General features: G+C 70.9%; 38 protein-coding genes and 1 tRNA gene. 18 read left to right on the top strand and 21 right to left on the bottom strand.

All coding sequences use genetic code 11. The features are described 5' to 3' along the window. Positions 1-529: 529 nt before the first annotated feature. Complete coding sequence (locus G6R24_RS02635; RefSeq protein WP_163547573.1) at positions 530-2,353, bottom strand: phosphoenolpyruvate carboxykinase (GTP); 1,824 nt, start codon at positions 2,351-2,353, stop codon at positions 530-532. A 282-nt stretch (positions 2,354-2,635) separates the two neighbouring features. Here G6R24_RS02635 and trhA point away from each other — a divergent pair, with 282 nt between their 5' ends. Next, the gene (trhA, locus tag G6R24_RS02630; RefSeq protein ID WP_225438045.1) at positions 2,636-3,331 is read left to right on the top strand and encodes a PAQR family membrane homeostasis protein TrhA; all 696 of its coding nucleotides are present in this window, start codon (positions 2,636-2,638) and stop codon (positions 3,329-3,331) included. On the opposite strand, the gene G6R24_RS02625 is transcribed toward trhA, so the two are convergent. The 4 genes from G6R24_RS02625 to mca all read right to left on the bottom strand — a co-directional run bounded on the left by G6R24_RS02625 (position 3,328) and on the right by mca (position 7,594). After that, positions 3,328-3,921 carry a hypothetical protein gene (locus tag G6R24_RS02625; RefSeq protein ID WP_163547572.1) on the bottom strand — a complete coding sequence of 198 codons (594 nt, stop codon included), beginning with the start codon at positions 3,919-3,921 and terminating at the stop codon, positions 3,328-3,330. The two genes, trhA and G6R24_RS02625, sit on opposite strands and share 4 nt — an antisense overlap. 99 nt (positions 3,922-4,020) lie before the next feature. Then, positions 4,021-6,081 (bottom strand): thioredoxin domain-containing protein, encoded by a 2,061-nt coding sequence (locus tag G6R24_RS02620; RefSeq protein WP_163547571.1) that lies wholly within the window; start codon positions 6,079-6,081, stop codon positions 4,021-4,023. A 156-nt stretch (positions 6,082-6,237) separates the two neighbouring features. Beyond that, positions 6,238-6,576, bottom strand: coding sequence for a hypothetical protein (locus G6R24_RS02615; RefSeq protein ID WP_163547570.1), 339 nt, complete (start codon positions 6,574-6,576; stop codon positions 6,238-6,240). A gap of 133 nt (positions 6,577-6,709) precedes the next feature. Beyond that, on the bottom strand, positions 6,710-7,594 hold the full coding sequence (mca, locus tag G6R24_RS02610) for a mycothiol conjugate amidase Mca (protein ID WP_163547569.1): 885 nt from the start codon (positions 7,592-7,594) through the stop codon (positions 6,710-6,712). A gap of 514 nt (positions 7,595-8,108) precedes the next feature. Here mca and greA point away from each other — a divergent pair. The 3 genes from greA (at position 8,109) to G6R24_RS02595 (ending at position 12,451) form a co-directional block, all read left to right on the top strand. After that, on the top strand, positions 8,109-8,591 hold the full coding sequence (gene greA / locus G6R24_RS02605; protein WP_163547568.1) for a transcription elongation factor GreA: 483 nt from the start codon (positions 8,109-8,111) through the stop codon (positions 8,589-8,591). A 454-nt stretch (positions 8,592-9,045) separates the two neighbouring features. Beyond that, on the top strand, positions 9,046-10,437 hold the full coding sequence (locus G6R24_RS02600) for a magnesium chelatase ATPase subunit I (protein ID WP_217451527.1): 1,392 nt from the start codon (positions 9,046-9,048) through the stop codon (positions 10,435-10,437). Between the two features lie 19 nt (positions 10,438-10,456). Continuing rightward, positions 10,457-12,451 carry a vWA domain-containing protein gene (locus G6R24_RS02595; protein WP_163547567.1) on the top strand — a complete coding sequence of 665 codons (1,995 nt, stop codon included), beginning with the start codon at positions 10,457-10,459 and terminating at the stop codon, positions 12,449-12,451. On the opposite strand, the gene G6R24_RS02590 is transcribed toward G6R24_RS02595, so the two are convergent. Beyond that, positions 12,416-13,099 carry a PadR family transcriptional regulator gene (locus tag G6R24_RS02590; protein ID WP_163547566.1) on the bottom strand — a complete coding sequence of 228 codons (684 nt, stop codon included), beginning with the start codon at positions 13,097-13,099 and terminating at the stop codon, positions 12,416-12,418. The two genes, G6R24_RS02595 and G6R24_RS02590, sit on opposite strands and share 36 nt — an antisense overlap. 104 nt (positions 13,100-13,203) lie before the next feature. Between G6R24_RS02590 and G6R24_RS02585 the strand changes: the two genes are divergently transcribed. From G6R24_RS02585 to G6R24_RS02575, 3 genes are all read left to right on the top strand, one after another. Beyond that, positions 13,204-13,656, top strand: coding sequence for an antibiotic biosynthesis monooxygenase family protein (locus G6R24_RS02585; protein WP_163547565.1), 453 nt, complete (start codon positions 13,204-13,206; stop codon positions 13,654-13,656). 87 nt (positions 13,657-13,743) lie between these two features. After that, on the top strand, positions 13,744-14,901 hold the full coding sequence (locus G6R24_RS02580; RefSeq protein WP_225438044.1) for a trypsin-like serine peptidase: 1,158 nt from the start codon (positions 13,744-13,746) through the stop codon (positions 14,899-14,901). 94 nt (positions 14,902-14,995) lie between these two features. Next, the gene (locus tag G6R24_RS02575) at positions 14,996-15,457 is read left to right on the top strand and encodes a hypothetical protein (RefSeq protein WP_163547563.1); all 462 of its coding nucleotides are present in this window, start codon (positions 14,996-14,998) and stop codon (positions 15,455-15,457) included. Positions 15,458-15,470: 13 nt separating this feature from the next. On the opposite strand, the gene G6R24_RS02570 is transcribed toward G6R24_RS02575, so the two are convergent. Next, positions 15,471-16,370, bottom strand: a complete 900-nt coding sequence (locus G6R24_RS02570; RefSeq protein WP_163547562.1) for an alpha/beta fold hydrolase — start codon at positions 16,368-16,370, stop codon at positions 15,471-15,473. Between the two features lie 208 nt (positions 16,371-16,578). On the opposite strand from G6R24_RS02570, the gene G6R24_RS02565 reads away from it, so the two are divergent. Together G6R24_RS02565 and G6R24_RS02560 are read left to right on the top strand one after the other, a co-directional pair. Then, entirely contained in the window at positions 16,579-18,174 is a 1,596-nt protein-coding gene (locus G6R24_RS02565) for an MBOAT family O-acyltransferase (protein ID WP_163547561.1), read from the top strand. Positions 18,175-18,249: 75 nt separating this feature from the next. Further along, positions 18,250-19,245 carry a DUF459 domain-containing protein gene (locus tag G6R24_RS02560; RefSeq protein WP_163547560.1) on the top strand — a complete coding sequence of 332 codons (996 nt, stop codon included), beginning with the start codon at positions 18,250-18,252 and terminating at the stop codon, positions 19,243-19,245. A gap of 21 nt (positions 19,246-19,266) precedes the next feature. On the opposite strand, the gene G6R24_RS02555 is transcribed toward G6R24_RS02560, so the two are convergent. Further along, a complete protein-coding gene (locus G6R24_RS02555; RefSeq protein WP_163547559.1) occupies positions 19,267-19,650 on the bottom strand; it encodes a hypothetical protein in 384 nt (127 codons plus the stop codon). Between the two features lie 109 nt (positions 19,651-19,759). On the opposite strand from G6R24_RS02555, the gene G6R24_RS02550 reads away from it, so the two are divergent. Then, positions 19,760-20,017 carry a DUF4287 domain-containing protein gene (locus G6R24_RS02550; protein WP_163547558.1) on the top strand — a complete coding sequence of 86 codons (258 nt, stop codon included), beginning with the start codon at positions 19,760-19,762 and terminating at the stop codon, positions 20,015-20,017. A 95-nt stretch (positions 20,018-20,112) separates the two neighbouring features. Here the strand turns inward: G6R24_RS02550 and G6R24_RS02545 are convergent, their stop codons facing one another. The 12 genes from G6R24_RS02545 to mfd form a co-directional block, all read right to left on the bottom strand. Continuing rightward, positions 20,113-20,871 carry a Bax inhibitor-1/YccA family protein gene (locus tag G6R24_RS02545; RefSeq protein WP_163547557.1) on the bottom strand — a complete coding sequence of 253 codons (759 nt, stop codon included), beginning with the start codon at positions 20,869-20,871 and terminating at the stop codon, positions 20,113-20,115. Between the two features lie 158 nt (positions 20,872-21,029). Further along, positions 21,030-21,104, bottom strand: a tRNA-Leu gene (locus G6R24_RS02540). A 311-nt stretch (positions 21,105-21,415) separates the two neighbouring features. Further along, positions 21,416-22,786: an NAD(P)/FAD-dependent oxidoreductase gene (locus G6R24_RS02535; RefSeq protein WP_163547556.1), complete on the bottom strand. Its 1,371-nt coding sequence runs from the start codon at positions 22,784-22,786 to the stop codon at positions 21,416-21,418. 150 nt (positions 22,787-22,936) lie between these two features. Beyond that, a complete protein-coding gene (locus tag G6R24_RS21810; protein WP_225438043.1) occupies positions 22,937-23,119 on the bottom strand; it encodes a hypothetical protein in 183 nt (60 codons plus the stop codon). A 52-nt stretch (positions 23,120-23,171) separates the two neighbouring features. Beyond that, positions 23,172-24,125, bottom strand: coding sequence for a Ppx/GppA phosphatase family protein (locus tag G6R24_RS02525; protein ID WP_163547555.1), 954 nt, complete (start codon positions 24,123-24,125; stop codon positions 23,172-23,174). Further along, positions 24,122-24,661, bottom strand: a complete 540-nt coding sequence (locus G6R24_RS02520; RefSeq protein WP_225438042.1) for a DUF501 domain-containing protein — start codon at positions 24,659-24,661, stop codon at positions 24,122-24,124. Before G6R24_RS02520 ends, G6R24_RS02525 begins: the two co-directional genes overlap by 4 nt. A 94-nt stretch (positions 24,662-24,755) precedes the next feature. Next, a complete protein-coding gene (locus G6R24_RS02515; protein ID WP_163547553.1) occupies positions 24,756-25,130 on the bottom strand; it encodes an FtsB family cell division protein in 375 nt (124 codons plus the stop codon). 5 nt (positions 25,131-25,135) lie between these two features. Beyond that, complete coding sequence (gene eno, locus G6R24_RS02510; RefSeq protein ID WP_163547552.1) at positions 25,136-26,419, bottom strand: phosphopyruvate hydratase; 1,284 nt, start codon at positions 26,417-26,419, stop codon at positions 25,136-25,138. A gap of 117 nt (positions 26,420-26,536) precedes the next feature. After that, a complete protein-coding gene (gene sppA, locus G6R24_RS02505; protein ID WP_163547551.1) occupies positions 26,537-28,507 on the bottom strand; it encodes a signal peptide peptidase SppA in 1,971 nt (656 codons plus the stop codon). 113 nt (positions 28,508-28,620) lie between these two features. Next, entirely contained in the window at positions 28,621-29,790 is a 1,170-nt protein-coding gene (locus G6R24_RS02500; protein WP_163547550.1) for a nucleoside triphosphate pyrophosphohydrolase, read from the bottom strand. A 54-nt stretch (positions 29,791-29,844) separates the two neighbouring features. Further along, a complete protein-coding gene (locus tag G6R24_RS02495; protein WP_163547549.1) occupies positions 29,845-30,612 on the bottom strand; it encodes a SurA N-terminal domain-containing protein in 768 nt (255 codons plus the stop codon). A 62-nt stretch (positions 30,613-30,674) separates the two neighbouring features. After that, positions 30,675-34,298 (bottom strand): transcription-repair coupling factor, encoded by a 3,624-nt coding sequence (gene mfd, locus G6R24_RS02490; protein ID WP_163547548.1) that lies wholly within the window; start codon positions 34,296-34,298, stop codon positions 30,675-30,677. A gap of 290 nt (positions 34,299-34,588) precedes the next feature. Between mfd and G6R24_RS02485 the strand changes: the two genes are divergently transcribed. Next, entirely contained in the window at positions 34,589-35,029 is a 441-nt protein-coding gene (locus G6R24_RS02485; RefSeq protein ID WP_163547547.1) for a MerR family transcriptional regulator, read from the top strand. On the opposite strand, the gene G6R24_RS21805 is transcribed toward G6R24_RS02485, so the two are convergent. Then, a complete protein-coding gene (locus tag G6R24_RS21805) occupies positions 35,030-36,190 on the bottom strand; it encodes a glycoside hydrolase family 26 protein (RefSeq protein WP_225438041.1) in 1,161 nt (386 codons plus the stop codon). 1,450 nt (positions 36,191-37,640) lie between these two features. On the opposite strand from G6R24_RS21805, the gene G6R24_RS02475 reads away from it, so the two are divergent. From G6R24_RS02475 to G6R24_RS02445, 7 genes are all read left to right on the top strand, one after another. Beyond that, positions 37,641-38,471, top strand: coding sequence for a sugar phosphate nucleotidyltransferase (locus tag G6R24_RS02475; protein ID WP_163547545.1), 831 nt, complete (start codon positions 37,641-37,643; stop codon positions 38,469-38,471). A 20-nt stretch (positions 38,472-38,491) separates the two neighbouring features. Then, entirely contained in the window at positions 38,492-39,823 is a 1,332-nt protein-coding gene (locus G6R24_RS02470; RefSeq protein ID WP_225438040.1) for a DUF4910 domain-containing protein, read from the top strand. Beyond that, positions 39,771-40,565, top strand: a complete 795-nt coding sequence (locus G6R24_RS02465; RefSeq protein WP_163547544.1) for an IspD/TarI family cytidylyltransferase — start codon at positions 39,771-39,773, stop codon at positions 40,563-40,565. The genes G6R24_RS02470 and G6R24_RS02465 overlap by 53 nt, the downstream gene beginning before the upstream one ends. Continuing rightward, positions 40,528-41,454, top strand: coding sequence for a phytanoyl-CoA dioxygenase family protein (locus tag G6R24_RS02460; RefSeq protein ID WP_163547543.1), 927 nt, complete (start codon positions 40,528-40,530; stop codon positions 41,452-41,454). The genes G6R24_RS02465 and G6R24_RS02460 overlap by 38 nt, the downstream gene beginning before the upstream one ends. Continuing rightward, a complete protein-coding gene (locus G6R24_RS02455; protein WP_163547542.1) occupies positions 41,451-42,194 on the top strand; it encodes an SDR family oxidoreductase in 744 nt (247 codons plus the stop codon). The genes G6R24_RS02460 and G6R24_RS02455 overlap by 4 nt, the downstream gene beginning before the upstream one ends. A 285-nt stretch (positions 42,195-42,479) precedes the next feature. Continuing rightward, the gene (locus G6R24_RS02450; RefSeq protein WP_163547541.1) at positions 42,480-43,838 is read left to right on the top strand and encodes a hypothetical protein; all 1,359 of its coding nucleotides are present in this window, start codon (positions 42,480-42,482) and stop codon (positions 43,836-43,838) included. Positions 43,839-43,886: 48 nt separating this feature from the next. Further along, positions 43,887-44,559, top strand: a 673-nt coding sequence (locus tag G6R24_RS02445; RefSeq protein WP_163547540.1) for an O-methyltransferase, incomplete at its 3' end; no start/stop codon positions are given.

Below are 44,559 nucleotides of genomic sequence, written 5' to 3'. Positions count from 1 at the left end.
GTCCGGGCAGGGCCAACCACGGGCATCAGGAAGGCCACGCGAGCGGCCCGCGGGAGCGGCGGACGGTCCCGGAAGCGACGGACGAGCGGACGCTCCGGTCGGGCCATCCGACTCCCCGACAAGGGAAACCTGTATGGAACACTCGGAACGCACGGCAACCTGCGGCCGGTGGCGGCGACAACGGCGATTTCCGCTGACCAGGCGCGCTTTCGCATCAAGTTTCCACGGTGACTGCCGGGCGACCTGACATCCGACGGAAATCAGTTAGAAGATCGAGAGATTTCTCGGGTTCGCGTCTTCATCCGGACGTGTTGCTTTGCACATACGCGGCGGCTCCGCCGCATCCCGAGAATCGCGCACGCGGACGCTCCGCGGACGGCGGGACGCCGGTGAAGCGACCGCCGGGCCATCCGAGACCGATCACACATGGTGACCACAAACGCGGCCCGGGCCGGACGGCGGGTGGTACTGCCGTCCGGCCCGGGCCGGGAGGGTGCGTGTCCGCGCGCGATCAGGGCGCGCGGGGAGATCAGCCGTTCAGGCGCTTGACCAGGGCCTCGTGCTCAGCCCAGAGGGCGGCCGGCAGCCGGTCACCGAACGACTGGTAGTGCTCGGGGATCAGGCTCGCCTCCTGCTTCCAGACGTCGATGTCCAGCGTGAGCAGGGCGTCTAGGTCGGCATCGGAGATGTCGAGGCCCTCGGTGGGCAGCGCCTCGCGGGTCGGCTGCACGCCAAGAGGGGTCTCCACGCCGTCGGCGTGGCCCTCCAGCCGGCCGACGATCCAGGCCAGGACGCGGCTGTTGTCGCCGAAGCCGGGCCACAGGAAGGAGCCCTCGGGGCTCTTGCGGAACCAGTTGACGTAGTAGATCTTCGGCAGCTTCTCCGGGTCGGCCTTCTGACCGACCTCGAGCCAGTGGGCGAAGTAGTCGGCCATGTTGTAGCCGCAGAACGGCAACATGGCGAACGGGTCACGACGCAGCTTGCCGATCGCGCCGGCCTGGGCGGCGGTCGTCTCGGAGGCGACGATCGAGCCGAAGAACACGCCGCGCCGCCAGTCGGGGGCCTCGGTGACCAGCGGAACCGCGGTCGCCCGGCGGCCGCCGAACAGGATCGCCGAGATCGGCACGCCCCGCGGGTCCTGCCACTCGTCGGCGATGGTCGGGCACTGGCCGGCGGGGACGGTGAAGCGGGCGTTCGGGTGGGCGGCGGGGTCGGTCGACTCCGGCGTCCAGTCCCGGCCCTTCCAGTCGATCAGGTGCGCCGGCGGCTCCTTGGTCAGACCCTCCCACCACACGTCGCCGTCGTCGGTGCGGGCGACGTTGGTGAACACGGTGTTGCCCCACAGCGTCGTGATCGCGTTGGGGTTGGTCTGCTCACCGGTGCCGGGGGCGACGCCGAAGAAGCCCGCCTCGGGGTTGGCGGCGTAGAGCCGGCCGTCCTCGCCGAACCGCATCCAGGCGATGTCGTCACCGACAGTCTCCGCCTTCCACCCGGGAAGGGTGGGGATGAGCATGGCGAGATTCGTCTTGCCACAGGCCGACGGGAATGCCGCCGCAATGTAGTGGACCTTGCCCGCGGGCGAGGTGAGTTTCAGAATCAGCATGTGCTCGGCGAGCCAGCCCTCATCCCGCGCCATGACCGACGCGATACGCAGGGCGTAGCACTTCTTGCCGAGCAGGGCGTTACCGCCGTAACCCGATCCATAGGACCAGATCTCACGCGTTTCCGGGAAATGGCTGATGTACTTGGTCGTGTTGCACGGCCACGGCACATCGGCCTCACCGGCGGCAAGCGGCGCGCCCAGTGAATGAACCGCCGGGACGAAGAAACCATCTTCGCCGAGCTGTTCCAGGGCGGGCGCACCCATACGCGTCATCGTACGCATCGAGATGACGACGTACGGCGAGTCGGTGATTTCGACGCCGAGCGCGGAGATATGCGAACCGAGCGGCCCCATGCAGAACGGGACGACATACAGCGTGCGACCCCGCATGGAGCCGGTGAACAGGCCGCGGAGCTTCGCCCGCATCTCGGCCGGTTCCATCCAGTTGTTCGTCGGACCGGCCGCGTCGGCCGTCTCGGAACAGATGTAGGTCCGGTCCTCGACCCGCGCCACGTCATTGGGGTCGGACGCGGCGTAAAAGCTGTTGGGACGCTTGTCCTCGCTGAGCCTGGAGAGCGTCCCCTTCTCGATCAGGAGGCTGGTCAGACGATCGAACTCGGCATCCGAGCCGTCGCACCACTCAACCCGATCCGGCTGGGTGAGTTCGGCGATCTCGCGCACCCAGGCGACCAGCCTGGCGTGCTTCGTAGGGGCTTCATCAAGCCCCGGAATCTGTGCCGCGGTCGTCACAGCTCACACCTCCGGTCGAGTCGAAACCTGCCACGTTCTCGCCCTGTAAGGGTGTGCCCACTTCGGCCCTTGAACTTACTCGTCAACGAGCCGACAAAAAGCGCCATACAGGGTGCCGCGAGGCCGCGTTCAGGATCATTAGATTCTACCGCGCGTTCCGCCCGCAGTCGCGCGATAGCGAGCGGACAGAAGGGTCGGATCCATCACGCAGCGGTACGGACGTAGCGGCGCGCGGCGACTCCGCCTCGTGGCTGCCGTAAGCCGCGGGTTATCGTCCTGCACGTGGCTTCCCTCACGCAGCAGCCTTCCGTGGCTCCGCAGGCGGACGGCTCAACCCACCCACGTGACCTGGTGCGACCACGCATGCGGGGATGGCTACATGCCGGCGCATTCCCTGTCTCCCTTGCACTGGGCCTCCTTGCCGTCGCCCTGGCCACCACGCTCCGTGCTCGACTCGGCATCGCAATTTATGCGCTGAGCATTGCCGCACTGTTCGGCACCAGCGCGCTCTACCACCGCACGATGTGGTCGACGTCACGTTCCCGCGCGCGGATGAAACGCCTCGACCATTCAATGATCTTTGTATTCATTGCGGGCACCTACACCCCATTTGCCCTTATTGCCATGCCTACGTCGACGGCACGGATCGTGCTGGCCGTGGTGTGGAGCGGCGCCGCGCTGGGCGTGACGATGCGGATGCTGTGGCTGCACTCGCCGCGCTATCTGATCGTGCCGCTCTACATCGCGCTCGGCTGGGTGGCCGTCTTCGTCATCCCCGAACTTGCCCACCGCGCCGGAATCGCGTCCATGGTGCTGCTGCTGGTCGGCGGGGTCTGCTACAGCCTTGGCGCCGTCGTCTACGCCACCCGTCGACCCAACCCCGCCCCCGCGACCTTCGGCTACCACGAGGTGTTCCACGCGTTCACGCTCGTGGCCGCGCTGTGCCACTACCTCGCGTTGATGTTCGCCATCTTCTAGTCACGCCCCGGCTGGCGACCCGGGCCCTCGGCACGGATCTTCTCGACGTGTTCCATCGCGTCACGCAGCTGCCGCAGCCAGGTGTCGGCGTTGTCCCCGACCAGCCGGACGCACCAGGCCAGCGCCTCGCTGCGGCTACGGGCCACACCCGAGTCGACCAGGGTGTCGAGCACCTGGCGCTCCGGCTGGCGCAACCGGGTCATCACCGGCACGGACAGCACGGTGAACAGCTCGCTGGCCTGGCCGCTGGTCGCCCCCCAGGCGACCTTGCGCCCGTACCGTCGCTCGGCCTCGCCGGCGATCACGACCCGTTCGTCCCGGGTGCTCTCGCGAAACCGCCGAATCCGGCCGGCACCCGCCTCGTCCGGTGCGCTCGTCCCGGACCCGTCGGCTGACCCGGACCCGTCGGCCGACCCGGCCGCGAGCTCGCCGACGACGGTGATCTCGTCCCGGTCGACGACGACCTCCGGGGGGCCGGTGAACCAGTCGGCGGGGACGCGGGCGGCGAACCAGTCCGACGCGTCCTGCCCGGGCCCGCCGTCGAGACGGTCCCCCGATCTGCCGTACACCCGACCACGCGCACCGGACATGTCGCGTCTCCTCGTCGTCCCCCGATCGGATCCCCCACGCACGGGCCGACCTTCGAGGATTACACGCTTACCCGGAAAGCAAGGAAAGCCCGTCGGCCCTCAGGTGGCGACCTTCACGCCCAGTTCCCGGCGCACCTCGTCCACGGTGTGCACCGGCAGTCCGCACACGAAGTCACGGCACACGTACACACCGGGTGCGGTCCGGCCGGTCAGCAGCGGACCGCTGGTCACCACGACCGCCCCGGGAGCGGTGCCGAGCCGGGCCACCCGCTCCAGCGCGGGGCTGTCCACCACCGCCACCTCGGCCGGCCCCGCCAGCATCGCCTCAGCGACCGCCCCGGCCCAGCCGGCGAACCGGGCGTCACGGGAGAGCAACGGGACGAAACGGGCCAGCGTCCGTTCGGCGGCCTCCCGGTGTGGCGTGGAACCGGTCAGCGCGGCGTGGGTCAGCAGCGCGCCGGCCACCGCCGCCTGACCGGACGGGGTCGCCGAGTCCGAGTCGTCCCGCGGCCGGCGCAGCAGGACCTCCGCGTCGTCGGCGGTGTCGAAGAAGCCGCCGTCCGGCGCGGCGAAGTGGGTGCGGACGACCTCGAGCAGCCGCCCGGCGAGGTCCAGCCACTGTGGGTCACCGGTCACCTGATGCAGGGTGAGCAGACCCTCGGCGACGTCGCCGTAGTCCTCCAGCACACCGACGTTCGATCCGACCCGACCGTCGCGGCTGGTGCGTCGCAGCCGTCCGTCCACCAGATGCACATCGCGCAGCAGTTCGGCGGCGCGGCAGGCGGCCCGCACCCACCGCGGCTCGGCGAACAGGGCACCGGCCTCGGCGAGGGCCGCGATCGCCAGCCCGTTCCAGGCCGCGACCACCTTGTCATCGCGTGCCGGCTGCGGGCGGGTCGCCCGGGCGGCGGCGAGCGCCGTCCGGATTCGGGCGAAACGTTCCTGGTCCGCGGGCTCCACCGGATCGACTGGCAGCCGCAGGACGGACGTCCCGTGCTCGAAGGTTCCGTCCTCGGTGACCCCGAGGATCTCGGCGGCGAACGCCGCGTCCGCCTCGCCGAGCACCGCGCGCAGCCCCGCCGGCGTCCAGGCGTAGCTGGCCCCTTCCTGCGCCAGAGGCGGATGCCCCGCGGTCGCACCAGCGGGTACGGCCTCACCAGCGGGTACGGCGTCGGCGTCCAGCGCGGAGGCGAAGCCGCCCTGATCGGTCAGCAGGTCGGCGAGCAGGAAGGTGGCGGTCTCGGTGACCACGCGCCGGGCGAGCGGGGATTCGGTGGCCCGCCACAGGTGCAGGTAGACCCGCAGCAGCTGGGCGTTGTCGTAGAGCATCTTCTCGAAATGCGGGACGGTCCAGGTCGCGTCGACGCTGTAGCGGGCGAAGCCACCGGCCAGCTGGTCGTAGATCCCACCCCGGGCCATCCGCTCGCAGGTGACCGACACCATCTCGAGGCTGCGCGGATCGCCGGTGCGCGCATGATGGCGCAGCAGCATCTCGGCCACCATGGCCGGCGGGAACTTCGGCGCCCCGCCGAACCCACCGTGGCGTGCCCCGAACCGGGCCGAGAGCCCGGCCACCGCGCTGTCCAGCAGGTGCGCGGTCACCCCTGGCGACTCGACGAACGCGTCGGGTATGCCCGCGGCGGCGATGATCGTGCCGTCGGCCGCCTCGGCGATCCGGCGGGCGATGTCGGCGCCCGACTCCTCCAGCTCCGCGCGCCGGACCCGCCAGGCGTCCGCGACCGCCGCCATCACCTGGCGAAACGAACCCATTCCCGGTCGGGGTTTGGGCGGAAAGTAGGTGCCGGCGAAGAAGGGTTCGGCCGTCGGGGTGAGGAACACCGTCATCGGCCAGCCGCCGTGGCCGGTGAGGGCGACCGTGACGTCCATGTAGACCGCGTCGACGTCGGGTCGTTCCTCCCGGTCGACCTTGATGTTGACGAAGTTGTCGTTCATGTAGGCGGCGGTGTCCGCGTCCTCGAACGACTCGTGCGCCATGACATGACACCAGTGGCACGCGGCGTAGCCGACGGACAGCAGTACGGGAACGCCCCGCTCCTTCGCCTCGGCGAAGGCCTCCGGGCACCACGGCCACCAGTCGACCGGGTTGTCGGCGTGCTGCAGCAGGTACGGAGACGTCTGTTCCGCAAGCTTGTTCCGCACCGGGCGACTCCTCGCGATCCACGTGTTGTCAGCCTGCGCCACCGGACGGCCAGGAACGCTGATGGTCAGGAACGCTGATGATCAGAAACGCTGGCGGCCAGGGAGCGCCGACGGCCGGAGAGGACCCGAGGGCCGGGAACTCCAAGGGCCAGGATGTCAGTGCCCGGCGGGCGGACCAGGCTGGCTGGGCAGCGCGGCCGGGCCCTCACCACTGGTGACGACCTCACCGTCGATCACGGGCGCCCGCCCCCGAATGATCGGTGAGCGTCGACGCAGGGCCTGGCGGGGATCGACGGTGTCGTCGGTGGCCCGCTCCGAATCGACACCGCGGAACGCACCACTGGCCACGTTCGCCCGCATCCGCCGCAGGCTGCGCGACAACATGACGAACAGACCCACGGACACCGCGAGCAGAACCACGACGACGAGCAGCCCGAGACCGCCGGCGTTGCGCTCCTGCGCGGCCAGCACGGAACCGGCGAAGATGTGTTTCACGCCTCACGTCCTCACAGCACGGGACTTCACGCCAACAACAGCAGGACATCCGCGTCCGACCTTACGCCGCCGCTGGCACGCCCTGACCCGTTCGGCGACCGGTGCGGCGGCCCGGGCAGGGCCGCCGCACCGGTCAGATTCCGTTGAAGAGGTCGTCCTCGGGTAGCTGCCCGACCTCGATCAGCGAACGGGCCAGCTGGTAGTCCTCCGTCGGCCAGGCCTCACGCTGGATGTCCATCGGGATGCGGAACCACCACCCGGTCGGGTCGATCTGGGTGGCGTGGGCGATCAGGGCCTGGTCGCGGGTCTCGAACCAGTCGGCGCAGGGCACCCGGGTGGTCAGCCGTCCGGCGTCCTCGGCACGGTCGACCCATTCCGAGAGCCGCTCGCCGTAGGGGGACTCCAGGCCTCGGGCGAGCATCGTCTCGTGCAGCGCGAGGATGCGTTCCTTGTGGAAGGACAGGTGGTAGTAGAGCTTCAACGGCTGCCAGGCGTCGAGGCCCGCCTCGGTGCCGACCTCGGGGTAACGCGCCGGATCACCGGCCGCCTCGAAGGCCTCGACGCTGATGCGGTGGGTCATGATGTGATCGGGATGGGGGTAGCCGCCGGCCTCGTCGTAGGTCGTGATGACCTGCGGCCGAAAGGTGCGGATCAGCCGGACCAGCGGGCGGGACGCCTCCGCCAGGTCGACGGTGGCGAAGCGCCCGGGCGGCGGCGGGTCACCTTCGGGCAGACCGGAGTCCCGGAAGCCCAGCCATTCCTGCCGGACGCCAAGGATGCGCCGGGCGTTGTCCATCTCCTCGCGACGGATCTCGGCGATCCGTTCGGCGACTCCCGGCGTGTCCATCGCCGGATTGAGGATGCTGCCTTCCTCTCCCCCCGTACAGGTGACGACCAGGACGTCAACGCCCTCGCTCACGTAGCGCGCCATAGTCGCCGCGCCCTTGCTGGACTCGTCATCGGGATGTGCGTGGATGGCCATGAGACGCAGGCCATGCCGCTCGTCGACCGCAGCCATGCGACCATTGTGCTTGACGAACCGCGGTACCCGGCGATCTGGCAGCAGGTACCGCGCCCGTACCTCGACACCACCGCGGGCGCATCACACCACCGCGGGCGCCCCAGTGGTCACCACGGCGTTGACAGGGTGGTCGGCGGAGCGGAAACCTCCAGGGTTCGTCCGACGTTTGATCTGGAAGAGTCACCCAACGCCGTGGCACAATACACCGTCCGCACACGCGGCGGCGGGTGCGGCACGTCGCCGGCCGGCGCACCGACAGTGGCGTCGGTCTGGCCCCGGCGCGGGCGGGCTCGGCGGTTCTGGCGGCGGCGGCCGCCGTGGCCGTGCCGCCAGTGGCAGTACTCGTGATCAGCGGCCCGCTCCGGGGCTCCCCGGGCGGGTGTTCGTGCTGGTCCGGAGGCCGCCGCCGCCGGCCCAGGCAAGCCGTGGCGGGCAGCGGGCTCACCCTGAGTTCCTTGATCGATGTTGCTACCATGACCCTATTTGATGTTCACCGAGGAGCGTGACCCGCGTGACGCAGCAGACTTGGCTCACCCAGGAGGCCTACGACCGGCTCCGCTCCGAGCTCGACTACCTGACCGGCCCCTGGCGCACCGAGATCGCCGCCAAGATCGAGGCCGCCCGGGAGGAGGGTGACCTGCGCGAGAACGGTGGGTACCACGCTGCGAAGGAGGAGCAGGGCAAGCAGGAGGCCCGGATCCGCCAGCTCGCCGATCTGCTGCGCGATGCCCAGGTCGGCGAGGCGCCGGCGGTCAGCGGCCAGGCCGGGCCGGGCACCATCGTCGAGGTCAGGTTCCCGGGCGAGCGGGAGACCGAGAAGTTCCTCATCGGGTCACGCGAGGATCACAGCACCGCGATCGACGTCTTCTCCCCCGCATCACCCCTTGGTGGTGCCGTCACCGGGCGCAAGGCGGGCGAGACGGTGAGCTACACACTGCCCAGCGGCCGCTCGGCCAAGGTCGAGATCGTCTCGGTCGTGCCGTACGCCAGCTGAGCCGCGCCCGTGTCCCGGTGATCCGGGCGGGCGGTTTTTCCGATAGTCCGACCGGCGCGGCCAACACGGCGACAGTCGCAGGTCGCGGGCCCGTGGCGCGTCGCCTGACGCGGCACGGCGAGGCCGACCGGCGAGTCGCGGGCCGCGACTCGCGGTGCGTCCGCGCGGTGCACGGTGCGGTGTTCTGACGGAACGTGCACCGCGCACCGCGCGGCCGGCCGGCCACCCGGTCGGCCGCGGCGGTGGGCTACGCCCGCAGCGGACGGCGGCCGACTTGGCTGCGCACCGGGCGACGCCGACGTACCGTCAACCCGTGGAGGATCTGCCGGTACCACCCCGTCATTCCATCCCACCGACCGCGACCCCCCCGGTCGCCGCCTCCTCGGCGACGGCCCCACCGTCGGCGACCGCCCTGCTCAGCACGCCTGTCGGCGCGCCGCCGGCGGCCGCCACACTGGGCGAGCTTCGCCGCAGCGGGCATGTCCACCGCTCCGTACGCGCCGAGCTGCGGGACAACCTCGTCACCGCGATGCGCGGTGAGCAGCCGCGGTTCCCGGGCATCGTCGGTTTCGACGAGACGGTGCTGCCGCAGGTGGAACGGGCGATCCTGGCCGGTCACGACATCGTCTTCCTCGGTGAGCGTGGGCAGGGCAAGACGCGCCTGATCCGGACGCTGATCAGCCTGCTCGACGAGTGGTCACCAGCCGTGGCCGGCTGTGAGATCAACGACCATCCCTACGCACCGGTCTGCGGGCGCTGTCGGGCGCTCGCCGCCGAGCAGGGGGACGAGCTGGCGGTCAGCTGGCGCCATCGCGGCGAACGGTTCGGGGAGAAGCTCGCCACACCCGACACCAGCGTCGGTGACCTGATCGGCGATGTCGACCCGGTCAAGGTCGCCGAGGGTCGCACCCTGGGCGACCCGGAGACGGTGCACTACGGGCTGGTCCCGCGGACCAACCGCGGCATCTTCAGCGTCAACGAGCTGCCTGACCTGGCCGAACGCATCCAGGTCTCGCTGCTCAACGTGCTCGAGGAACGTGACATCCAGGTTCGCGGCTACCTGCTGCGTCTCCCCCTGGATCTGCTGCTGGTCGCCTCGGCGAACCCCGAGGACTACACCAACCGGGGCCGCATCATCACCCCGTTGAAGGACCGCTTCGGCGCCGAGGTCCGGACCCACTACCCGTTGGTGCTGGCCGACGAGCTCGCGTTGATCCGCCAGGAGGCCGCCGTCAGCTGGGCCGGTTCGCCGCTGGGCAGCCCTGAGCTCGCCGACCATCTGCTCGAGGTCGTCGCCCGGTTCACCCGGCTTGTCCGCGACGCGCCGCAGGTCGACCAGCGCTCGGGCGTGTCGGCGCGGCTCGCCGTGGCCGCCGCGGAGACGGTGGCCGCCTCCGCGGTGCGGCGCGCGGCGCTGACCGGCGAGGAGACCGCCACCGCCCGGGTGGTGGACCTCGCCTCGATCATCCCGGCGGTGCGCGGCAAGGTCGAGTTCGACCAGCTCGAGGAGGGCCGCGAGGACGAGGTGCTGACGCTGCTGCTGCGCCGCGCGATCGCCGAGACCTTCCGGGCCCGGCTGGCCGGCGCGGATCTCACCGGACTGCAGGACCGCTTCGAGAACGACGGTCCGGTCGAGACCGGCGAGCTCGTCCCGGCGACCGAACTGCTACGCCGGATCGGGCCGGTGCCCGGGCTCGCCGCGATCCTCGGCCGGCTCGGCGTGGACGGCGCGGAGTCGCCCGGCCTCGCCGCCGCCGCGCTCGAGCTCGCGATGGAGGGCCTGTACCTCAACCGCCGGCTGGCCAAGGAGGAACTGCCCGGCCGAACGGTCTACGGCGGGTCGTGACCCAAGGGAGGACATCCCGGTGAATTCCGGTACGTTCCGCTACAGCCCGTTCGATGGTGGCCCTGACCCGCTCGCCTCACCGTTCGCCGCCGCCGGCGCCCTGGACGAGATGTCACGCCAGATCCTCGAGGGGCGTACCCCCCGCGAGGCGCTCGACGCCCTGCTGCGCCGCGGCATGCCCGGTCGCCGCGGGCTGGACGACCTGCGCCGCGCCATCGAGCGTCGCCGCCGGGAGGCCCGCTCCCGCGGCCGGATGGACGGCACCCTGACCGAGGTCCGTCGGCTGCTGGACACCGCGGTGGGCCAGGAGCGGGCGGCGCTGTTTCCTGACCCGTCCGACACCGCCCGGCTACGCGAGTCCGAACTCGACAGCCTGCCGTCGGACCCGGCCCGGGCCGTGCGCGCGCTCGCCGACTACGACTGGCGCTCCCCGCAGGCACGTGAGACCTACGAGCAGATCTCCGAGCTGTTGCGCCGTGAGGTCCTTCATGCCCAGTTCAAGGGCATGAAGCAGGCGCTCGAGCAGGCCAGCCCGGAGGACTTCGCCCGCATCCGCGAGATGATCGGCGCGTTGAACAGCATGCTCGAGGCGGACCTGCGCGGAGAGGACACCAGCGCGGCGTTCGAGCGGTTCATGGCGGAGTTCGGCGACTTCTTCCCCGAGCAACCGCGATCGCTGGCCGATCTGGTCGACGCGCTGGCCCGTCGGGCGGCCGCCGCGGCCCGGCTGCTGGCCGGGCTGACCCCCCAGCAGCGGGCCGAACTCGCCGATCTGCTGTCCACCGCGCGGGAGGACCTCGGGCTCGCCGCCGAGATGTCCCGGCTCGACCAGGCGCTGCGGGCGGCCCGGCCCGACCTGAACTGGGGTGGACGGGCACGCGGGCGCGGCTCCCGGATGGGCGAGGGCCTCACCGGCGACACACCGCTGGGCCTCGGCGATGCCACCAGCGCCCTCGAGGAGATGGCCGAGCTGGACGAGCTCGCCTCGACCCTGAGCCAGGACTACGCCGGCGCGTCCCTGCAGGACGTCGATCCCGAGGCCGTCGCCCGGGCGCTGGGCCGCTCCGCCGTCGACGATCTGCGCAGCCTGCAGCAGATCGAGCGGGAACTCGAAAGCCAGGGGTTCATCACCCGCCGGGCCGGCAACCTCGAGCTCACCCCGCGAGCGGTGCGCCGCATCGGTCAGGCGGCGCTTGCCCGCATCTTCCGGCAGGTCTCCGCCCGTGGCCGAGGCGATCACGGGCAGACCGATGCCGGGTCCGCCGGCGATCTGCTGGGCACGTCCCGCGCGTGGCAGTTCGGCGACACCCAACCGATCGATGTGGTGCGCACGCTACGTAACGCCGTGCTGCGCGGCGGTCCGACCGGCCCCGGACGTCCCGTCCGTCTCACGGTCGCCGACTTCGAGGTCGCCGAGACCGAACGGCGCACCACCGCCGCGGTCTGTCTGCTGGTGGACCTGTCGTACTCGATGGCGTTGCGGGGCACCTGGGGCATCGCGAAGTCGACCTCGCTGGCACTGCACGCCCTGGTCAGCACCTCCTTCCCCCAGGACAAGATCCACATCATCGGCTTCTCCGACTACGCCCGCGAGCTGCGCCCGGTCGAGCTCGCCGGGCTCGACTCGGAGATGGTCCAAGGCACCAACCTGCAGCACGCGCTGCTCATCGCCGGCCGGCTGCTCAGCCGCTACCCGCAGGCCGAGCCGGTCGTCATGGTCGTCACCGATGGTGAGCCTACCGCCCACCTGCTGCGCGACGGCACCCCGTCGTTCTCCTGGCCGCCGATGCCCGAGACCCTCGAACTCACCCTGGCCGAGGTCGACAAGCTGACCCGACGCGGCGTCACGATCAACGTCTTCATGCTCGACGACGAGCCCCGACTGGTGCAGTTCGTCGAGGAGATGGCCCGCCGCAACGGTGGCCGGATCCTCTCCCCCGACCCGCAGGCACTCGGCAGCTACGTCATCCGCGACTACCTACGCTCCCGGAGTCGCCGCCGCGCCGCCCGCTGACCCACCAGCCGCCTTGCGCCGCCCCCGCCTGGTGGGGGTCGCGGAAGGCGGGGCGGTGGAAGACCCGACGGTGGCCGGGTCGGTGCGGTCCGGCGCGGGGTCGTGGGAGCGCGCGGCGATGCGGGGGTCGTGGGCGACGCCGTCCCAGAAGTCGACCGCCACCTTCTCGTAGGCGAGACCGAGTTCCAGCGTCTGGCGCAGTGACCACACGATCTCCCGCGGCGGCAGCGCCGCGAGCCGCTGGTACACCGCCAGCTGCGCGCGGTGCGCGTCCGCCTGCTCGCGGGCCAGCCGGGTCACGTCCTGCGGCTGGGCCAGGTCGCCGAAGGCGAGGCGCAGCAGGCCCGGGTCGCGCAGTTCGGTACGGCCCGCGTCGCTGCGCGCCAGCCACTGCTCGAACCGGCGCCGGCCGGCCTCGGTGATCCGAAAGACCCGGCGGCGGCGGCCGCCCTCCTCCCGTTCCTCCTCCAGCAGCCCGGCCGCGGCCAGCCGCGGGGGCTCCTTGTAGAGCTGCGCATGGGGAAACGACCAGAAATGCCCCACCGACCCGGCCACGCCCACCTTCAGGTCGTACGGCGTGGCACTGCCGCGGCGGGCGATCTCCCCGAGCACCAGGTAGGACACGGGCGTCAGCGCGATCTCCTCCATGATCCCAATGATACGGCTTGACTCATACGGTCTCTTTAATACTATTTCCTGGACGGTATGAAAGAGATGGTTGACCCGCCCGACCCCCCTCCTGGAGATCCGCCATGCCGACCCTCCCCTGGACCACGCCACACAGTCCGACGGCCTCACCGAACCGGCCGCCCGAGCCGGCGGGTGGCGCGACCGCCCAGACGATGGCATCCCGGTTCATCCTGCGGTCACGCTGGCAGACGGTCGCGATGCTGCGCCAGGCCCTGGCGGTGCGCCGAGCACTGCTGACCACACCGGGGGCACTCGGGGTGTCCCTGGTGGCCCGTCCACTTCGGCGCGAGTACTACACGCTGTCGCGCTGGACCGACCGCGACGCCCTCAACGCCTTCGTCCGCGGCGACGCGCACGTCGTGGCGATGCGCCAGCTTGGTCCCGCGATGGCCGATGCCCGCTTCACCTTCTGGCCCACCGCGGCCGAGGCGGACGCGCCGAGCTGGGAGGACGCCTTCGCCCGCCTCGCCGACGCCCCGTCGCGGCCCCACCAGGCACCCACCCGCATCGGGTGAACTCCGCCGGGAGCTCGGCGCCCGGCCCCAGAGCGCCACCGCACCGCGACCGGTCTGCTACCGTCCGCGATCGTGTTGATGCGGAGAGTGCGAGGGCCAGCGAGACATCGCGACACCGCGCCCCGCCGCGTCACCAGACCTCGCCCACCCGCCCGCTCCCGGCTGCTGGCCGCCGTCCTGCTGACCGCGGGGGTCGCCCTGGCACCGGCGGCCCTGCCCGCCGCTCCCGTGCTGGCCGGGGCGTCACACGGGACGATCAGCAGCCCGTCCTCGACGGGGGCCATCCCCGCCAGCCCCGGTGCCACGGCCGCCCTCGGCTCGTCCCCCTCCGGCCGGCCGGACGCCCCGAGCGCTCCCGGGGCGCTCACCGCCGCGGAGCAGGAGCAGGTCACGCTCTACTGGACCACCACCCGCCGGGAGCGCGCCTTCGGCTCCCACTCCGCCGCCAGAGCGGACGCGACCGATGCCGAGGCCGGTATCGGGGCCGATGCGGCTGAGATGTCCCCGGCGGCGGCCGCGGCCGAGACCGGCCAGGGACCGGCGGGTGCGCCGCCGGCGCCGAGCAACGGCGCTCCCTACCGTGGCGGTGGGCTGGTCACCTCGACGACCGGGCGGCTGTTCACCACCATCGACGGCGCCGACTTCGCCTGTTCCGCCAGCGTCGTCACGAGCCCGGGCCGCAACCTTGTCGTCACCGCCGGACACTGCCTGCATGGCGGGGCGGGCTCCACCTTCGCCCGCAACGTCGCCTTCGTGCCGGGCTACGCCAACGGTTCGATGCCCTACGGCATCTGGACCGCCCGGCAGCTGCTCGCCACCCCGGGCTGGTCCCAGCGCGGGGACTTCGATGTCGACGCCGGCTTCGCCACGTTCAACCCGCACGGCGGACGTCGCCTCCAGGACGTCGTCGGCGCCCAGGACATCGCGTTCAACCTGCCGACCACCGTCCGGCAGTACAGCTTCGGCTATCCGCGGCTGGCGCCGTTCGACGGCACTCGGCTGATCTACTGCGCGAGCCCCGCGGCGACCGACCCCTACGGCGGCCCGTCCATCGGAATTCGCTGCCGCATGACCGCCGGAGCCAGCGGCGGCCCCTTCCTCACCGGCCTCGGTCAGCTCGGCCCCGGACACGGCTGGATCGACGGGGTGGTCAGCTACGCCTACGCCGGTTCGACCGACCGGCTGTACGGCACCCGCTTCGGCGACGAGGTCCGCACCCTTTACATCCGCTCCCTCCAGCTGTGAGGCACCCCGGCCCGGGGTGGTCCGGCCGAGTGGTTCGGCCGGACCCGCCCCAGCCGGTGTGCCAACCTCCGCCATCGATCGATAGCGTCGGCACATGCCACATCCGGGTGCCTTCGGGTTGTTACTGACCCTGCACGTCGTCCTCGCACTGTTCCTGCTGGGACCGCTCGCCCTGGTCTGCGTGACGGCGCCGGTGCTGCTGCGGGCGGTACCCGGGCCGCTGCCGGTGCTGCTGCTGGCCACCCGGCTGGTGCGGGTGCTCGCGGCAGCCTCGCTGCTCATCGTGCTCACCGGCGTGGGGCTCGTCCATCAGGGATCGTTCGGCAGCGTCCGCTCGCTGGGAGACGGCTGGCTGCTGGGCTCGCTCCTGCTGTGGGCGCTGGGCTGCGCGAGCTGCCTGGGCCTGGTCGCACCGGGAATGTCGCGCGCGATCACGGAGGTGGAGGCCGGTGGCGACGCTCGGCGCCGGATCGCCGGCGTCGCCGTCGGCGCGGCGACGAGCACCCTGTGCTGGCTTCTCGTCGCCAGCCTGATGGTGATCAAACCCGGCGCCTGAACGCCCTCGCCGATCAGCTCGCGGCCGCCAGGGACGCACGGCCCGCCTCGCCCCGATCGACGACATCCTCGATCTTGTCGAGCAGCCGGTCCCACACCGGCCGGGGCAGGTCGTGGCCCATCCCGTCGATCTCGAACAGTTCGGCGGCCGGGATCGCCGCCGCGGTCAACCGTCCGCCCAGGACGGGCACCAGCGGGTCCGCTCCGCCGTGCACCACGAGCGTGGGGGTGGTGAGCGTCGCGAGATCGGCGGTCCGGTCGGGCGCGCTGAGCAGGGCCGCGGCCTGGCGCAGCAGCCCATTCGGGTCGCTGCGCCGCTCCCAGTAGATCCGGGTCCGCTGGGCGAGCCATGCCTCGTCCGAGGGAAACTCCGGTGAGCCGAGCACCCGCTCGGTCTCCTGGGCGGCGAGCAGGGACTCCTCCAGGCTGTCCGGGGCCGGGCGCATGAACAGCCCGAGCGCCTCGGGTCTCGGCTGCACCCGATGATCACCGGGATGGGACATCAGGGACGTGAGGCTGCGGACCCGTCCCGGCTGACGCAGCGCCACGACCTGGGCGATCATGCCACCCATCGACTGGCCGACCAGGTGCGCCGATTCGATGCGCAGGGCGTCGAGCAGCCCGAGGGCATCCTCGGCCAGGTCGGCCAGGGTGTACGGGGCATGTTCGAACCGGCCGGCCAGGATCGCGGCGAGATCGGGCTGACCAAGGGCGTCGAGATGAGTCGACTCGCCGACGTCCCGGTTGTCGAACACGATCACCCGGTAGCCGCGGCGGGCCAACGCGACCAGAAGATCTGGATGCCAACCGGCGCGTTGCTGGCCGAGCCCGCCGATCAGCAACAACGGTCGTCCGCCGTTGTCACCGTGAATCTCGTAGGCCAGCTGCAGGCCGTTGGCCATGACGATGCTCATGGCCCGGACGGTAGCCATCCGATGGCGCAGACGCACGCCTTCCCGCCCAAGACACCCAAGCCCGCCCTCGGGGCTCGCCCTGAGGTCCACCGCGAGGCCCACTGCCGGGTCCACCGCGAGGCGAAGGGCATGTAGCCCACAGACTCACTACCTTGTGCGCTTGGTTGACTCTATTTGGTGACGATGACCGTAGGGCTGGCGGACACAGGTGATCTTTCCGACAATCGAGTTCGCGGCGTTCTTCGCCGTGGTCCTGTCCCTGTCGTGGCTGCTCATGCCGCACCCGTGGGCGTGGAAGCCCATGATCCTCGCGGCCTCCTACCTGTTCTACGGCTACGCCGACGCCCGGTTCGTCCTGCTGCTCGTCGCATCGACCCTGTTCAACCAGACCGCCGCCCGGGCGATCCACCGCTGGCACGACCGGCGGATCCTCATCGCCGCGGTCGCGGGCAACCTGGGCCTGCTCGGCTGGTTCAAGTACTACGGCTTCTTCGCCCTGTCCGTGAACGAGGCGCTGCGCGGAGTCGGCCTGCCCGCACCACTGCCACTGCTGCAGGTGGCGCTGCCGATCGGGATCTCGTTCTTCACGTTCCAGGCGATCAGCTACGTCGTCGACATCCACCGCGGGGTGACCGCCCCCGCGCCGCTGCTCGACTTCGCGGTCTACGAGGCGTTCTTCCCGCATCTGGTCGCCGGACCGATCGTGCGGGCCAGCGAGTTCCTCCCCCAGCTGACCACGCCCCGCGATCCTCGCCGGGTCCCGCTGTACCGCGCGCTGCTGCTCATCCTCGGCGGTCTGGCCAAGAAGGTGGTACTCGCCGATCTGATCGCGACCCGGCTGGTCGACCCCGTGTTCGCCGTGCCCGCACAGCACTCCAGCGCCGAGGTCCTCGCCGCGGTGTACGGCTACGCGGTCCAGATCTACTGCGACTTCTCCGCCTACTCCGACATCGCGATCGGACTCGCCCTGCTGCTCGGCTTCCGCTTCCCGGACAACTTCGACCGCCCGTACGCCGCCCGCAGTCTGCAGGAGTTCTGGCGGCGCTGGCACATGACCCTGTCCCGATGGCTGCGCGACCACATCTACCTGCCACTGGGCGGTAGCCGTGCCGGCCCGCGGCGCACCCAGCTCAATCTCATGATCACCATGATGCTGGGTGGACTGTGGCACGGTGCCGCCTGGACGTTCGTGCTGTGGGGCACCCTGCATGGCGCGGCCCTCGCCCTGGAGCGTCGCCTGCGCGCCCGACGGGATCGCCTCGGACGTCCCGCGGGACGTTCCGCCGCCCGGCCCGTGTCCCTGCCGCTTCCCCGGCGCGAGGCCGCCCCGGTGCCGGTGCCGGCTGGCGGCCTGCTGACGGAGCCGGCCCTCCGGCCGACGACGACCCCGGCGCACCTCGCCTCCGGTCCGGCCCGCGAGCTCGGGTCCGCACCTGGCCCGGCCCCCGGCCCCGCCTCGCCATCGCGGGTGCGGACCTGGATCGGGCGGCTGGTGGTCTTCCACTTCGTCTGCGCGACATGGGTGCTGTTTCGCGCCCCGGACCTGGGAACGGCCGGTCAGGTGTTCGCTCGGCTGGTCAGCAGGCCCGGTCCGGCACCGCTGGTCACCCCCACCGTGGTGGCCGCGATCCTCGCCGGGTTGGCGACGGCGGCTGTGCCCCGGGCCTGGTGGATCGTCGTGCGCGGCCAGTTCGCCCGGCTCGGCGTCGGTCTCCAGATCGTCCTGATCACCGCTGCCGTCACGGTCATCTATCACGCCGTCGGGACACAGACGGTGTCCCCGTTCATCTACTTCCGCTTCTGACCTGCCCCTTCACCCTCGAGCCAGCGTCCCGCGGGACGCCCGACCGCATGACCGCCAGAACAGGACGGCGCAGAGATGACCGAACCCCAGCGCGACGACAGCCAACCGGACGGTCCGACCGAATCGGCCGGGCGGGCGATGCTGGTGGTACTGGGCGTACTGGGACTGCTGGCGGTGCTGCGGGCGCCAGCCATGGTGCACACCGGGGAGGGGATGCGCCCTGGACTCACCCGGACCCTGGTGCTCGGCGGGGCGCGTCCACTCGTCGAGGTGACGCACCCGCTGCGCCTTGACCTGCCGGATCGCTGGCTGGCCGACATCTTCGGTCGGGCCCCCGCCTCCTCCCCGTCGAACCCGGGCCTGGCCAGCACCGCCCGCCGGATGACGCCACAGCCCGCCCACCCGGCACGGACGGTGCCCGCGCTGCGGGTCCCGAGCGTCGCCGACCCGCAGCGGGTACTGATCACCGGCGACTCCCTCACCGAGACCCTCGGCCCGGCGATCGCCACCGCGGCGGGCACCACGGTGCGTTCGCGCACCGAGACCCGATACGGGACGGGTCTGGTGCGTCCGGACTTCTTCGACTGGGCCGTCCAGGCCCGCGCCCAGGCCGCGCGGCGCGACCTGGAGCTGGTCATCGTCACCATGGGCGGCAACGACGGACAGACGATCACGTTGCCCGACGGGACCCTGCTGCCCGCCGGAACACCGCGGTGGGCCGCCGAGTACACCCGACGGGCCGAGGTGGTGATGCGGATCTGGACCGGCGACGGCACCCGGCACCTGCTGTGGCTGGGCCTGCCGCCCGCCCGGTCGAAGCGCCTGGCCGGCTACTTCGACCAGCTCGACACCGCGACCGCCGCGGCCGCGAGGACCGTTCCCGGCGCCACCTACCTGGATCTTCGCCGTTGGCTGTCGCGGGACGGCGGCTACAGCGACTACCTCACCACCGCCGATGGCCGGGCCGTACTCGCCCGCTCCCGCGACGGGGTGCACCTCACCCTGGACGGCGCTCGGATCGCCGCGGGGCCCGTCCTCGAGGCGGTTGCCGCCATGCGCCAACCGGGCTGAGCCCCGCCCGCGCGGCGCGGGTCAGCGCGTTCGGAAGCCGAAGCCGGCACCATCGAGATCAGTGCGCGCGCCGGTGACAGCCGTGCGTGCGTCGGCGAGGATCCGCACCGCCCGCGCACCGGCCGGCTCCAGGGCGTCGGCCAGCGCGGCGAGCAGCTCCTCGGCGAGCACGGCCACCTGATCCGCCAGCGCGTGTGGGGCCAGCCGAGGGGGACGCATCCCCGGCGGCGAACCGACACCGGCACGTTCCCCCAGAACGGCCAGCTCGTTGATCAACCGAACAGTCCGCTGTGCCCGGCTCACTTCGCCTGGCACGGGAACCTCCCAGGACGCGCCGGCCCAGCCGCGCAGCTGCCGCACGAGCAGCCGCACCTCGCGGGCGAGCTCGACCACTGAGGTGGACATCCGGGAAGGATACCGGACCGAACCGGCGCCGGCCCTTGCCGGGCGCTGTGGTCTGGGGCACGCTTACGACATGAGTCGTTGACGTCGGGTTTCACGACTGGAGGCGCGCATGTCACTGCACCGTTCCCCGCAGGTCCGTTCCCCGCAGGTCCGTTCCGCTCAGACGCATCAGTACCTCATCGAGCGAATCCCCAAGGTCACCGGTCATGAGGTGAACATCTGGCTGGGCCGGCTGGCCGAGGGCCCAGGGCTGCTGCGCTTCTCCGAGCGGGTGAACTGGCTACGCGCCGAGCACAACCTGCCGCACAGCTACGCCTCCGCTCTCGTACACGAAGCCGACCTACGCCGCCGGGCGATCCGCACCTAGGCCGCATGTGGCCCGGCTGGGGGACGGTGCCCCGGGATCCGCGATCCGGTGCGGCCGCCCCCAGCCGCCGGCCGAGGCCGCTGGCGACACCGACGCTACTGACGAAGCTTGGACAGCAGGCGCAGCATCTCCAGGTAGACCCAGACGAAGCCGATGAGCAGACCGAACGCGGCACGCCAGGCCTCCGACCGCGGCGCCCCCGCCTGGATCGCCCGCTCGATGCCGTCGAAGTCGAGGATGAACTGCAGGCTGGCCACGCCGAGCACCACCACGCTGAACAGGATTCCCAGCGGGGACGGATCGTTGATCACTGGCAGGTGGCTGTCGCTGACACCGCGCACCACGAGATCCGCCAGGCCCAGCAGGACGACGCCGAACAGCACGCCCGTCACGATGCGGGCCATCCGCGGCGTGGCGCGCAGCCGGCGACTGCGATAGGCGACCAGCATCGCGACGAAGATCAGCCCGGTGCCGAGCAGGGCCTGCGGGACGATGTGAGCGAACGCGTCCTCGAAGTAGCGTGAGACGGCGCCGACCGCGACGCCCTCGATCAGCGCGAACGCGATCACCAGCGACGGCCGGATGGTCCCGCGCATCGAGAGGACCAGGCTCAGGGCCAGCGCGACGAGACCGGCGCCCAGCGCGATGCCCGGAGCGTCCGGCCCGATCAGCCACCCGCCGACGGCACCGATGCCCAGCACCGCGAACAGGCCGAGGGTGTGAACCACGACGTCGTCGACGGTGAGCGTCGTCGGCTGCCGGAACTGGCTGGACAGCTGCTCCGGGGTGGGCGTGGGCGGCGGCGCGAAGGACCCTGGGCGCAGCGCGGGGTTCGAGGAACGTAGGTCGGCCATCGAGCCGGCTCCTCCAACGACAGTGAACGAGGTGGTCACCGGTCCAACGATCTCGCGCGCGCGGGGGTTCCCGACCGGGATGCGAGGGTGAGTCCAGTCCAACGTCGATCGCCCACGCGCGCAACCGGGCGGCGTGGGCGATCGACGTTGAGCAAATGTGCCGGTGGTCGGAGTCGAACCGACACTCGAGCTGTTTTTAGGACAGCCTCCTCTACCAGTTGGGATACACCGGCGCGTCTACATCGCTGCTATTTCTACCACGCTACGTAGGTTCTGGGAATAACACATCGCGGATGAAGCAGTCGGAGTCGACGACACCGACGAAAGCGTGACTCTTCGTGACGGGGATGCCGCTCATTCGCCATGACCTTCGATCGGAGGTGGACCAAGCGACGACAGTCAAATGCCTCGGGCCGTAGGCACAGTTAGCAGATGCCACCGGCCTCGCCGGAATAGCCGACTAAGGTGCACGGAACCCGGCCGACCTCATCTCTGGACAGTCGCCGGCATTCGTGGTGCGCACTGGATGCCGGCCGCATCCCGCTCAGCTGCCGGACGAGCCCTCCGATGCGCCGGAGGGGGCCGCCGATGCCGACACGGCTGGCGTCGGCGTGGCCACGCTGCGGAACTCCCTGCGCGGATCGGCGAAGGAACCCAGCGAGACGATCTCTCGCCGGAAGAAGAGCGCGAGGGTCCAGTCGGCCATCACCCGCGCCTTGCGGTTGACGGTCGGCACGCGACTGAGGTGGTAGGTCCGGTGCATCAACCAGGCTGGCCAGCCACGCAACCGCACCCCGTACACCTCGGCGACCCCCTTGTGCAGGCCAAGCGACGCCACGCTGCCGGCATAACTGTGCTCATAGGGACGAATCGGACGCTTCCTCAGCTCGGCGACGAGGTTGTCCGCGAGGCGAGCCGCCTGGCGGACGGCGTGCTGCGCCGACGGACCCGTGGTCGCCCCCTCCCCCTTGGTCAGGTCGGGCACCGCGGCGCAGTCACCCGCGGTCCAGGCGCCGGGCGCTCCGTCGACCTGGAGGAAGGCCGTGGCCCGCACCCGGCCCTGTTCGTCGAGCGGAAGGTCCGTCCGGGACAGCACGGGGTTCGGCTTGACGCCAGCGGTCCAGACGACGGTTCCGGCGTCGAAGCGCTCGCCGCTGTCCAACTCGACCCGCCCATCGACCAGACTTTCCACCCGCGTTTTCAGCTTCACCTCGATTCCGCGATGCTCCAGTTGCTTCACGGTATAAAGACCCATCGCCGGAGAAACCTCCGGAAGTATTCGATCGGTGGCCTCCACCAGAACCCAGCGCATCTCGTCCGCACTGAGATCAGGATAAAACGAGCAGGCATCGCGGGCCATGTCCTCGAGTTCGGCGAGGGCCTCGATTCCCGCATAACCGCCACCAATGAACAGGAATGTGAGGGCGCGGCGCCGGACCGCCGCCTCCGTGGCGGAGGCCGCGGCGTCAAGGCGGCTGAGGACCTGATTGCGTAGGTAGATCGCCTCGGCTGCGCTCTTGAACCCGATGCCCTGCTCCGCCAGCCCCGGAATGGGCAGTGTTCGCGCCACCGAGCCGGGACACATCACCAGCACGTCGTACGTCAGCTCAAAATGATCACCGAGGGGCGGCTGGATCACCGCCACCCGTCGCCCGTGGGACACGGACTGTACAGTCCCGCTGATCACGCGACTGGACTTGAGCACCTTGCGCAGCGGAACGACCACATGTCGTGGCTCCAGGTTGCCGGCGGCCGCCTCGGGCAGGAACGGCTGGTAGGTCATGTACGAGTTGGGGTCGACCACCGTGATGCTCGCCTCGCCGCCGCGCAGCTTCCGTTGCAGTCGCAGGGCCGTGTACATGCCGACGTAACCCCCACCGACGATGAGGATGTGCGGTGCGCGCCCATAGCTCATGCGAAAACCGTACCCGCGACGACCGTGTCACACCGCCGCTCGAACCAACCGGCGCGACCATTTCCGTGACGCACGACACGTAATACAGATGAGTGCTTTGGACCACGCGCCGTGGTGACGGCCACATTTCGGCCCACATTGTGAACGCGCTCAGCTCGGTTCGACCAGCCGTGGGGTCGAGGCGAAAACCGTGTCGAGCATCACCTCGGTGACCCGCCCGGTGAAGGTGTTCTGCCGGCCCGGGTGATAACAGCCGACAACGGTGGCCCGCGCGACAGGCCGACACCCGCGCGTCGAGTTCGTCGGCCCGGCCGCCGTGGCGGCGAACGTCACCACCTGCCCGCCGGGCTCGGCCGCTGGTGCGCCCGTCCCGTGGGACCGTGGCTCAGCCCGTGACGATGGGTGCGGCGGGGGCCGCGGCCAAGGCCAGCGCGATGCCGTCGAGGATGTCACGCTCGCTGGCCACGACCGCGCTCGCCCCGGTGCGCTCGACCAGCGTGCGCAGTACGAGTGATCCGGCCGCGATGACGTCGACCCGGCCCGGATGCATGACCGCGAGCGCCGCCCGCTCGTCGTGGGTCATCGCCACCAGACGGGCGGTGACCTCGGCGACCTGCTCGGCGCTGGTCACCGACAGGTGGATGCGCTCAGCGTCGTAGCCGGGCAGGTCCGCGGCGAGCGCGGCAACGGTGGTGACCGTTCCGGCGACACCGACCAGGGTGGCCGCCCGCTCGATCGGCACGGTCTGCGCGGCCAGGTCGAACGCGGCCCGCGCATCGGCGACGATCGCCGCCACCTGTGCCGCCGTCGGCGGGTCGTCCCGCAGATGCCGCTCCGCCAGACGCACGCAGCCCACGTTCACCGAACGTGCGGCCCGCACCCCGGCCAGGTCGCCGAGGACCAGTTCGGTCGAGCCGCCGCCGATGTCCGCGAGCAGGACCGGCGTCGCGACGGACGCGGTCGTGGCCAGATCACCGATCGCACCGGCGAACGACAACCCGGCCTCCTCGTCCCCGCTGATCACCTCGGGGTCGACCCCGAGGATCTCCCGGACTCCGGCAACCAGATCGCCGCGGTTCCGGGCGTCCCTCGTGGCACTGGTGGCGACCATCCGCACCCGCGTCGCGCCCAGCCGTTCGATCTCGCCGGCGTAGTCGCGCAGCGCCGCCAGTGTGCGCTCCAGCGCCTGCGGGGAGAGCTCTCCGGTGCGGTCGACTCCCGCGCCAAGACGCACGATCTCCATCCGGCGGGTCAGTTCGCGCAGTCGGGGACCATCGACCTCCGCCACCAGCAGACGGATCGAGTTGGTGCCACAGTCGATCGCGGCGACGCGGGTCATACCGATCCCTTCCTCTTCGCGTTCTCGCGCTCGGCACCGCCGGCGGCGGGCACGCAGGCCTCGTCGGGCACGCAGGGGCCACGACGGCCCCAGTCCTCGATCGCGGCGAGCGCCTCGTCGCCGAACGGGTTGACCCCGGGTCCCGCGGCCAGGCTGTGGGCGACCAGCACGTGCAGGCACTTCACTCGGGTCGGCATCCCCCCCGCGCTGGGGGCTCCGGTGAGCGGCTCACGGGTGTCCCGACGGTCGAGGTAATCCTGGTGCGCCGCCGCGTACGCGGCGGCCAGCTCCGGATCGGTCGCCAGCCGCTCGGTCATCTGGCGCATCACCCCGGCACCTTCCAGCCGGGACACCGCGCTCGCCGCCCGCGGGCAGGTCAGGTAGAACAACGTCGGGAACGGGGACCCGTCGGGCAGCCGGGGTGCGGTCTCCACCACATCCGGACGTCCGCAGGAACACCGGTGCGCGACCGCCACCAGGCCGCGGGGCTCACGGCCCAGCTGCTGGCGGACAACCTGCGCGTCCTGGGTCGTCACGGCCGTCCGCACCACGTTTCCCCCGTTTCCTGGCCGTGGCGTCGTGTCCACGACGATGTCGCCGGCTCCATCATGACGCGGCGGCCACACCGCGCTACGGCGCGGAGATCTGCGACCACAGTCTGCCGTACCAGGCCGAGTCGCCGGCGGACGCGCCGCCGTGGGCCTCGTCCGTCGACGGCGGCGTCGCTGGTGCCGGCATCAGATAGGCCTGCTCACCGGGCTTGAGGTAGTGCAACCGGCGCCGCGCCTCATCCTCGACCCAGGCCTGGTCGCCGTAGCGACCGACCGTGGTGCGCAACTGGTCCACCTGGGTCTGGGCCTGCGCGTTCGCTCGGACAAGCTGGGAAAGCTTGCTCTGCTGACGCAGGTACAACCGCAATGGGTAGGCCAGGGTGAGGACCAGCACGCAGATCACGACGGCGAGCAGGGTAGCCCTCGTCGTCAGTGCGACACGCGGCGCCGGCACCGGACTCAGGCGGACTGACCGTGCCGGGGGAAGGCCGCCGCACCCGCGTACCGGGCCGCGTCGTCCAGCTCCTCCTCGATCCGCAGCAACTGGTTGTACTTCGCGACCCGTTCGGTACGTGCCGGCGCTCCGGTCTTGATCTGACCGCAGTCGACCGCGACGGCGAGGTCGGCGATCGTGGTGTCCTCGGTCTCCCCGGACCGGTGCGACATCATCGCCCGGTAGCCGCTGCGATGGGCGAGAGTGACCGCGTCCAGGGTTTCGGTGAGCGTGCCGATCTGGTTGACCTTGACCAGCAGGGCGTTCGCGGCCTTCGACGCGATGCCGCGAGCGAGCCGCTCGGGGTTGGTGACGAACAGGTCGTCCCCGACCAGCTGGACCTTGTCGCCGAGGCGCGCTGTCAGCTCCACCCAGCCGGTCCAGTCGTCCTCGGCGAGCGGGTCCTCGATCGACACGATCGGGTAGGCATCGACCAGCTCGGCGTAGTAGTCGCTGAGCTGAGCCGCGGTCCGGGTCTGGTTCTCGAACGTGTAGGCCCCGTCGGCGAAGAACTCGGTCGACGCGACGTCCAGTGCCAGGACCACATCCGAACCCAGACGCAGGCCGACCTTGTCGACCGCCTCGGCGATGAGGTCGAGCGCGTCCCGGTTGGTGGGCAGGCTGGGCGCGAAGCCACCCTCGTCACCGACGCCGGTGGCCAGGCCCCGGGCCTTGAGCACGCTCTTGAGCGCGTGATAGACCTCGGCACCCCAGCGCACCGACTCCGAGAAGGTCGGCGCCCCGATGGGAGCGATCATGAACTCCTGGATGTCCACGTTGCTGTCGGCGTGCGCGCCACCGTTGAGAATGTTCATCATCGGCACCGGCAGCAGGTGCGCGCTGGGACCGCCCAGGTAGCGGAACAGCGGCAGGTCGCTGGCGGCGGCGGCGGCCTTGGCGACGGCCAGGCTCACCCCGAGCAGGGCGTTCGCACCGAACGCGGACTTGTCAGGAGTGCCATCGAGATCGATGAGACGCTGGTCGAGCAGCCGCTGCTCCGCCGCGTCCAACCCGATGATCTCGGGCTGGATGCGTTCGATGACAGCGGCCACGGCCCTGCGCACACCCTTGCCGCCGTATCGGTCCTCACCGTCGCGCAGCTCGACAGCCTCGAAGGCGCCGGTGCTCGCACCGCTGGGCACGGCGGCACGAGCGAGCGTGCCGTCCTCCAGCACAACCTCGACCTCGACGGTGGGGTTACCGCGCGAGTCAAGGATCTCGCGGGCTCCTACGGCCTCGATGGACGGCACGGTTAGACCTCCGAATGCGACGGGGGACGGATCGTCACGGACCGAGACTACCGTCGTGCCTCGGCTGACGAGACGCCGAACGGGCTGCGGCGCGCCGCCCGCCGGTGCCGAAGGTACTCAGTGGATCCGTCCCATCGGCGGCATGGTCAGCGGGCCGGCCACGGGCAGCCCGAGACGAGCGGCCAGTGGCGCGAAGGAGCCCCATCCGAACGACCCGAATGCTGACCCCACCGTCGAGCCCAGCGACGGACCGACGGCCGCGGCGCCCCGATCCTCACTGGATCTGGGTGTACGCACCCGGTCCAGCACCGACGGCCTGGCGGTCAGTCGCACCCGGGGAGTCTCGTCCGCCGGCAGGCCGGCCCGCGACCAGGCCAGCCGCAGGGCGTCGGAAAGCCCGCCGAGTTCGTCGACCAGACCGTGCCGGTGGGCGTCCGCGCCCGTCCACACCCGACCACGAGCCAGCTCGTGGACCCGGTCCCGACCCAGCCCTCGGGAGAGGGAGACCTTGTCGACGAAGTCGGCGTAGACCCGGTCCAGGAACTCCTCGAGCTTCTCCCGCTCGCCCTCGGTGAACGGCCGCCGCGGGGACATCATCAGCGCATGCTCGCCCTCCGCGACCGCGCCGAAGCCGACGCCGACCTTGTCCAGCAGGTCCCGCACGACCTGCTTGCCGGCGAACACCCCGATCGACCCGGTCAGCGTGCCGGGGTTGGCCACGATCAGGTCCGCCGCCAGGGCGACGAAGTACCCACCTGAGGCTGCCACATCACCCATGGAGACGATCAATGGTCGACCGGTCGCCCGAAACCGTTCGGCCTCCCGACGGATCAGGTCCGAGGCGACGTAGGAGCCGCCGGGGCTGCTGACCCGCAGCACCGCGGCGGCGACATCCTCATCGCGTGCCGCGGCCCGCAACGCCGCCGTGATGGAGTCGGAAGCCAGAGCCTGCCCGGAAAACGGGCCCGCCGCCGCGGAACCGAGCACCACCGGCCCGGTTCCGTAGATCAGCGCGACGACCGAGCGACGCGGGTCGCCGTGCGCGGGCGTGACGGTCGGCGCCAGCGGCGAGCTCTGCCGCTCCACCTCGGACCCTGCCCCGGACTCGCTCCCACCGGACCGCGCCGACGGCTCCTCCCGCAGGAAAAGCGCTCCGGGCCCACGCGCGGCGAACGCGGTCACGCGCCGCACCGGCGACTTCTCCCTGCGTTCCGCGGAACGCAGGGAGGCGGAGGCATACATCAGCACCGGCTCGGAGGCGCCGCCCCCACCCTCTCCGGCAGCGTCGCCGACAGCAGCGTCGCCGACAGCAGCCTCGCCGTCGTCGCTCGCGCCGATCCTCGCCCGGGCGGCGGCGTACACCTCGTCGCGATAGCCGAGCCGGTCGACCAGCCCGGTGTCCAGTGCGACCGTGCCGGTCAGCGGGCCAAGGTCGATCAGCCGCCGAACCCGGTCGGCGGGAATACCGCGGCCCTGCGCGATACCCGCGACGACCTGCTCCGCGGACGACTCGATGATCCGGCTCACGGCCTCCAGGTGGGCTGGCGTGAAGTCCCGTTCGACGAGTGTGTTCACCGCGTTCTTGTACTCGTAGCGCTGTCCGATCTCGACGGTCACGCCCAGGCGGTCCAGCGCACCGCGCAGAAAGGGGGTCTCCATACCGAGCCCGGTCAGGCCGCAGTCACCACAGGGCGCAAGCCAGATCTCGTCGAAGGCGGTCGCCAGGTAGTACGGCCCCGTCCCACCTCCGAACTCGCCGAACGTGTCGGCGTACGCGATGGCGGTACCCCCCGCGGCGCGGAAGGCGCTGATCGCCGCTCGAATCTCCTGGATGTGGGCCAGTGGCATCCCGCACGCGGCGATGTGCGCGACCACGACCGGAACCCGGGCATCATCCGTGGCGTGGCGCAGCGCCTCCACGATGTCGCGCAGCGTGTTGCGCCGTCGAGAAAGGGCGAACGTCACCGGGTCGGCCGGAACACCTTCGAGCAGTTCCACCATGAGATCAAGCTCGAGGACGACTGGCGCCGTCCGCCGCGCCGCGATCTGCCGGACGTCGGCCAGCGCCTTACGTGGGATGGCAGCCATGCTCAGAGGCTAATCGCCGGTCCGGCCATGCAGGAAGGCCAGCACCGAGCAGAGTTGGCGCGGAGGCGGCGCCACGGGCGGCCTACCTCGAAGCCAGCCTGCCGGCGGGCAGGTCAGCCTGCCGGCGGGCAGGGAGATGGCCACAGCGTGCGCCACCGTTCGGCGGGCAGCGGGTCGGGCGGTGCTGCGCTGTCCGCGCGGGCGGCACCCTCGGCCGCTGCGAGTTGATCGCGGAATCGGCGCGCACGTGCGCGCAGCGCCTGCTCGGGGTCGACCCGCCCGGCGCGGGCCCACGCGACGGCGGCGAAGAGCAGGTCGCCGACGGCACGTTCGGCGTCATCGCTCGAGGAGAGCGGGGTTGTCGCCACGTCGGCGACGATGGACAGGAGGGCTCCCTCGACACCGGACACGGCCTGATCCGTAGCCGCGACGGGGACGGGGACGGCGACGTCCAGCGGGACGCCGATACCGCTGGCACGTCTGAGGAGCTTGGCGGCGAGTGAGAGCGCTGGCTGCGACAGCGCGACCCCCTCGGTCACCGAGACCCGCCCCTTCTCCTCGGCCTTGATGGCGTTCCAGTTGGTGACGACGTCCGCCGACCCGTCGACGATCACATCGGCGAACACGTGCGGATGGCGGCGGATCAGCTTGGCGGCGAGCCCGGTCGCCACGTCGTCGACATCCCAGGGGTCCTCGGGGCGTTCGGCGGCCACCCGGGCGTGGAAGAGGACCTGCATCAGGACGTCGCCGTCCTCGATCGCCTGGTAGGCCTCGTAGGTCTCCTCGATCAGATAGGGGGCGAGGGATTCGTGGGTCTGCTCGGCATCCCACGGGCAGCCACCGGGTGAGCGCAGCCGATCCATGACGGACACCGCGTCCAGCAGCGCCGAGCCGGGAAGCTCGGCGGTGGCGAGGAGCGTGTCGACGATGAGGTCACGCGCGGCCTCGTCACCGTCCGGCGGGGTGGTCTGGGCCAGGCGGTCCAGCTGGCGATCGAGATCGCTGGGTGCGACCGGATCGGCGAGCCAGGCGATCCGCGCCGCGTCCGGCGGTACGTGCGGGGACAGCCAGGCGGCGAGCTTCTCGTCCGCGGTCTCCCGGTGGGAGTCCTCGCCGGTGATGACGGTGACGGCGGCGCCGGCCGCGCGCAGGGCGTCCAACTGCGGATGGGCGGGTGACGCCGTGAGTACCGGCAGCTGGCGAAGCAGGTCCCAGGCGGGCGCGGTGAGGATGCCCGGAGCGACCCGCGGACTGGTAACGATCATTGTGACCCGCAGCGGCATGTCTTCTCTCTCGCAGGCGTCAGGATTTCGCAGGCGTCAGGGCAGCGCCGGGCGTCAGGACTGGAGGGTCGTGTCCAGGGTGGGGGGCGGCACGACGCTGGACGCGATGGTGCCGTCGGCGGCGACGATCCCGAACTGGGCGGTGTCCCAGCGACCGAAGCGCGGGTTGACCGAGATCGGGTTCTTCTTCTCAGCCTGGTAGAGGATCGGCTTGAGCGCGGCGGCGCGCACGTCGGCGGCGATGAACCGGGCCAGGTAGGGCTTGGCCTGGGCATAGGTGAGCGGAATCCGGCCGACCTGGCTGACGATGCTGTCGTACTGGCTTCTGGTCTGGGCGTCGGTCGCGACCAGGGTGGGCGAGATCCGGTCGCTGAGCGCCGACTGGATCGCACCGGATCTCACGATCACCGCGACGTCCCGCTGGGCGAAGCCGACCGCGGCGGCGCGCTGCTCGAAGGCCTTGACGCTCCCGAACTGCAGGATCGCGTAGGCCTGGTAGTAGGCCGAGACGTCGGCGTCGCTCACGGTGATGCCGCGGCGGTGGGCCTCGTCCGACATGAGTTGTAGCTGGACGAGGGTGGTGAGTGTGCGTCGCTGCAGGGAGGGCTGGTCGAGCGGGGTGGCGGCGGACTGGCCGGACGGCGACAGGGGCACGGCCTGCGCGGCGGAGAGACCGCGTTCGACGATGCTGCGCAGCTGGGAGGTCTCGATCGCGTGCGATCCGACCTGGGCGGCGGCGCCGGCATGCGTCGTGCAGGCCGAAGCGGCGAGCACGACGGCCATGCTCAGTCCGACGCCAGCGAGAAGGCGAGGAAGCTTCACGAACCCAGACGCTATCCGCTCAGGTGTGGCCAAGCACACCTCCGGTCCTCGAAGCCCGCGATTCAGCCGGCCGCGGCGGCGATCGAGTCCCCGACGACGGCGGCGAGCAGGTTCCCGGCCCAGGCCAGCAGCGCCCGGTCACGCAGGGGACGAGAGCCGATCCGTCCGGTCTCGGTGGGTGCGGGAACGAGTACGGTGCGCGCCGTGGCCTTGACCACCGCGCCCTTGTACAGCCGGGCCAGGCGAAGACCCTGGCTCTCCCGCAGCTCCAACGGCGCGAAGCGGATCTGACGACCGGCCGCCGTGATCTCGGTGACCCCGTAGCGGCGGGCGAGCACCCGCAGGCCGGCGACGGCGAGCAGGTTCTCCACCGGCTCCGGTACCGGGCCGAACCGGTCCACCAGTTCGCCGCGCACCTCGTCGATCTCGGTGTCGGTGACCGCACCGGCGAGGCGCCGGTAGGCGTCCAGGCGCAGACGTTCGCTGGGCACGTAGTCGTGCGGCAGGCTCGCGTCCACCGGAAGTTCGACCTTGACCTCCGGCGGCGCCTCGACGGAGTCCTTGCGGTATTCGGCGACGGCCTCACCGACCATCCGGACGTACAGGTCGAACCCGACCGAGGCGATGTGGCCGGACTGCTCGCCGCCGAGCAGGTTGCCCGCGCCGCGGATCTCCAGGTCCTTCATCGCCACCGCCATGCCGGCGCCGAGGTCGTTGTGCTGGGCGATCGTGGCGAGACGGTCGTGCGCGGTCTCGGTCAGTGGTTTGTCCGCGGGGAACAGGAAGTACGCGTAGGCGCGGTCGCGGCCCCGCCCGACCCGTCCGCGCAGCTGGTGCAGCTGGGACAGGCCGAAGACGTCGGCCCGCTCGACGATGAGCGTGTTCGCGTTGGAGATGTCCAGGCCCGATTCGACGATCGTGGTGCAGACCAGCACGTCGAACTTCTTCTCCCAGAAGGAGACCATGACCTGTTCGAGGGCGTCCTCGTGCATCTGGCCGTGCGCGGTGGCGATGCGGGCCTCGGGAACCAGTTCACGCAGCTGCGCGGCGGCCCGGTCGATCGACTCGACCCGGTTGTGGATGAAGAAGACCTGGCCCTCGCGCAGAAGTTCCCGGTGGATCGCCGCGGCGACCTGCCGGGTGTCGTAGGCGGCCACCGAGGTGAGTACCGGATGGCGTTCCTCCGGCGGGGTGTCGATCGTGGACAGCTCGCGGATGCCGGTGATCGACATCTCCAGGGTGCGGGGGATCGGCGTGGCGCTCATCGTGAGCACGTCCACGGCGGTGCGCATCTTCTTGAGCTGTTCCTTGTGCTCGACCCCGAAACGCTGCTCCTCGTCCACGATCACCAGGCCCAGGTCCTTGAACCGGGTCTCGTTGGACAGCAGCCGGTGGGTGCCGATGACGATGTCGACACCGCCATCGGCGAGGCCGTCCAGGGTGACGCGTTGTTCGCTGGCCGAGTTGAACCGGCTCATCGCCCGCACGATGACGGGGAACGCGGCGTAACGCTCGCTGAAGGTCTGGAAGTGCTGCTGGACCAGCAGGGTCGTCGGCACCAGGACGGCGACCTGCTTGCCGTCCTGGACGGCCTTGAACGCGGCGCGCACCGCGATCTCGGTCTTGCCGTAGCCGACGTCGCCGCAGATCACCCGGTCCATCGGGACCGGCTTCTCCATGTCCGCCTTCACCTCGTCGATGGCGGCGAGCTGGTCGGGGGTCTCGCGGAACGGGAAGGCGTCCTCGAGTTCGCGCTGCCAGGGATTGTCCGGGGCGAAGGCGTACCCGGGGGCGGCCATCCGCGCGCTGTAGAGACGGATCAGTTCGCCGGCGATCTCCTTGACCGCCTTGCGGGCGCGGCTCTTGCGCTTGGCCCAGTCGGCGCCGCCGATGCGGTCGAGGCTCGGACCCTCGCCGCCGGTGTACCGGCTGATCTGTTCGAGCTGGTCGGTGGGGACGTAGAGGCGGTCGCCGCGGGCGTACTCGAGTAGCAGGTACTCCCGCTTCGCCCCGGCGACCGTGCGGGTGACCATCTCGACGTAGCGGCCGACGCCATGGGCGTCGTGGACCACCAGGTCGCCGGGGGCGAGCGCCAGGGGGTCGATACCCTTGCGGCGCCGACTCGGCATCCGGCGCATGTCCCGGGTGGTGACACCACGAGCGCCAGCGATATCACTTTCGGTTATGACCGCCAGGCGCAGTGTGCTGCTGGTGAATCCGGTGCCGAGCTGGCCTCGGGTGACGACGGCGACGCCGGGCACGAGTTCGGCGTCGTGGGCGTACCGGGCGCCGAGGTCGGCCTCCCGCAGCATCTCGACCAGCCGTTGCGCCGGTCCGTGCCCCTCGGTGACGATCAGCACCCGTCGCGACTCGGCCAGCCAGCCCTTGACATCCGCGATGACCGCGGCGGTGTCACCGTGGTAGAGCGGCGCCGGACGCAGGCTCGCGACAACCGTGTTGTCGCCCTCGAGGGCGTCTGGTCCGCCGTCCTCGGCGAGGGGGACACCATCAGCGGCCGCCGCGGCGAACGGGCTGACCGACCACCAGGGCAGGCCGCGCCCGGCGGCCCGCTCCCGCACCTGCGCGATGGACCGGTAGGCGGCCGCGCCCAGGTCTATCGGCGCACCGCCACCGAGCGCGGCGACGCTCCAGGACGCCTCGAGGAACTCCTGGCTGGTCCGCACCAGCTCACCGGCCCGGGCCCGGACCCGCTCCGGGTCGCAGACCAGTACGTGGGTGCCGGCGGGCAGCTCGTCGAGCAGCAGCGACATGTGCTCGACCAAGACGGGAGCGAGCGCCTCCATACCGTCCGCGGGAATGCCGTTGGCGATCTTGTCCAGCAGGTCGATCAGTTCGGGATGCTCCCCGGTCAGGGCCGCGGCACGCGCCCGGACGTCCTCGGTGAGCAGCAGCTCGCGGCAGGGCGGAGCGAACAGCCCACGCGGCACGCCCCCGCCTGGCCGGGTGTCCGCCGCCGACGACTCGTCGTCAGCGAGGGCCCGCTGGTCGGCGACGGAGAAGCGGCGGATGTCCTCCACCTCGTCACCGAAGAACTCCACCCGCAGCGGATGCTCCTCCGTGGGTGGGAACACGTCGAGGATTCCGCCACGCACCGCGATCTCGCCGCGCCGCTCGACCAGGTCCACCCGGTGGTAGGCGATGCCCACCAGCCGGGCGACCACATCTTCGAGGTCGGCGGTGTCACCGGTGGTGAGCTGCACCGGGGCGAGATCACCAAGCCGGGCCACCTGAGGCTGCAGGACGGCGCGTACCGGAGCGACCACCACCTTCGGCGCGGGACCACTGGCCTCATCCGGATGGGCCAGCCGGCGCAGCACCGCCAGGCGCTGACCGACCGTGTCCGCGCGCGGCGACAGCCGCTCGTGTGGCAGGGTCTCCCAGCTCGGATAGACCGCCACCGCGTCCTGACCGAGCAGATCGCCGAGGGCTGCGGCCAGGTCCTCGGCCTCCCGCCCGGTCGCGACCACCGCGAGCACCGGCCGACCGGCCCCACCAGCCCCGCCGCCGCTGGTGGACGCGGCCAGCGCGGCCGCGGCGAAGGGCCGCAACGCCGCGGGCCCCGCGAGGTCGAGAGTCGACTGGCCGGCGGTGCTGATGGCCCGAGCCAGGGCCGGATCGCCGCCCGGCCGGGCGATCAGTGCGTCAAGTAGCGGCGCGAGGGTCATAACCCTGTCCCTGGGCCTCTCCGGAACGGCGCGTCCCCGGGGCCGTAGGTCCCAGGGGAGGTGGCGCCTCGAGAACAAGCGGAGTGACGTACACCCACACGCGACGCGGAAAGTCGGCCGGGACGCCGCCTTCAGCCTACGACACCGACGGCTGCCGGGGTCGGTACGAGCCTCCTCCACCGTCGCGGCACCGCCACATCAGGGAGCGCGTCCGGGGACAGATCGACGTACAGTCGACTCCCCTGGCGACCAGCCGGCCGCCCGGCACCCCTACCGAGGCTGGGGGCGAGTTGTCCACCACGCGCCGCAACGTTTCGGGATCGGGCGCGGGCCGCGGTGACGTCCATCAGATCGGCGAGGTCGCCGAGCAGGTCGGCCTTTCCCTGCGCACCGTGCGGTACTACGAGGAGGCGGGCCTGCTCACGCCGGTGGACCGGACGGTGGGCGGGTTCCGGCTCTACGATCGCGACGCGATCGAGCGGCTGCTGCTCATCCGCAAGATGAAGCCGCTCGGGTTCAGCCTCGAGGAGATGCGCGCGCTCCTGTCGCTGCGGGACGAACTGGGCGCGCCGGGCCTGTCCCCTGAGGTCCGGGCCCGCCTGCGCGAACGGCTGGCCACCTGGGTCACACTCGCGGAGCAGAAGCTGGCCTCGCTACGCGACCAGGTCGACGTCGCCGAGGCGTTCGTCGACGGTCTTCAGCTCGACGCGGACCGCACCGGCACCTTCTGATCAGCCCCCACCCCACAGCCGCTGGTAGGCGACGGCGGACGCCGGGTTGAGGTTCGGGTTCACCAGGGACGAGCGGACGTTGTCAGATTCGGCGTCGGAGAAATACGCCTCGTAGGCGAGAATGTCTGCGTTGTGGCGAAATGTATCGTACATTTTCTGCACGTAGACGGGATTGTCGCCACCGGCGGCGCCCGACCGACCGGCCTTGCTGCCCTGCTGACTGGCCACTCCCCACTCCGGCACGGAGAACAGCTTGTTGTGGGTGCGGGCAAAAGTGATCACCTGGCAGAGGCCGGCGTCGCCGTTGCACTGATCGTCGAAGGCGGCGGCGGTGGGACTCGGTGGATACTGGTCGTAGCTGTCGACCCCGATGACGTCGACATACTGGTCCCCCGGGTAGAGATCGAAGGCCCCGACCGGGGTGGTCGACCCGTGCGCGTTGAGATTCCAGTCGATCCGGACCGTGGGGCTGGTCGATTTGATCGCCGATGAGGCGTGCCGGAAACACTGGATCCAGTTCTGCGGGTCCGTCGCGGCCCAGGCGAACCAGAGTCCGTTGAACTCCCAACCGAGGCGGACGAACGAGTCACCGCGCCCCTGGGCCACCAGCCAGCGACCGAACTGCCGCCAGTAGCTGTCGTAGTCGCCGGCGGCGCAGCTGGCGAGGTTGCCCTTCTGCGGCCCGGAATCCGGGAACAGTGGCTGCGTGAGCACCCAGGTGCCCGCGTACCCCGCGAACGTCGACGTGCCGCGCCCCACCCACGGTGAGGTGATCGCACCCCAGCTGCTGCGTTCGGTGTACATGACGACCACGTCGTTGGGTCGACCGCGGAAGGCCGCCCACGCGCTCGCCTGCTCGAGCGAATGCGCGGCCACACCCGTCGCGAACAGCCCGCTGGTCGTCGCCCGGGCCACCCGCTGCACCCTGGCGGCCACGGCCGTCGGCGCCGCGGACGGTTCCGCGGGACGCGGCTGCTCGGTCCGCGCCACCCTCGTGCCCGCGCCCGGCGCTGGCGCCGCCACGTTCTCGCGCCCGGACGGCACGAGCACCAACGCGATACCGGCGGCCAACGCCAGCACCACCGCCACCGCGACCGCGATGATCGGCAGGTTCGGGATACGGCTTGCCCCACCCCAGTGCGCGGTGATCCACGCCGCCACCCTGGATCGCCGCGACAGCGGCACGTCCCGCGGGACACCCGTGCGAACATCGGCCGCCCTGGCAGCGCCGGATCGACCGCCGCCGGTGGCTCCTCGGGCACCAGCGGCACCAGCGGCGGAACGCCGCTGCGCCGGGCGCCGGTCCGGCTCCGGATAAGGGTCCGGCTCCGGATGACGGTGCGGTGTCGGATAACGGTTCGTTTCTGGCCGGACCGGCCGGGCCGCGCCGCGGCCGTCCTCCCGCGGGTACGGCCGGTCCTCCCGCGGGTACGGGTCCGGCCACCGGCTCGGCGGTGCGTCCGGGCGGCGACGGTGGGCCCCCGGATCGCGCGGACCGGTCCGCGGGGCAGGAGCACTCCGCGGATCACGACGACGATCCGCGGCAGCGTCCCACCCGCTGCCAGCCCGGTCACGGTCATCGGAACGGTCACCGCGATCGACGCTGTCGCGGTGGTCGTCACGGTCGCGGTAGTCAGCGCGATCGGGATGGCTGGCGCGATCGCCGTTCGGGTGCGCGGGTGGGACGCCGGGCCAGCGCAGCACCCCCGTGTCCTCGGCGCTGGGCTCAGGTGCCCCATCCCAGCCGGCGTGACCCCGGGCGTCGCGGCTCGCCACATCACGGCCCCGGATGTCACGACCCCGCGCGTCACCGCTGCGAATGTCACCGCTCCGGGTGTCACGGCGGGCTGGGAGGCGGCGGACGTCGAACAGCGCGGTGCCCTCGTCCATCCCGTCCGGCGCCGGACGGGACTCGCCCGAGCGGCCGCGCGGCGCGGGCTCATCCGACCAGGGGCGCTCATGCATGCGCATCACCCCTGATCGTGATCCACGGCCCGACGGCACGGATCTGCCTGAACGGCCTACCGGCTCTCGTCCGTCCCGTCGCGACGGACGAACCGTAACAAGAGCGTACGAAGCGCGATGATGCCAGGCCGAAGCTGTCACGTACCGCAACAGGCATTCGACCTCCTCCGTGTTGTCTCACCAGAGATGACGTCGGATCGGACAGGTACGTTGCCGTCACCGTCAGGATCGCGACATCACCTGGGCCTCTGATCGCGACAGGGTTCGGGCCGCGGTCGTGCCGGAGCGGTCTGCGACGGTACCCCGCCACCACGCCCGAGCCGGCCTGGCGCCGCGTCCGACCCCACGCCGATCAGCACACTGATCAGTACACGGACTAATACGGCCCTCGGCTCCGGGAACCGGGTCCGCCGGGGGCGGGCCGCAGCAGCTGACGTTGCCGCCGGGAGGAGCCGGCCAGCGGGTGGAGGGTCGTACGGTACCGTTGCGGCGAAAGTACCGGGGGCCCGAGAGCAGGTGGTTCGCCCGCCGGTCTGCCCACCAGACGCCACGGGCCGCTGGGCGCTCTGTCGCGGGCAACGTGCCGCCTGCGCCCATCCGCCCGCCGCGGCCCGACCGGGGCACGAGCACGGGAGACGCAACAGTCGTGAGCACCGACAGCGCACAGCGCACCGAATCCGTAGATCCCGCCGACATCCCCGTCGTCATCCTCTGCGGAGGCATGGGGACGCGCCTGCGGGAGGCGAGCGAGAAGCTGCCCAAGCCACTCGTGGACATCGGCGGCAAGCCGGTGCTGTGGCACATCATGAAGACCTATGAACACTACGGGTTCCGTAAGTTCGTCCTCTGCCTCGGATACAAGAGCGACCTGATCAAGAACTACTTCCTCGCCTACCGCGAGCAGGTCGCCGACTTCACGCTCACCCTCTCGGATGACCACACTCCGCGTTTCCACAACACGGTGGGCGACGAGAAGTGGGAAGTCACCTTCGCCGAGACCGGTCTGCTCACCGGGACGGGCGCACGCCTGCGCCGGGTCGCGCAGTACCTGACCGGACCGCGCTTTATGCTCACCTACGGTGATGGCGTCGGCGCCATCGACGTCGGCACCGTACTGGCCGACCATGTGGCCAGCGGTCGGATCGGTACGGTCACCGGCGTGCGTCCCTCGAGCCGCTACGGCGAGCTGGAGACCGACGGCAACAAGGTCAGCCTGTTCGCGGAGAAGCCGCCGCAGTCCGGCTGGGTCAGCGGCGGGTACTTCGTCTTCGAGCGCGAGTTCATCGACAAGTACCTCGACGATGATCCCTCCCTGCTGCTGGAGCGGCACCCGCTGCAGCAGCTGGCCCGCGACGGCGAGCTCACCCTGCACACCCACGAGTCGTTCTGGATGGGCATGGACACCTTCCGGGACTGGACCGAGCTCAACCAGCTGTGGGACTCCGGCACCGCGCCGTGGCGCGTGTGGGCCGACTGACAGTGGATCCGGTAACAGCAGTGGATCCGGTAACAGCGGCGGGCCCGGCGGCCGACACCGGTGCCTGGCTGCACGCTCTGGTCGCCGAGCTGCTCCCCCCGATGCGCAGCATCACCGGTGCGGGGGTGCGCGCGACGCTGCGCACCGTCGCGCGGGCACTCGGACCGGAGATCCCCCTGACCGTGCACGAGATGTCCAGCGGGACGCAGGTGCTCGACTGGTCGGTGCCGCGGGAGTGGAACGTCGGCTCCGCTCGGCTGATCGGGCCGGATGGCAGGACCGTCGTCGACGTGGCCGACAATCCGTTGCACCTGCTCGGGTACAGCACGCCGATGCGGGCCCGGATGGGGCTCGACGAGCTTCGGCCGCATCTGTTCTCGATGCCCGACCGGCCGGACTGGGTGCCCTACCGGACGTCGTACTACAACGAGAACTGGGGCTTCTGCCTGACCGACCGGCAGCTGACCGCGCTGCCCGACGGCGAGTACGAGGTCGAGATCGACACCACCCTCACCGAAGGTTCACTCACCTACGGTGAGATCGTGCTGCCGGGCGAGACCACGGACGAGTTTCTGATCACCACGCACACCTGCCACCCGGCGATGGCCAACGACAACTGTTCGGGCATCGCCACGGCGACCCTGCTGGCTCGGGAACTCGCCGCGGCCCCGCGGCGGCACACCTTCCGGTTGCTGTTCATTCCGGGCACGATCGGTTCGATCACCTGGCTGGCCGGCAACCGGGACATCGTCGGCCGGATTCGGCACGGTCTGGTGCTGACCGGCCTCGGCGACCGCTCCGACCCGACGTACAAGCGCAGCCGACGCGGTGACGCCGCCGTCGACCGGGCCGCCGCCATGGCTCTGGCGGAAAGCGGTCAGCCACACCGGATCGTCGACTTCTCGCCCTACGGCTACGACGAGCGGCAGTTCTGCTCACCGGGCTTCGATCTGCCCGTCGGCCGGTTCGGCCGCGGCCAGCACGGCGAGTACCCGCAGTACCACACCAGCGCGGACGATCTGGACTTCGTCACGCCCGGGTCGCTCACCGACTCGCACGCCCTGCTACGCCGCATCATCACGATCTGCGATCAGAACCGGACCTGGCGCAACACCGCGCCCTACGGCGAACCGCAGCTCGGCCGGCGCGGCCTGTACCGGGCGATCGGCGCGACGATGAACCGGCAGGCCGTCGAGATGGCCCTGCTGTGGGTGCTCAACCTCGCGGACGGCAGCCGCAGCCTGCTCGACATCGCCGAGCGGGCGGGCCTGCCGTTCGACACGATCGTCGAGGCCGCGGATGCCCTCGCCGGCGTCGACCTGCTCGCCGAGGTCGAGGTGGGCGGTGTCTGATCGGGGTGGGCCGGTCTGGACGATCGTGCTGGCCGCCGGTGGCGGGACCCGCTTCGGTGGGCGCAAGCAGTTCTTCGACCTGGGCGGCGAGCCGCTGGTCGCCCATCCCGTCAGGGCGGCCTGGGCGGCCAGCGACGGCATCGTCGTGGTGCTGCCCGGCGACGGCGACAGCGATCCGGACGGGCTGGCCACACCGGGGGTGCTGACGGTGCCCGGTGGGGCCTCCCGAGCCGAGTCCGTGCGGGCGGGGCTCGCGACCGTCCCGGGGGGCGCGGCGATCATCGTGGTGACGGACGCGGCGCATCCGCTGGCCAGCGCCGACCTGTACCGGCGGGTGATCGCCGAGGTCCGGGCCGGTGCCGACGCGGCCGTACCCGGCCTGCCGCTGACCGAGGTCGTCAAGGCGGTCCGGCCCGAACCCGGGCCGGGTGGCACCGAGCGGCTGGTGGCGGGGGCGTCGCTGGTCCGCGAGACCCATCGGCTGGTGCAGACACCGCACGCCTTCCGGGCCGGACTGTTGCGCGCCGTCCATGCCGGCGCGCCCGAGGCGGTCGAGGATTCGGCGATGGTCACCGCGGCGGGCGGGCGCATCGTCGTCGTCCCGGGGGAACCCGCCAACATTCATGTCACCACGCCGGACGAACTCGCCATGGCCCGGTTGTTGCTCACCCACGTCCGTCAGATGCGTTCCGAAGGGGAACCCGATGAGTACGGTACTGGTCGAGTCCGCGCTGTCCGATGACGAGCGGCGGGCCCAGCTCTATCAGGGCGATCTGTTCGTCTACGCGTCGAAGCCGGCGACACGAGAGTTCGTCGAGTTCAGCCGGGCACTGATCCGGGATGCCTTCGGCGAACTCGACCCGGAGACCGCGCAGCATCACATGCCGGTGGAGGACTTCGCCGCGCTGCTCGCCGAGCTCAAGCCACGGTTCATCCACCATCCGACCTGCAAGGAACTGCTGCCGGCGATTCTCGCCGAGCACGGCTGCGACCTCACGAAGACCTACTTCGACGTGCCGCGGCTGCGCACCTCGACGTCCGACGACTATCTGACCTCCGGTATCGCGTACGCGTTCCACCCGCACCGCGACACCTGGTATTCGGCGCCGTTCTGCCAGCTCAACTGGTGGATGCCGATTTTCGACATCGTGGCGGAGAACGGGCTGGCCTTCCATCCGCGGTACTTCTCGCAGGCCGTCGCGAACGGTTCACGGGACTACGACTACTACGAGTGGAACGCGAAGAACCGCGCGAGCGCCGCCAAGCACATCAGGTCGGACACCCGTAAGCAGCCCAGGCCCGAGGAGGAGGTGGAGATCTTCCCGCAGACCCGGGTCGTCGCCCCGCCCGGCGGCATGCTGGTCTTCTCCGGCGCCCAACTGCACTCCTCCGTGCCGAACAACACCGGACGCACCCGGTTCAGCATGGACTTCCGCACGGTGCACCTGGACGACGTCCTGAACCACGTCGGCGCGCCGAACGTCGACTCGGAGTGCACCGGCACCACGATGCGCGACTACCTGCGCGGCACCGACCTGAGCCGCATCGACGAGCAGGTCTGCCTGTCCTATGACACCGCGCCGCCCCGCGCGGACGCCGTGCTGGTCTTCACCCATCCGGGTCAGGCGTGACGAGCGTGCCGTCCGCCGGGCGGGTGGCGGTGGTGACCGGGGCGACCAGCGGGATCGGACGGGCCACCGCCCTGCGGCTGGCCGCCGACGGTGCCACCGTGTACGCCCTCGGCCGGGATCAGGACCGCCTCGACAGCCTCGGCAAGCAGGCCACCGGCCCGGGCACGCTGCTGCCGGTCCGGCTCGACCTCACCGACGACGGCGCCGTCGCGGGCGCCGTCGAGCTGATCGTCGAACGGCATGGCCGGGTCGATCATCTGGTGCACAGCGCCGGTGCCTACAGCAGCGCCCGGGTGGAGACGGCCACCCTGGCGGAGCTGGACGCGCAGTTCGCCGCGAACGTGCGGGCACCCTTCGCCCTCACCCAGCGGCTGCTCCCGGCGCTTCGGGTCGCGGGAGCCGACAGCGGCGCCGATGTGATCGTCGTCAACTCGACGCAGGGTGTCCGCGCCGGCGCCGGAACCAGCCAGTTCGCCGCGACCCAGCACGCCATGCGCGCCTTCGCCGACAGCCTGCGCCAGGAGATCAACGCCGACGGTATCCGGGTCGCCACGATCCATCTGGGCCGCACGGCCACCCCACGGCAGGAGACGATCTACGCGCGTGAGGGCCGCGCCTACACGCCGGACCTGCTCGTGCAGGCCGACGACGTGGCCGACCTGGTCGCCTACCTGATCGCTCTGCCACCCACCGCGGAGATCACCGAGTTGCACCTGCGGCCGGCGAAGAAAAGCTACTGAGCCTCGCCCGAGCAGGCGGCCGACGGGCCGCTCGGGTCCCATGAGCGCGCCAGAGCCCACGGGACCCGAGCCCGACCGGTGCGTACCACGACAGCCGGTGCGCGACCACGTTCGATGATGCCCATCGGATGACGACGGACGGTCATGGATCCGCGGCAGTTTGGCCATGAACAGCGGGCCCGGGGGTAGCCGAGACCGTCCGACGGGGGCGAAACAGGGGCTGGTTAGACTTGCTGCCTGGACGGCTTCCGGTCACAGATGTCGGAAACGGGAGACGGGAGACTCGTGGTCACCACCACTCTCACGACCAGAATCCCCCGGTCGTGGGTGATCCCGTCCCAGACGGCGGGTAGTAGTCGCGCGGTCAACGAGGCGACACTGCGGGTACTGACCTTCCTGATGTTCTGCGAGATCTTCCTGCAGCGGATCGCGCTGCCGGTCGGTGCCTCGCAGGTCCAGGTCATTCTGCCGATCACCTATGTGTGTCTGGCCGTCATGCTGCGCCGCGGTGGGCTCGCGCGTAACTCCGGGCGGATGACGGGCTACCTGGTGGCGATGGCGGGTTGTTCGCTGTCGGCTCTGGTCTGCTTCCTGCGACAGAAGCAGGACACGTCCTTCACCTCGTTGTTGCTGCTGCTGGCGACGTATGTGCCGTTCATCTACGGCCTGCGCCCGGCGGATGCCCGCGCGCTGCTCCCCCGGGTCCTCGACCGCTTCCTCATCATGATCACGGCACTGGCGGGGCTCGCCCTGTTCCAGTTCGCGATCCAGCTCGTCGGCGTGCCGTACACCGATGTCGTGCACGACATCGTGCCCCCGAACTTTCTGATGCACGGCTTCAACACGTCCTACCCGGTCCAGTACGGGTCGTCGCTGTACAAGTCGAACGCCTTCATCTGCCTGGAAGCGTCGTTCTGCTCGCAGTTCCTCGGGTTCGGCATTGTCGTCTGCGTGCTGCGCGGTGGCCACTGGTGGCGGCTGCCGATGTTCATCCTGGCGATCCTGAGCACCGTGTCCGGAACGGGCCTGCTGCTGCTGGCCTGCGCCGGGGTGCTGCTGGCCGTGCACAAGGGCGCGAAGTTCGCGCTGAGCGCGCTGGCCGGGGTCAGCCTCATCGTTCTCATCGTCAGTTTCACCCCGGCGTCGAGCATCTTCGCGGCCCGGGCGACGGAGACGTCCTCGTCGACCTCCAGCGGCAGCCTGCGCTTCGTGCAGCCCTACCAGCGGACCTGGGACGCCCTCGGCAAGGATCCGCTGACCGTCGTGTTCGGCACCGGCCCGGGATTCGCCGACCGCGACGCGAGCGCCTTCTTCACCCGCACCGGCCTGCCGTTGAACTACGCCCTGGTGCCCAAGCTGATCCTGGAGTACGGCGTGCTTGGCACGGTCGTGTTCCTCAGCTTCATCGTGGCCATGTTCGTGCGCGGCTCGCAGTCGTTTGTGCTTTCCGGGTCAGTACTGATCTTCTATACTGTGCTGTCCGGTGGTCTGCTGGCACCGGTCGTCACCGGACTCGGCCTGCTGCTGGTCGCCTGGTTCACGGTGAGCCCGCAGGACGAGGCCCAGGCCCGGCTCGACGGCGCTGGTCCCGCACCACCGAACTCGCCTCCATCCACCCAGCGCAGGGCTCACGCGGGCGTCTGAGGCGTCCGGGCGCGGGCTCGGGGCACAGCCGCGAAAGGCGGACCTCCCGTGACCGAAGTCGTGGAGCGCGCGACAGTCGTCGACGACTATCTCGTGCGTGCCCTCGCCATCGAGGACGATGCCCTGCGGGCCGCCCGCGCCGCGAGTCATGCCGCCGGCCTGCCCGCGATCGAGGTGACCGCCAGCCAGGGTCCGTTGTTGTCCCTGTTCGTCCGCATCCTCGGCGGGCGCCGGGTGTTGGAGATCGGCACTCTCGGTGGCTACTCGGCGATCTGGCTGGCCCGTGGCGTCGGCCCGGACGGCCAGGTCGTCACCCTCGAGATCGAGCCGAAGCATGCCCAGGTCGCCCGGGAGAACGTCGATCAGGCGGGCGTCGGCAAGTCCGTCGAGATCGTGCTCGGCGCGGCCGCCAACTCGCTGGACGCCCTGATCGCCGCCGGCGGTGAGCCGTTCGACCTGGTCTTCCTGGATGCCGACAAGCAGAACAACGCCCGCTACCTGGCGGCCGCCCTGCGCCTGACCCGGCCGGGCAGCGTCATCGTCGTCGACAACCTGGTGCGCGGCGGAGGTGCGCTGGCCGCCGCGGAGGGCACCGGGGGGCCTGCCGCCGACGGCGCCCAGGAACTGCTCACCATCGTGCGCGACAAGCCCCGCCTGACGGCCACGGCCGTGCAGACCGTCGGCGGCAAGGGCTGGGACGGCTTCCTGCTCGCCCACGTCA

It is taken from the genome of Candidatus Frankia nodulisporulans, assembly GCF_902806475.1.
GTDB classification, from domain to species: domain Bacteria; phylum Actinomycetota; class Actinomycetes; order Frankiales; family Frankiaceae; genus Frankia; species Frankia umida.
The sequence above is the reverse complement of the archived record's forward strand: the minus strand, read 5'-3'. Positions and strand labels throughout refer to the sequence as shown.

Coding starts and splice junctions, on each gene's coding strand:
- G6R24_RS02625 (WP_163547572.1), bottom strand. CDS start 3,921: ATGTCCGGTGCGCGTGGTCGGGTGTACGGCAGATCGGGGGACCGTCTC.
- mca (WP_163547569.1), bottom strand. CDS start 7,594: ATGGCTGCGGTCGACGAGCGGCATGGCCTGCGTCTCATGGCCATCCAC.
- G6R24_RS02590 (WP_163547566.1), bottom strand. CDS start 13,099: ATGGAGGAGATCGCGCTGACGCCCGTGTCCTACCTGGTGCTCGGGGAG.
- G6R24_RS02585 (WP_163547565.1), top strand. CDS start 13,204: ATGCCGACCCTCCCCTGGACCACGCCACACAGTCCGACGGCCTCACCG.
- G6R24_RS02575 (WP_163547563.1), top strand. CDS start 14,996: ATGCCACATCCGGGTGCCTTCGGGTTGTTACTGACCCTGCACGTCGTC.
- G6R24_RS02570 (WP_163547562.1), bottom strand. CDS start 16,370: ATGAGCATCGTCATGGCCAACGGCCTGCAGCTGGCCTACGAGATTCAC.
- G6R24_RS02560 (WP_163547560.1), top strand. CDS start 18,250: ATGACCGAACCCCAGCGCGACGACAGCCAACCGGACGGTCCGACCGAA.
- G6R24_RS02555 (WP_163547559.1), bottom strand. CDS start 19,650: ATGTCCACCTCAGTGGTCGAGCTCGCCCGCGAGGTGCGGCTGCTCGTG.
- G6R24_RS02550 (WP_163547558.1), top strand. CDS start 19,760: ATGTCACTGCACCGTTCCCCGCAGGTCCGTTCCCCGCAGGTCCGTTCC.
- G6R24_RS02545 (WP_163547557.1), bottom strand. CDS start 20,871: ATGGCCGACCTACGTTCCTCGAACCCCGCGCTGCGCCCAGGGTCCTTC.
- G6R24_RS02535 (WP_163547556.1), bottom strand. CDS start 22,786: ATGAGCTATGGGCGCGCACCGCACATCCTCATCGTCGGTGGGGGTTAC.
- G6R24_RS02525 (WP_163547555.1), bottom strand. CDS start 24,125: ATGACCCGCGTCGCCGCGATCGACTGTGGCACCAACTCGATCCGTCTG.
- sppA (WP_163547551.1), bottom strand. CDS start 28,507: ATGGCTGCCATCCCACGTAAGGCGCTGGCCGACGTCCGGCAGATCGCG.
- G6R24_RS02500 (WP_163547550.1), bottom strand. CDS start 29,790: ATGCCGCTGCGGGTCACAATGATCGTTACCAGTCCGCGGGTCGCTCCG.
- mfd (WP_163547548.1), bottom strand. CDS start 34,298: ATGACCCTCGCGCCGCTACTTGACGCACTGATCGCCCGGCCGGGCGGC.
- G6R24_RS02465 (WP_163547544.1), top strand. CDS start 39,771: ATGCCCTCGCCGGCGTCGACCTGCTCGCCGAGGTCGAGGTGGGCGGTG.
- G6R24_RS02460 (WP_163547543.1), top strand. CDS start 40,528: ATGAGTACGGTACTGGTCGAGTCCGCGCTGTCCGATGACGAGCGGCGG.